The organism is Eikenella glucosivorans (genome assembly GCF_016025525.2).
In the GTDB taxonomy this organism is placed as follows: Bacteria; Pseudomonadota; Gammaproteobacteria; order Burkholderiales; family Neisseriaceae; genus Eikenella; species Eikenella glucosivorans.
Map to the genome: position 1 here is coordinate 170114 of NZ_JACSGR010000007.1, position 53785 is coordinate 223898.

General features: G+C 54.3%; 73 protein-coding genes (2 of these 73 cut by a window edge). 10 read left to right on the forward strand and 63 right to left on the reverse strand.

Translation table 11 applies throughout. The features are described 5' to 3' along the window. The 14 genes from H9Q10_RS10080 to H9Q10_RS10145 all read right to left on the reverse strand — a co-directional run. Positions 1–276, reverse strand: partial view of an SPOR domain-containing protein gene (locus tag H9Q10_RS10080; RefSeq protein WP_197903849.1) — the beginning only. Its footprint begins 804 nt before the window's first position; the window shows 276 of its 1080 coding nt (coding positions 1–276); it begins with the start codon at positions 274–276; its stop codon lies off the left edge, out of view. Between the two features lie 6 nt (positions 277–282). Continuing rightward, positions 283–1590, reverse strand: a complete 1308-nt coding sequence (gene folC / locus H9Q10_RS10085; RefSeq protein ID WP_197903850.1) for a bifunctional tetrahydrofolate synthase/dihydrofolate synthase — start codon at positions 1588–1590, stop codon at positions 283–285. A 339-nt stretch (positions 1591–1929) separates the two neighbouring features. After that, the gene (locus H9Q10_RS10090; protein ID WP_197903851.1) at positions 1930–2331 is read right to left on the reverse strand and encodes a DUF302 domain-containing protein; all 402 of its coding nucleotides are present in this window, start codon (positions 2329–2331) and stop codon (positions 1930–1932) included. Between the two features lie 48 nt (positions 2332–2379). Then, entirely contained in the window at positions 2380–2790 is a 411-nt protein-coding gene (locus tag H9Q10_RS10095) for a protein YgfX (RefSeq protein WP_197903852.1), read from the reverse strand. 4 nt (positions 2791–2794) lie between these two features. After that, a complete protein-coding gene (locus H9Q10_RS10100; RefSeq protein WP_197903853.1) occupies positions 2795–3151 on the reverse strand; it encodes a hypothetical protein in 357 nt (118 codons plus the stop codon). A 153-nt stretch (positions 3152–3304) separates the two neighbouring features. After that, the gene (locus tag H9Q10_RS10105; protein ID WP_197903854.1) at positions 3305–4078 is read right to left on the reverse strand and encodes an exodeoxyribonuclease III; all 774 of its coding nucleotides are present in this window, start codon (positions 4076–4078) and stop codon (positions 3305–3307) included. 59 nt (positions 4079–4137) lie between these two features. After that, the gene (locus H9Q10_RS10110) at positions 4138–4458 is read right to left on the reverse strand and encodes a hypothetical protein (protein WP_197903855.1); all 321 of its coding nucleotides are present in this window, start codon (positions 4456–4458) and stop codon (positions 4138–4140) included. A gap of 68 nt (positions 4459–4526) precedes the next feature. Further along, positions 4527–4997 (reverse strand): type IV pilin protein, encoded by a 471-nt coding sequence (locus H9Q10_RS10115; protein ID WP_197903856.1) that lies wholly within the window; start codon positions 4995–4997, stop codon positions 4527–4529. 78 nt (positions 4998–5075) lie between these two features. Next, positions 5076–5528, reverse strand: a complete 453-nt coding sequence (locus H9Q10_RS10120) for a type IV pilin protein (RefSeq protein ID WP_238480192.1) — start codon at positions 5526–5528, stop codon at positions 5076–5078. A gap of 138 nt (positions 5529–5666) precedes the next feature. Then, a complete protein-coding gene (gene pdxJ / locus H9Q10_RS10125) occupies positions 5667–6398 on the reverse strand; it encodes a pyridoxine 5'-phosphate synthase (protein ID WP_197903857.1) in 732 nt (243 codons plus the stop codon). Positions 6399–6498: 100 nt separating this feature from the next. Continuing rightward, complete coding sequence (locus tag H9Q10_RS10130; RefSeq protein ID WP_197903858.1) at positions 6499–7728, reverse strand: DUF711 family protein; 1230 nt, start codon at positions 7726–7728, stop codon at positions 6499–6501. 36 nt (positions 7729–7764) lie between these two features. Further along, complete coding sequence (gene recO, locus H9Q10_RS10135) at positions 7765–8505, reverse strand: DNA repair protein RecO (protein WP_197903859.1); 741 nt, start codon at positions 8503–8505, stop codon at positions 7765–7767. 259 nt (positions 8506–8764) lie between these two features. After that, positions 8765–9748, reverse strand: coding sequence for a pseudouridine synthase (locus tag H9Q10_RS10140; RefSeq protein WP_197903860.1), 984 nt, complete (start codon positions 9746–9748; stop codon positions 8765–8767). Between the two features lie 575 nt (positions 9749–10323). Continuing rightward, on the reverse strand, positions 10324–11622 hold the full coding sequence (locus H9Q10_RS10145; RefSeq protein WP_197903861.1) for a DEAD/DEAH box helicase: 1299 nt from the start codon (positions 11620–11622) through the stop codon (positions 10324–10326). 163 nt (positions 11623–11785) lie between these two features. Here H9Q10_RS10145 and H9Q10_RS10150 point away from each other — a divergent pair, with 163 nt between their 5' ends. Beyond that, positions 11786–11929, forward strand: coding sequence for a hypothetical protein (locus H9Q10_RS10150; protein ID WP_156503583.1), 144 nt, complete (start codon positions 11786–11788; stop codon positions 11927–11929). A gap of 207 nt (positions 11930–12136) precedes the next feature. After that, positions 12137–13081 carry a class I SAM-dependent methyltransferase gene (locus tag H9Q10_RS10155; protein WP_197903862.1) on the forward strand — a complete coding sequence of 315 codons (945 nt, stop codon included), beginning with the start codon at positions 12137–12139 and terminating at the stop codon, positions 13079–13081. Positions 13082–13258: 177 nt separating this feature from the next. Here the strand turns inward: H9Q10_RS10155 and H9Q10_RS10160 are convergent, their stop codons facing one another. Together H9Q10_RS10160 and cyaY are read right to left on the reverse strand one after the other, a co-directional pair. Next, positions 13259–13810 carry a hypothetical protein gene (locus tag H9Q10_RS10160; protein WP_197903863.1) on the reverse strand — a complete coding sequence of 184 codons (552 nt, stop codon included), beginning with the start codon at positions 13808–13810 and terminating at the stop codon, positions 13259–13261. Positions 13811–13902: 92 nt separating this feature from the next. After that, positions 13903–14226 (reverse strand): iron donor protein CyaY, encoded by a 324-nt coding sequence (gene cyaY / locus H9Q10_RS10165; RefSeq protein ID WP_197903938.1) that lies wholly within the window; start codon positions 14224–14226, stop codon positions 13903–13905. A gap of 82 nt (positions 14227–14308) precedes the next feature. Here cyaY and lptM point away from each other — a divergent pair, with 82 nt between their 5' ends. Both lptM and lysA read left to right on the forward strand, forming a co-directional pair. After that, positions 14309–14500, forward strand: a complete 192-nt coding sequence (lptM, locus tag H9Q10_RS10170; RefSeq protein WP_338082322.1) for an LPS translocon maturation chaperone LptM — start codon at positions 14309–14311, stop codon at positions 14498–14500. Between the two features lie 2 nt (positions 14501–14502). Next, positions 14503–15723: a diaminopimelate decarboxylase gene (lysA, locus tag H9Q10_RS10175; RefSeq protein ID WP_197903864.1), complete on the forward strand. Its 1221-nt coding sequence runs from the start codon at positions 14503–14505 to the stop codon at positions 15721–15723. A gap of 283 nt (positions 15724–16006) precedes the next feature. On the opposite strand, the gene H9Q10_RS10180 is transcribed toward lysA, so the two are convergent. Both H9Q10_RS10180 and H9Q10_RS10185 read right to left on the reverse strand, forming a co-directional pair. Then, the gene (locus H9Q10_RS10180; protein ID WP_197903865.1) at positions 16007–16657 is read right to left on the reverse strand and encodes a hypothetical protein; all 651 of its coding nucleotides are present in this window, start codon (positions 16655–16657) and stop codon (positions 16007–16009) included. A gap of 122 nt (positions 16658–16779) precedes the next feature. Next, positions 16780–18027 (reverse strand): multifunctional CCA addition/repair protein, encoded by a 1248-nt coding sequence (locus tag H9Q10_RS10185; protein WP_197903866.1) that lies wholly within the window; start codon positions 18025–18027, stop codon positions 16780–16782. Positions 18028–18331: 304 nt separating this feature from the next. Between H9Q10_RS10185 and H9Q10_RS10190 the strand changes: the two genes are divergently transcribed. Further along, entirely contained in the window at positions 18332–18961 is a 630-nt protein-coding gene (locus H9Q10_RS10190) for an FG-GAP repeat domain-containing protein (RefSeq protein WP_197903867.1), read from the forward strand. A 258-nt stretch (positions 18962–19219) separates the two neighbouring features. Here the strand turns inward: H9Q10_RS10190 and H9Q10_RS10195 are convergent, their stop codons facing one another. The 40 genes from H9Q10_RS10195 to H9Q10_RS10385 all read right to left on the reverse strand — a co-directional run bounded on the left by H9Q10_RS10195 (position 19220) and on the right by H9Q10_RS10385 (position 43745). Continuing rightward, positions 19220–20644 (reverse strand): FAD-binding domain-containing protein, encoded by a 1425-nt coding sequence (locus H9Q10_RS10195; protein WP_197903868.1) that lies wholly within the window; start codon positions 20642–20644, stop codon positions 19220–19222. Beyond that, the gene (gene waaF / locus H9Q10_RS10200; RefSeq protein ID WP_197903869.1) at positions 20641–21681 is read right to left on the reverse strand and encodes a lipopolysaccharide heptosyltransferase II; all 1041 of its coding nucleotides are present in this window, start codon (positions 21679–21681) and stop codon (positions 20641–20643) included. The genes H9Q10_RS10195 and waaF overlap by 4 nt, the downstream gene beginning before the upstream one ends. A gap of 69 nt (positions 21682–21750) precedes the next feature. Continuing rightward, positions 21751–21945: a zinc-finger domain-containing protein gene (locus tag H9Q10_RS10205; RefSeq protein ID WP_197903870.1), complete on the reverse strand. Its 195-nt coding sequence runs from the start codon at positions 21943–21945 to the stop codon at positions 21751–21753. Between the two features lie 179 nt (positions 21946–22124). Next, positions 22125–22424, reverse strand: a complete 300-nt coding sequence (locus tag H9Q10_RS10210) for an AzlD family protein (RefSeq protein WP_197903871.1) — start codon at positions 22422–22424, stop codon at positions 22125–22127. Continuing rightward, positions 22421–23140 (reverse strand): AzlC family ABC transporter permease, encoded by a 720-nt coding sequence (locus H9Q10_RS10215; protein ID WP_197903872.1) that lies wholly within the window; start codon positions 23138–23140, stop codon positions 22421–22423. The genes H9Q10_RS10210 and H9Q10_RS10215 overlap by 4 nt, the downstream gene beginning before the upstream one ends. 93 nt (positions 23141–23233) lie before the next feature. Beyond that, positions 23234–23611, reverse strand: coding sequence for a 50S ribosomal protein L17 (gene rplQ, locus H9Q10_RS10220; RefSeq protein ID WP_197903873.1), 378 nt, complete (start codon positions 23609–23611; stop codon positions 23234–23236). Positions 23612–23638: 27 nt separating this feature from the next. Beyond that, positions 23639–24616 (reverse strand): DNA-directed RNA polymerase subunit alpha, encoded by a 978-nt coding sequence (locus tag H9Q10_RS10225; protein WP_197903874.1) that lies wholly within the window; start codon positions 24614–24616, stop codon positions 23639–23641. A 29-nt stretch (positions 24617–24645) separates the two neighbouring features. Then, on the reverse strand, positions 24646–25266 hold the full coding sequence (gene rpsD / locus H9Q10_RS10230; protein WP_197903875.1) for a 30S ribosomal protein S4: 621 nt from the start codon (positions 25264–25266) through the stop codon (positions 24646–24648). A gap of 18 nt (positions 25267–25284) precedes the next feature. Further along, on the reverse strand, positions 25285–25680 hold the full coding sequence (rpsK, locus tag H9Q10_RS10235) for a 30S ribosomal protein S11 (protein WP_197903876.1): 396 nt from the start codon (positions 25678–25680) through the stop codon (positions 25285–25287). 11 nt (positions 25681–25691) lie between these two features. Further along, positions 25692–26057, reverse strand: a complete 366-nt coding sequence (gene rpsM, locus H9Q10_RS10240) for a 30S ribosomal protein S13 (protein WP_197903877.1) — start codon at positions 26055–26057, stop codon at positions 25692–25694. Between the two features lie 63 nt (positions 26058–26120). Further along, the gene (rpmJ, locus tag H9Q10_RS10245; protein WP_003697674.1) at positions 26121–26234 is read right to left on the reverse strand and encodes a 50S ribosomal protein L36; all 114 of its coding nucleotides are present in this window, start codon (positions 26232–26234) and stop codon (positions 26121–26123) included. An 18-nt stretch (positions 26235–26252) separates the two neighbouring features. Continuing rightward, positions 26253–26471 carry a translation initiation factor IF-1 gene (infA, locus tag H9Q10_RS10250; RefSeq protein WP_082890800.1) on the reverse strand — a complete coding sequence of 73 codons (219 nt, stop codon included), beginning with the start codon at positions 26469–26471 and terminating at the stop codon, positions 26253–26255. A 5-nt stretch (positions 26472–26476) separates the two neighbouring features. After that, on the reverse strand, positions 26477–27763 hold the full coding sequence (gene secY / locus H9Q10_RS10255) for a preprotein translocase subunit SecY (protein ID WP_197903878.1): 1287 nt from the start codon (positions 27761–27763) through the stop codon (positions 26477–26479). Between the two features lie 58 nt (positions 27764–27821). Continuing rightward, positions 27822–28256, reverse strand: coding sequence for a 50S ribosomal protein L15 (gene rplO, locus H9Q10_RS10260; protein ID WP_197903879.1), 435 nt, complete (start codon positions 28254–28256; stop codon positions 27822–27824). 1 nt (position 28257) lies between these two features. Beyond that, complete coding sequence (gene rpmD, locus H9Q10_RS10265) at positions 28258–28443, reverse strand: 50S ribosomal protein L30 (RefSeq protein WP_197903880.1); 186 nt, start codon at positions 28441–28443, stop codon at positions 28258–28260. 1 nt (position 28444) lies between these two features. Beyond that, positions 28445–28951, reverse strand: coding sequence for a 30S ribosomal protein S5 (gene rpsE, locus H9Q10_RS10270; RefSeq protein WP_197903881.1), 507 nt, complete (start codon positions 28949–28951; stop codon positions 28445–28447). 43 nt (positions 28952–28994) lie between these two features. Continuing rightward, positions 28995–29348: a 50S ribosomal protein L18 gene (rplR, locus tag H9Q10_RS10275; RefSeq protein ID WP_197903882.1), complete on the reverse strand. Its 354-nt coding sequence runs from the start codon at positions 29346–29348 to the stop codon at positions 28995–28997. Between the two features lie 16 nt (positions 29349–29364). Beyond that, complete coding sequence (gene rplF / locus H9Q10_RS10280) at positions 29365–29898, reverse strand: 50S ribosomal protein L6 (protein WP_197903883.1); 534 nt, start codon at positions 29896–29898, stop codon at positions 29365–29367. Between the two features lie 26 nt (positions 29899–29924). Then, positions 29925–30317 (reverse strand): 30S ribosomal protein S8, encoded by a 393-nt coding sequence (gene rpsH, locus H9Q10_RS10285; RefSeq protein WP_197903884.1) that lies wholly within the window; start codon positions 30315–30317, stop codon positions 29925–29927. A 17-nt stretch (positions 30318–30334) separates the two neighbouring features. Next, positions 30335–30640, reverse strand: a complete 306-nt coding sequence (rpsN, locus tag H9Q10_RS10290; RefSeq protein WP_197903885.1) for a 30S ribosomal protein S14 — start codon at positions 30638–30640, stop codon at positions 30335–30337. A gap of 2 nt (positions 30641–30642) precedes the next feature. Next, positions 30643–31182 carry a 50S ribosomal protein L5 gene (gene rplE, locus H9Q10_RS10295; protein WP_197903886.1) on the reverse strand — a complete coding sequence of 180 codons (540 nt, stop codon included), beginning with the start codon at positions 31180–31182 and terminating at the stop codon, positions 30643–30645. A gap of 19 nt (positions 31183–31201) precedes the next feature. Further along, entirely contained in the window at positions 31202–31522 is a 321-nt protein-coding gene (gene rplX / locus H9Q10_RS10300; protein WP_197903887.1) for a 50S ribosomal protein L24, read from the reverse strand. Positions 31523–31542: 20 nt separating this feature from the next. Beyond that, the gene (gene rplN, locus H9Q10_RS10305; RefSeq protein WP_197903888.1) at positions 31543–31911 is read right to left on the reverse strand and encodes a 50S ribosomal protein L14; all 369 of its coding nucleotides are present in this window, start codon (positions 31909–31911) and stop codon (positions 31543–31545) included. 182 nt (positions 31912–32093) lie between these two features. Beyond that, on the reverse strand, positions 32094–32357 hold the full coding sequence (gene rpsQ, locus H9Q10_RS10310; protein WP_197903889.1) for a 30S ribosomal protein S17: 264 nt from the start codon (positions 32355–32357) through the stop codon (positions 32094–32096). Further along, entirely contained in the window at positions 32350–32550 is a 201-nt protein-coding gene (gene rpmC / locus H9Q10_RS10315; RefSeq protein ID WP_197903890.1) for a 50S ribosomal protein L29, read from the reverse strand. The genes rpsQ and rpmC overlap by 8 nt, the downstream gene beginning before the upstream one ends. Next, positions 32550–32966, reverse strand: a complete 417-nt coding sequence (rplP, locus tag H9Q10_RS10320) for a 50S ribosomal protein L16 (RefSeq protein WP_197903891.1) — start codon at positions 32964–32966, stop codon at positions 32550–32552. Before rplP ends, rpmC begins: the two co-directional genes overlap by 1 nt. Continuing rightward, positions 32950–33645 carry a 30S ribosomal protein S3 gene (gene rpsC / locus H9Q10_RS10325; RefSeq protein WP_197903892.1) on the reverse strand — a complete coding sequence of 232 codons (696 nt, stop codon included), beginning with the start codon at positions 33643–33645 and terminating at the stop codon, positions 32950–32952. The genes rplP and rpsC overlap by 17 nt, the downstream gene beginning before the upstream one ends. 9 nt (positions 33646–33654) lie before the next feature. Further along, entirely contained in the window at positions 33655–33984 is a 330-nt protein-coding gene (gene rplV / locus H9Q10_RS10330) for a 50S ribosomal protein L22 (RefSeq protein WP_197903893.1), read from the reverse strand. A gap of 8 nt (positions 33985–33992) precedes the next feature. Next, the gene (gene rpsS, locus H9Q10_RS10335) at positions 33993–34268 is read right to left on the reverse strand and encodes a 30S ribosomal protein S19 (RefSeq protein WP_082890797.1); all 276 of its coding nucleotides are present in this window, start codon (positions 34266–34268) and stop codon (positions 33993–33995) included. Positions 34269–34273: 5 nt separating this feature from the next. Next, positions 34274–35107 carry a 50S ribosomal protein L2 gene (gene rplB / locus H9Q10_RS10340; RefSeq protein ID WP_197903894.1) on the reverse strand — a complete coding sequence of 278 codons (834 nt, stop codon included), beginning with the start codon at positions 35105–35107 and terminating at the stop codon, positions 34274–34276. A 5-nt stretch (positions 35108–35112) separates the two neighbouring features. Beyond that, positions 35113–35427, reverse strand: a complete 315-nt coding sequence (gene rplW / locus H9Q10_RS10345) for a 50S ribosomal protein L23 (RefSeq protein ID WP_197903895.1) — start codon at positions 35425–35427, stop codon at positions 35113–35115. After that, a complete protein-coding gene (gene rplD / locus H9Q10_RS10350) occupies positions 35424–36044 on the reverse strand; it encodes a 50S ribosomal protein L4 (RefSeq protein WP_197903896.1) in 621 nt (206 codons plus the stop codon). Before rplD ends, rplW begins: the two co-directional genes overlap by 4 nt. Then, on the reverse strand, positions 36044–36688 hold the full coding sequence (rplC, locus tag H9Q10_RS10355) for a 50S ribosomal protein L3 (protein WP_197903897.1): 645 nt from the start codon (positions 36686–36688) through the stop codon (positions 36044–36046). Before rplC ends, rplD begins: the two co-directional genes overlap by 1 nt. A gap of 201 nt (positions 36689–36889) precedes the next feature. Further along, the gene (locus H9Q10_RS12255; protein ID WP_274381500.1) at positions 36890–37018 is read right to left on the reverse strand and encodes a hypothetical protein; all 129 of its coding nucleotides are present in this window, start codon (positions 37016–37018) and stop codon (positions 36890–36892) included. A gap of 7 nt (positions 37019–37025) precedes the next feature. Continuing rightward, complete coding sequence (rpsJ, locus tag H9Q10_RS10360; protein WP_002642322.1) at positions 37026–37337, reverse strand: 30S ribosomal protein S10; 312 nt, start codon at positions 37335–37337, stop codon at positions 37026–37028. A gap of 17 nt (positions 37338–37354) precedes the next feature. Further along, complete coding sequence (gene tuf, locus H9Q10_RS10365; protein ID WP_197903811.1) at positions 37355–38539, reverse strand: elongation factor Tu; 1185 nt, start codon at positions 38537–38539, stop codon at positions 37355–37357. 136 nt (positions 38540–38675) lie between these two features. Next, entirely contained in the window at positions 38676–40781 is a 2106-nt protein-coding gene (gene fusA / locus H9Q10_RS10370; RefSeq protein ID WP_197903898.1) for an elongation factor G, read from the reverse strand. A gap of 18 nt (positions 40782–40799) precedes the next feature. After that, positions 40800–41273, reverse strand: coding sequence for a 30S ribosomal protein S7 (gene rpsG / locus H9Q10_RS10375; RefSeq protein ID WP_067593114.1), 474 nt, complete (start codon positions 41271–41273; stop codon positions 40800–40802). 114 nt (positions 41274–41387) lie between these two features. After that, positions 41388–41759, reverse strand: coding sequence for a 30S ribosomal protein S12 (gene rpsL / locus H9Q10_RS10380; RefSeq protein ID WP_003824684.1), 372 nt, complete (start codon positions 41757–41759; stop codon positions 41388–41390). 456 nt (positions 41760–42215) lie between these two features. After that, positions 42216–43745, reverse strand: a complete 1530-nt coding sequence (locus tag H9Q10_RS10385) for a helicase HerA-like domain-containing protein (RefSeq protein WP_197903899.1) — start codon at positions 43743–43745, stop codon at positions 42216–42218. Between the two features lie 296 nt (positions 43746–44041). Between H9Q10_RS10385 and pyrB the strand changes: the two genes are divergently transcribed. The 4 genes from pyrB (at position 44042) to H9Q10_RS10405 (ending at position 48120) form a co-directional block, all read left to right on the forward strand. Then, positions 44042–44962, forward strand: a complete 921-nt coding sequence (pyrB, locus tag H9Q10_RS10390; RefSeq protein WP_197903900.1) for an aspartate carbamoyltransferase — start codon at positions 44042–44044, stop codon at positions 44960–44962. Between the two features lie 151 nt (positions 44963–45113). Next, positions 45114–46424 (forward strand): glycoside hydrolase family 16 protein, encoded by a 1311-nt coding sequence (locus H9Q10_RS10395; protein ID WP_197903901.1) that lies wholly within the window; start codon positions 45114–45116, stop codon positions 46422–46424. Between the two features lie 76 nt (positions 46425–46500). Continuing rightward, a complete protein-coding gene (gene pyrI, locus H9Q10_RS10400; RefSeq protein WP_197903902.1) occupies positions 46501–46959 on the forward strand; it encodes an aspartate carbamoyltransferase regulatory subunit in 459 nt (152 codons plus the stop codon). 108 nt (positions 46960–47067) lie between these two features. After that, complete coding sequence (locus H9Q10_RS10405) at positions 47068–48120, forward strand: metallophosphoesterase (protein WP_197903903.1); 1053 nt, start codon at positions 47068–47070, stop codon at positions 48118–48120. Positions 48121–48224: 104 nt separating this feature from the next. Here the strand turns inward: H9Q10_RS10405 and H9Q10_RS10410 are convergent, their stop codons facing one another. The 3 genes from H9Q10_RS10410 to lnt all read right to left on the reverse strand — a co-directional run bounded on the left by H9Q10_RS10410 (position 48225) and on the right by lnt (position 52162). Beyond that, the gene (locus tag H9Q10_RS10410) at positions 48225–49043 is read right to left on the reverse strand and encodes a tetratricopeptide repeat protein (protein WP_238480195.1); all 819 of its coding nucleotides are present in this window, start codon (positions 49041–49043) and stop codon (positions 48225–48227) included. A gap of 434 nt (positions 49044–49477) precedes the next feature. Next, positions 49478–50329 (reverse strand): RNA polymerase sigma factor RpoH, encoded by an 852-nt coding sequence (gene rpoH, locus H9Q10_RS10415; RefSeq protein ID WP_197903905.1) that lies wholly within the window; start codon positions 50327–50329, stop codon positions 49478–49480. Between the two features lie 201 nt (positions 50330–50530). Beyond that, positions 50531–52162, reverse strand: a complete 1632-nt coding sequence (gene lnt / locus H9Q10_RS10420) for an apolipoprotein N-acyltransferase (protein WP_197903906.1) — start codon at positions 52160–52162, stop codon at positions 50531–50533. Positions 52163–52532: 370 nt separating this feature from the next. On the opposite strand from lnt, the gene coaD reads away from it, so the two are divergent. Beyond that, entirely contained in the window at positions 52533–53051 is a 519-nt protein-coding gene (gene coaD / locus H9Q10_RS10425) for a pantetheine-phosphate adenylyltransferase (RefSeq protein WP_197903907.1), read from the forward strand. 135 nt (positions 53052–53186) lie between these two features. Here the strand turns inward: coaD and H9Q10_RS10430 are convergent, their stop codons facing one another. Together H9Q10_RS10430 and atpD are read right to left on the reverse strand one after the other, a co-directional pair. After that, positions 53187–53612 carry a F0F1 ATP synthase subunit epsilon gene (locus tag H9Q10_RS10430; RefSeq protein ID WP_197903908.1) on the reverse strand — a complete coding sequence of 142 codons (426 nt, stop codon included), beginning with the start codon at positions 53610–53612 and terminating at the stop codon, positions 53187–53189. 10 nt (positions 53613–53622) lie between these two features. Continuing rightward, positions 53623–53785: the end of a F0F1 ATP synthase subunit beta gene (gene atpD, locus H9Q10_RS10435; RefSeq protein ID WP_197903909.1), read on the reverse strand. The gene runs 1235 nt beyond the window's last position; only the last 163 of its 1398 coding nucleotides appear in the window; its start codon lies off the right edge, out of view; the stop codon is at positions 53623–53625.

Here is a 53785-nt window from a genome sequence, read left to right on the forward strand (position 1 = left end):
CGATACTTCTGCCGCGGTATCGGCGCCATCCGGCACTTCTGCAGCCGGCTCGGGCAACGGCTGGCTCTCCACCACGGCAGAGGCCGCCGTTTCGCCGCCGCTCACGGTAACTGCATCGGGCGCGGCGTTATTCTTGTCACTGCCCAGCACTTTGGCCAGCAGCAGCGCCACCACGGCGGTGAGCAACAGCGCACCCACCAGGCGGCGGCGGTTTTTGCGCTTGATCTGCTCGTATTCTTCCAGATGGCGCCAATTGGGGTTGGATTGCGGGGGCATAACTGATTATTCCTGTTGCGGTGCGCCCATGATTTCGGCCACCGTGTGAAACGAACCAAATACGACAATTCTATCATTTTCGCCCGCCTCGGATAAGGCGGAGCGGTAAGCCTCGGCCACGCTGCCAAACAGGCGCACATTACCGATGCCGGCGGCTTGCAGGTGCGATTGCAAGGCTTCTGCCGAGAGGCCGCGCGGCAGCGGCAGCGGTGCCACCAGCCATTCGTCGAACTGGTCTTGCAGCAGCTCGAGCACGGCGCCGATGTCTTTATCCGCCAGCATGCTGAACACGGCCAGCCGCTTTTGCGCGAAAGGCAGCGCGATGAGGCTGCGGCGCAGGGCGCGGGCGGCGTGCGGGTTGTGGCCCACATCCAAAATGGTGAGCGGGCGGCCGGGCAGCACTTGGAAGCGGCCGGGGTGGCGCACCTCGAGCAGGCCGCGCTTGATGGCGCCGATGTCCACCGGCAGACGCGCGTTCAGGCATTCGAGCGCGGCCAGCGCACAGGCGGCATTACCGAGCTGATAGGCACCGCGCAGGGCGGGAAAAGGCAGCGCGTTGCGCTTGCGGCTACCTGAAAACTGCGGGCTGTGCTCGGGATGGAAGTGAAACGACCACTGCTGCTGCTCCAGCCTGCTGAAGCCGAAATCGCGCCCGGCCAAAAGCAAATCGGCGCCGATGGCTTCGGCGTGGCGCCGCAGCGATTCGGGCGGCGGGTTTTGCCCGCAGATAGCGGGCTTGCCCGGGCGGAACACGCCGGCTTTCTCGAAGGCAATGGCTTCCACCGTATCGCCCAAAAAGGCCTGGTGGTCCAAATCCACGGAAGTAACCACGGCCACGTCGGCATCGAAAATGTTCACCGCATCGAGCCGCCCGCCGAGTCCGACTTCCAAAATCATCACGTCCACGCCGGCGCGGTGGAAAATATCCACGGCAGCCAAGGTGTTGAACTCAAAATAGGTGAGCGCGGTGTTGCCGCGTGCGGCTTCGATGCGCTCGAAGGCGGCGGCGATGGCTTCGTCGGAGGCGGGCTGGCCGTTCACGCAGATGCGCTCGTTATAGCGCAGGATGTGCGGGCTGGTGAGCATGCCGGTGGAAAAGCCGGCGGCGCGGTAGATGCTTTCCAAAAAGGCGCATACCGAGCCTTTGCCGTTGGTGCCGGCCACCACGGCCACGGGGCATTGCGGCTGCAGGCCCATGCGCCCTTGCACGGCGCGGATGCGCTCCAAGCCCATGTCGATGCTGCCGTGGCTGTGGGCGGTGCCGCCAGTGTAGGCGGTTTCGAGGTGGGCGAGCCATTGGGAGAGTGTTTTCATTTGTTCGGCCTTGTTTGCGGGTGAGGCTACCTGAAAAATGAGCGGAGCGAATTTCGCTAATAACGATGTCTTGCAAAGCAAGGTGGAGTTTCTGCGAAGCTATAGTGAATGAACAAAAACTAGGACTGCGTTGCCTCGCCTTGCCGTACTACCTGTACTGTCTGCGGCTTCGTCGCCTTGCCCTGATTTTTGTTCATCCACTATAAAACGGCGGGCGGATGTTTTAACTGCGCCAAGACATTGCGTTCAGGCAGCCTGCTTCAACTGATTAAGGCTACCTGAAAACGGTTAAACCTTTTTCAGGTAGCCTTTTGCCGCGGCATTATACCGCAGCCGAATTTAGCTTGGCACACCCTCCAGCGCGGCGGCAATCAGCCCGCTCATGGCGGCATCGATTTGCGCGGCAACGTTTTCCACCGCGCCCAAATTGCGCCCGGCCACCAGCGGCAGCACGCGCCGGTACAACACCCACACGCGCCCGTTTTCCTCGTACACCAGCACTTTCAGCGGCAGCTCGGCCGCCAGCAGCAAATCGGCCTGCATCAGCGGTGTGCCTTTGGCCGGGTGGCCGACAATCAGCAGGCAGGCGGGCGCGAGCGGCAGGCCGTGTTCGGCGGCCAAATCGGAATGCGGGATTTCGGCAAACAGGGTAAGCCCTTGGGCGGCAAAGGCCTGTTTGAGCGCGGCAATGCTTGCTTGGAAATCGAACGGGCTGGTTTGGATAAAATGCTCGGGGTTCATGAGGCTACCTGAAAATAGAAAATGCTTGAGAAACAATGAACGATCGGGCTACTCCGGCCGCGCCTGCCCCCACCGTGCCCACACGCGCAGGCGGCGCAGACCTTCGGCATCGGCAGAATCCGGCCACACGGCCTGGTGAAACCGCCGCCCCCCGTCGGTGTGCCAATGCAGGATTTGCAGCCACGGCAGCACCACGCCGCCGCGCAGGGTGGCCGCCACGGCAATCTGCTGCGGCTGCAAAAACAACACGGCTGCTCCGCCGCTGTCCACCGCCAGCCAGGTAATCCGCAGCGGCCGGCGCAGGGCGTGCCAGGCGGCCAAGGCGGTGAGCGCGAGGCCGAGCCAGCACGGCCAGCCGGCGAAATACAGCAGCCAAACCGCGGCCAGCCACACCCACGCCGCCGTGTGCACAATACGCCGCAGCCGCGAGGGCTTGAAGGCTACCTGAAAAGGCTGCACGGCATCACATCATGTTGTCCACAACTGGGCTGACACGGATGTCGTCGTCGTCCAAATCCAGCACCATATCGTGGAATTCCAAATCAAAAAAGCGGGCAAACAGCTCGGGCGTGAGCTCGGGCCACTGCTCCTGCGGCACTTCCCAAGAGGCCATTTCGCCGCTGAGGATGTCGCGCCAACGCTCGCCGAAGAGGCCGGCGCTCTCTTCGGGCGTGTCGGTTTGCTCAATCAGGTACACGCTGCAATTGCTGCGGATTTGGGAAAGGGTGAGGTCGGGCAGGTCGTCGCCGGTGCTTTTGAGCCAGGCGAGGAAGGCTTCGGTGGGCTTCACCACAACGGCGCTGCGGTCTACGAAATACATGGGGTTTCCTTGAGTGTGAATTGGGATGGTTTCAGCTAGCCTTTGAGCGGAAGCACTGCTGGCTACCTGAAAATTTGTGCTGCGGAATAAGCGAGCGGCTTAGCCGATTGGATTTTCAGGTAGCCTGTTTGCCAGCGCAGGCTACCTGAAATATTACAGCGGATAATCGTAATCCACCACCAGCGGGGCGTGGTCAGAAAACTTTTCCTGCTTATACACGTGGGCGGCTTGGGCACGAGCGGCCAGGGCGGAGGTGGCCATTTGATAGTCGATGCGCCAGCCCACGTCTTTGGCGTAGGCCTGGCCGCGCTGGCTCCACCAGGTGTAGCCGGGCGCTTCGGGATAGAGCGTGCGCCAGATGTCCACCCAGCCGAGCTCGGCAATCACTTTGCCGATCCATTCGCGCTCTTCGGGCAGGAAGCCGGAGTTTTTCAAATTGCCTTTCCAGTTTTTCAAGTCGATGTTTTGGTGGGCGATATTCCAGTCGCCGCAGATGACGATGTCGCGGCCTTGGGCTTGCAGCTCGCGCAGCATGGGGTAGAAGGCGTCGAGGAAGCGGAATTTCACTTGCTGGCGTTCGTCTGAGCTGCTGCCTGAGGGCAAGTAGAGCGAAATCACGGATAAGTTGCCGAAATCGGCCTGCACAAAGCGGCCTTCGGCGTCGAATTCGGCAATGCCCATGCCGGTTTGCACGCGGTCGGGCTCGCGTTTGCTGTAGAGCGCCACGCCGGAATAGCCGCGTTTGTCGGCGCAATGCCAGATGCCGTGCATGCCGTGCGGGGATTTCATGCTGCCGTCCAAATCGGCTTCTTGGGCTTTGAGTTCCTGCACGCAAATGATGTCGGCGCCGCTCTCGGCGAGGTATGGGTGGAAGCCTTTCTTGTAGGCGGAACGGATGCCGTTTACGTTGGCGGAGATGATTCGCATGGTGGTTCCAAATATTTTTATCAGTTTGGTTAAACAGGGAAAGAGGCTACCTGAAATTTTCAGGTAGCCTGCTTGCTTAGCGTTTGCCGCCACATTAGGTAATCGCGCAGCGGCGGCATGGGCGGGCTGATGCAGTGCGGGCAGATGCCGGTTACGTCTTCATCATCGAATTCTTGGTGGAAGGCGTCGGGATCAAAGCGCGACTGTTGCAACACGGCCTGCGCCAGCGCCTGCTGCTGTACCACGTCGAATTCGTAGCCGAGCAAAATTTCGGCCAGCAGGCCGGTTTCGGCGCTGCTGAATCGGGCGCTGTTGGATTGAATCAGGCGGATGTAATCGGCATTGCGGATTTTTTGTTGCAGTAAAACGGAGATATCCATAAAGGAGAAGGCTACCTGAAAAGGTGGGGGAGTGGGTTGAATATTCGGCTTTAAATAAGGTGGTTCATTCAATGCAGCAATTCGCAGTTTTTATCGATATTGTTTCCGCCGGGGAAGACGGTTTGATTGTCGCAACGGCTGCTGCTGCTTTCGCAAATGCGCACAGTTTGGTCTTGGTTAATCAGCAATACGCGAGGTTCTTTGTTTACATCGAAAGCCACGGCTTTAATCGTATATTTATCGCCCAACACACCGCGGGCATTGCCTTGAAATTTGATGCAGAAATGGGCGGTTTGGGTAACCGGTATAGCCGGCCAAGAGGTGGAGTTGGCTTTGAAAGTGCGGTTTCGCGTATAAAAACGCTCCATTGCCCGGCTGTTTTCCAACAAAGCGGCATTCGCTTCTTCCAAACGCGATTTGCGCACAAAAGATTGGTAGGAAGGATAGGCAATCACCGCCAAAACCGCCACAATCGCAATAATCACCAGCAGCTCGATTAAGGTGAACCCGCGCTCAATGCGAATAGATAAGCCGTTCATCTTGCTGCTCCTTTGGGATAACAATAATGGAGCGGCAGTATAAACGGCTTTGAAGCGGAAGGGAATAGTTTGTTAATGTTAGTATTGCTCGCAGTTGGTCGTGTTGCCGTCATTATCAATGTCACACCGGTTTAAAATACCAATACTATTGTAATAGATCCCTTTGGTTTCACGAGGATTTTTTGCACTAGGCCTAGCTATGATTTCGTAGCTATCTGACTTCATGCTATCATTAACAAAAGTAATATTAAAGAAGTCTGTACTTACCGGGGCAGACACTGGGCTATCAGGATCTTTAAACGTCCTATGTACGGTATAAAAACGCTCCATGCTTCGAGCTTTATCCATAATACGCGCTTTTGCTTCCTCCATACGCGCCTTACGAACAAATGAATCATAGCTGGGATAGGCCATTGCGGCCAAAACAGCCAAAATAACAATGCTGATCATCAGCTCTATCAAATTAAAACCCTGAATTTTTGACTTATCCATCATTTTCCCTTTAACCTCTTCTATCCCGACAACAGCCAAATAATTGTTATTTTATTAATTCCACATTTATCTCAAATTAAGAGATAAACAGGCTACCTGAAAGCAGGAACCATACGAAAGCAAAACTGCCCCGCAAGCATCTTCCCCCACTTTTCAGGTAGCCTCTCCCTTGAAACCCTAGTCAGGCTGGCTTCTCGCCCGATAAATCTCTTCTTTCATCTGGCGGATAGCCTCCGGCAGACCCAAAAACACCGCCTGCGCAATCAGCGCATGGCCGATGTTCAGCTCGCGAATTGGCAGAATCCGTGCCACCGGTGCCACATTGTGGATGGTCAAGCCATGGCCGGCGTTTACCACCAAGCCCAACTCCGAAGCAAAATACGCTGCCTCCTCTAAGCGCAGCAATTCGCTCTGCCGCAACGTATGCGAAACCGCATCGGCATAGGCACCGGTATGCAGCTCAATTGCTTGCGCACCCACATCATGCGCTGCACGGATTTGCTGCTCATCCGCATCAATAAATAGCGACACACGGATACCAGCCGCATTCAGTTTCTGTGTAAATTCCGCCACCTTCTGCTGCTGCGCCAACACGTCCAAACCGCCTTCGGTGGTCACTTCCTGCCGTTTTTCCGGCACAATGCACACATCTTCAGGCTGCACCTGCAAGGCGTTATCCAGCATTTCTTCGGTGAGCGCCATTTCCAAGTTCATGCGCGTACGGATGGCCTGTTTGATGGCAAACACGTCCGCATCTTTGATGTGGCGGCGGTCTTCGCGCAGATGCAGGGTAATCAGGTCGGCTCCGTGGGTTTCCGCCACCAGTGCCGCTTCCAGCGGGCTGGGGTAGCGGGTGCCGCGCGCATTGCGCAAAGTGGCAACGTGGTCGATATTTACGCCCAACAGCATATTCTTTCCTTTCGGGGTATCGAATTGAGCAATTCAACGATGACTCACGCCGTGAAATTGTATTAAGCAACCGGCGTGCCATCTGAAACAAAAATCTCTTTTAAGGCACGGCCAACACCGCGCAATTACACAAATCATCGCTTTCAAACGCCGTGATTTCGCCCGCTTCCAAGCCGGGAACGGGGAACAGGCGCACGGTGAGCGGCTTGTTCAGGCGGAAGGCCATGGTACCGGTATCGCACATGATGGCGGCGATTTTTTCCGCCGGCGTATTGCCGGCAACCGGCACGGTGTCCAAGCCGATACCGCACACGCTGCTGTAGGTGAGCAGCGCGCGGATGTCGAACTGCCCGCGGCGGGTGGCTTCGGCCAGGCCTTCGTCTTCGGTTACCGCCAGCATCAGGCCGGAAAAGCCCACCGCCTGCACGCGCTCCAGCGATTTGAACACGCGGGTGAGCAGTGCGGAGGCCTCCACCGTACCGGCCGCGCCGAAATACGGCACGCGCATCAGCCGATACAGTTCCACCATCGAGGTGCAATCCTTCGACGGCGCCGCCGACGTATCCATACCGGCATAAGCCCAGCCCGCATCCAAAGGCGTGTCGGCCACACATTGCTGCACACGGTCGATGTGGTATTGCAGCGCCTCCTTCATCGCCAGATAGGCTACCTGAAAATATTCGGCGTGCGCTGCCGGCTGGTTGTTGAGCCCGCGCAGGGCGGCAGCCAGCAAATCCGGCGTTTCCAAACCGAGCACGATGCAGTTGCCTCGCTCCGCGCGGTGATAGCCGGCGGGGAAATACGGAATCAGCGGCCGGCAATTGAAGTTTACCGTGAAATTGAAATTGCCTTCGCCGCGCGGCGTGATGCGGCCGATTTCCTGCATCGCCGCCACACACAACTCAATGGTTTGCTTGTCTAAAAAACCGTTTTCGTCCACATCCACATTCACGCAGGCATTGCACAAATCGCCGTAATCCCGAATCAGTTCCGGCAGCAGCGCGATCTCTTGCGCGCCCACTGCCTCGCCGATGGCAAAACGAATGCGCATCGCCTTGCCCACGTTCAGCTCCTGCAAAATCTGCTGAATCTGCGCCAGCCCCTGCTTGGCGCCGCCCACACTCGCGGTATCCAGATATTCGCCGAAGGGGTTCGACACCAGCCGCACCGATTGCACAGTATAGCCTGCCCGGGCAAACGATTCGGCCAAACGGTCGCACTGACGCTTAGCCTCAGCCAGCACGCCCGGCCATAAGCTGCTGTCTTTATTCAAACTAACAAAAGCGGTAATCGCCCGCACGTGGCAAAGCCCGGTGTTGCGCAAATCCATTTTATTTGTTCCCGACGTGTTGTGTGGGCGCTAAGGCTACCTGAAAGCCTGTATCTGCTGCAACACCTGGCGCGACTTAATCCCCTCCGGCAGGCGGAAATCCAGCAGCAGTCGGGTAATCTGCCGCGCCTGTTGCAAGGCGGCGGCATCGGCAAACTCGCCGCTGTGCAACTGCATCAGTACTTCGCCGCCCACCGCCACGCCGGCCTGAATTTCATGTGGCGGCAAGGCTCGGCGCTGCTCCAGCGGCAGCACGGCGTGTTCGGGGCGTAGCCAGTATTGCCGCCCGACTTCCACCGGGTTGCCGTCGCCGTCGTGCCGCAAATCGGGCGCATAGCCAGACAGGGTGAGCAGTGCCCACTCAAAGCGGCGCAGCGCGGCGGTGTGGTTCGGCTCGGTGCACAAGGCGCGCATCACCTGCCGCAAAGCCTCATACAGCGCGGGCTGCGGGTCTTCGCGCGCGGTGAGCTTCTGCACCAGCTCGTTCACATACAGCCCGCCAAACAGCGCCCTGCCCTGCGGCTGCGGCCAGCCGCCCAGCCACTCGGCGCGGTGCAGCGTTTTCAACTCTTCCCGACCATACCAGGCCACCTGTACCGGCACAAACGGCACCAACACGCCGCGCAGCTCGCTCTGCCGCTTGCGCGCGCTGCGCGCCACCACCGCCACCCGCCCGTAGTCGCGGCTGAACAGCTCCGCCAGCAGGCTGGTTTCGCGCCACGGCGTGGCCGACAGCAGAAAGGCCGGCTGGGAATCGATGCGGTTGGGCTGTTTCATTTGGGGTATCAAAAGGATAAACAGAAGCCGACCTGTGATCCGGCCGGCATTTCGGCTCCGCGGAAACTCGGTTTTCTATTGGAAACCTTGGCTTTCACTGCATTGAAGCTGAAGTTTTAATGAGATTCGCTCCGCTCATTTTAACTTCGTGCAAGCTCACGCTTTCAGGTAGCCTTTATGGGCATTGAATACGGCGGCAGCGGTTTGATTGCAAATGCTTTACTGGTTTTCAGGTAGCCTGAAATCGGTTTGGCTGCGCCTAACGGCGCCGCCCGTTGCCCGGCAGCGGCATATCCGCCCACTTCACCACTGCGGCCACTTCCGCCGCATTCAATTCGTAAAACTGCCCGCGTTTCAAACGGTTGGGTAAAGCAATCGGCCCGAAGCCGGTGCGCACCAGGCGGCTCACCGTGAGGCCGAAATGCTCGAAAATGCGGCGCACTTCGCGGTTGCGCCCCTCTTTGAGCACCACATTATACCATTTGTTCGCGCCCTCCCCGCCCTGGCTATGGATGCGCTCCACCTGCGCCAATCCATCTTCCAGCATCACGCCTTCGCCGGTGAGCTGACGCATCTGTTCGATTCCCAACTCGCCCAGTACGCGCACCGCATATTCGCGCTCCACCTCAAAGCTCGGGTGGGCGAAACGGTTGGCCAGCTCGCCGGAAGTGGTGAGGATCAACAGGCCGCTGGTATTGATGTCCAGGCGGCCGATGGCCACCCAGCGGCTGCTCGCCGCCTGCGGCAGACGGTCGAAAATGCTCACGCGCCCCTGCGGGTCGTCGCGCGATACGATCTCACCTTCCTGCTTGTAATACAAGATGATACGCGGCAACCTATCTGGCCATTTCAGCTTCACCACGCTGCCTTTCACCAGCACTTGGTCTTCCGGCTGCACCTTGTCGCCCAGTTGCGCCGGCTTGCCGTTTACCGTTACCCAGCCGTTTTGAATCCACTCCTCCATCTCGCGGCGCGAGCCCACGCCTGAAGCGGCCAGCGCCTTTTGCAGGCGCACCGGCTCGATGCCACCCAAATCCGAACGCTGCTCCTGCAACTGGCGTACGCGGCTCTGCACCTTCTGGTTGGCCGGGCGCACAGCCAGCTTTTTCGCCCGCGCCACGCGCGTTTTCGGCGCAGAGGGCGTGCTGGCCGCTTTATCACGCGCCTGCCGCTTGGGGCTACCTGAAATTTTTTCATCGGCACGGCGGCTGCCGGGCTTGTTGGAGGAATGTTGTTTTTTCATTGGGTTATCCTAACTCGTGATGTTGATCGACGGTTCTTCTGCGGCACGGGGCGGCAGGGTTCCTGTGAAAAAGGCTACCTGAAAGCGTGAGCTTACACGGTGGTCATATGAGCGGAGTGAATTTCGCTAAACCATATTTCGGCAAAACCATAGCGGAATTTTTATGCGGCTTAAGCGGCAAGCTGATAGGCAATGGAAACAGCATTTCTCAGTAGCTGCAAAGCGGCAGTTTACGTTTGCGGCACAATGTGCCGTAGATTGGCGCTTTTGCGGATTACTCTACAAACGGCTCAATTCGGCTGACGCTGAAGTTTCAGCCGCCTTAAAGCTGCATGCTATTTTTAGCTTCACAGAAACTCCGCTTCCTGCAGGAATGTCGTTTTAGCGAAATTCGCTCTGTTCCTTTTCGGGCAGCCTCCGATTCGGCAGCCATCTTACTGGAAGCCAAGCAAACAAGCCAACCATCAATTGGCGCAAACCAGAGGCTACCTGAAAACAGAATACGGCGGCATTTCTGCGCCGCAAAATTTTCAGGTAGCCTGTCATCGCTATTAAAGCCGGCTGCGGGCTGCAATCTATCCGGCGCGGCGGCCTTGGGCGGCGGGTTTGCGCTCTTTGCCGCGCGGGCTGCCGGCGGGGCGGCCGTAGGATTTGCCGCTGCCGTTGGGCCGGCGGCCGCCTTTGGGCTTCCAGCCGCCGCCTTTGGCTTTGCGCGGGGCTTTGCTGCGCTTACGGGTGGGCTCCATGCCTTCGATGGCAAATTCGGGCAGCTTGCGGCCAAGGTATTTTTCGATTTTGTGCACAGCCATGTATTCGTTCACTTCGGCGAAGGTGAGGGCGAGCCCGTGGCGGCCGGCGCGGCCGGTGCGGCCGATGCGGTGCACGTAGTCTTCGGCCTGCTTGGGCAGGTCGTAGTTGATCACGTGGGTGATGCTGGGCACGTCGATGCCGCGCGCGGCCACGTCGGTGGCCACCAGCACTTTGATGCGGCCTTTGCGCAAATCCATCAGGGTGCGGTTGCGCCAGTTTTGCGGCATGTCGCCGTGCAGGCAGTTGGCGGCAAAGCCTTTTTCGTAGAGCTCGTCGGCCAGCTGCTCGCTCATGGCTTTGGTGCTGGTGAAGATGATGCACTGGTCGATGTTGGTGTCGCGCAGGATGTGGTCGAGCAGGCGGTTTTTATGGTTTTTGTCGTCGCAATACAGCAGCTGCTCGTCGATTTTGCCTTGGTTGTCTTCGCGCTCGATTTCGATCACTTCGGGATTCTTGGTGAGCTTGCGGGCAAGTTTGCCCACGGCGCCGTCCCAAGTGGCGGAAAAGAGCAGGGTTTGGCGGCTTTCGGGCGTGGCGGCCACGATGGTTTCGATGTCGTCGATAAAGCCCATGTCGAGCATGCGGTCGGCTTCGTCGAGCACCAGCACTTCGAGGCGATCGAAATCGATGCGGCCGGAGCGCATGTGGTCCATCAGGCGGCCGGGGGTGGCCACCACCAAATCAATCGGCTTGGCCAGCGATTTGATTTGGAAGCCGAAAGAGGAGCCGCCCACCAGGGTGACGGTGCGCAGCCATTTCATGTTTTGGGCATAGATTTTGGCGTTTTTCTCCACTTGCGCCGCCAGCTCGCGCGTGGGCGTGAGCACGAGGATGCGCGGGCCTTTGCCGGGCTTGTCGCTGCGGCGGGTGATGCGCTGCAGGCTAGGCAGCAGGAAGGCGGCGGTTTTGCCGGAGCCGGTTTGCGCCGAGGCCATGATGTCGCGGCCTTCGACGGCGGCGGGCAGGGCTTGGATTTGGATAGGTGTGGGCTCGGCATAGCCGGCGGAACGCAGGGCGGCGAGCAGGTTTTTATCGTGCAGCAGATCGCTGAATTGGATGGTCATGTGTTTCCAAAAGGGGCAACAATACTTTCCGCCCGCGAAAACGGGCAGCCGTGAAGCAAAGGAATGCGCTAACGGGAAACAGCGGGTTCTTTCACTTTCGATACCAGGCGGGATAACGCGGCAGCGGGAGTTCGGGCAACCACTATGGAAGTTACGCAAAAGATTGTCGCAAGCATGGCGCTTGGGTGGCATCGGCGACAACCTGCGGAGCAGAGAAGGATTGCGCGCGCAAGGCGGCAAACAGACGCAGCCGGAAGGCTGGTGGGCTGAAGACGATGGCTTCGAACAAAAAGAGGCGGCATATTAGGCGCTTGCCCGCAAACGGTCAAGCAAAATCTTTGGCTTTACACGCATATACACTTCAGGCTACCTGAAAGCGTAAGCTTCAACGCAGTTAAAATGATGTCTTGCGAAGCAAGGCAGAATTTCTGCGAAGCTAAAATGCACCGGCATCCGTTTGGAGCGCCCCGCCGCTTGGCGATAAAATAGCCTTTTATTTTTCAGGTAGCCTTCCATGAGCGAAATCACCGCCTTCGCCAACCGCCTCGGCAAAAACGCCAAACACCTCATCAAATGGGCGCGGCGGCATCATATAGAAGCCTGGCGCCTCTACGACCGCGACATCCCGCAATACCCCTTCGCCATCGATATTTACGGCGAACACGTTCATTTGCAAGAATACGACACCGGCTGGATCATGCAGGAAGCCGACTACCAAGCCTGGCTCGCCGAAGTGATTGAAGCCGTGCGCTTCGTCACCGGATTTCCCGCCGAACACATCCACCTCAAACAGCGCAGCCGCCAGCGCGGCAACAGCCAATACGAAAAAACCGGCCGCAGCGGCGAAGACTTCATCGTGCACGAACACGGCCGCGCCTTCTGGGTAAACCTCGACAAATACCTCGACACCGGCCTCTTCCTCGACCACCGCAACACCCGCGAGCTCGTAGGCAGCCAAGCTGCCGGCAAACGCTTCCTCAACCTCTTCGCCTACACCGGCAGCTTCAGCGTGTATGCCGCCACCGGCGGCGCAGCCTCCAGCGAAACCGTCGATCTCTCCAACACCTACCTCGACTGGGCCCGCCGCAATTTCGCGCTCAACCAAATCAACCCCGAACAACACCAAATCATCCGCGCCGACGTATTCCAATATCTGCAAAACGCCGCCGCCCAAAGCAAACGCTTCGACCTCATCGTGATGGATCCGCCCAGCTTCTCCAACAGCAAAAAAATGCTCGACATCCTCGACATCCAGCGCGACCACCCCCGCCTCATCCGCGAAGCCATGCAGCTGCTCGAGCCCGGCGGCACGCTTTATTTCTCCAACAACCTGCGCAGCTTCGAGCTCGAGCCCGCCCTGGCCGACCGCTACGCCATCGCCGAAATCAGCCGCCAATCCGTGCCCGAAGACTTCCGCAACCGCAAAATCCACCGCTGCTGGCGCATTCAGCATAAATAACAAAGGCTACCTGAAAGCGTGAGTTTCAGCGGAGTGGAAATGAAGTGAAGCGAATTTCGTTAAAACGTCAGGGCAGCCAAAAGCAATCAGGCAAAGAAAAGGCTACCTGAAAACCATTTTTCAGGTAGCCTTTATTGCGCAATCACCGCAGAACCATCTGCACCGCGCCATCCATACCTAATACCTTGCATCGGCCGGCACTCTGCTGCGCTGCACAGTTTTGTTCAGCAGCTCAAAGCGTTTCTGCCGCTCCAGCCATTGATACACATAAGTGGTTTTAAACTGGGTAACCACATCCTCACGCCCGGCTATATCGGCATAATGGCAGTTTTCGGTGATAAACAGGCGGCTGCCGGCCTGATAGTGGAATATGTCCGACTCCTCCGAGCCGTCTGCCCGATAGCAAGCGTTCAAAGGGTGGTCGGTAGACAAAGGCGTGAGCTCATAGATTTTCCCGCTGCGCGCGTCCACCATTGCACCGTTCAGACATTGCGTTCCGCAGCCCCACGTCACAGCAACATAGTTCCCAGCAAAGCCGATTTTCCCAGACTGGTAGCCTTCCCTAATCCGCGTGCGCATATCACGCCATTGCTGCGTCAGCTGCAAAGGGTGGCGGGTGCCCTGATAGACCGGGCTCGGGTAATCGGCAAACCGATACGCCCGTTCAGCCGGCGCCGATTGAGCCAAACCGCACGCCAGCGCCAACGATACCGCTAGAAATTTCCGCATTTTCTCTCTTCTTAAGTCTATGCAGGCTACCTGAAAACCATTTTTCAGGCAGCCTGCCCTGTGCCCGCCGCTTATGCAGCGGCTACCTGAAACTACAACGCCGCAATCTCCACCGCCTGCCCCGCCGCCGCGCCCAGCACATCGTTCAGCACGGCGAAAAAGCCGCTGCCGTCGCGGGTGGAGCACCATTGCCCCTCGCGCAGGGCGAAGTGGTAACCGCCGCTTTTGGCGGCAATCCACAATTCCTGGTTCGGCGTGTGGCGGTTTACGATAATCTGTGTGCCGTCATCGGCTTCAATGGTGAGCACGTTGCCATTGTGCTCGCAGTCGAAATCGGCGCCGCACTGGTCAAGCTGGTCTTCGATGTGGGCAAACAGTTGGTCGGAATAGCGCAAAAATTCGGTTTCGGTCATGATGGTTTGTGCATGGCGGCGTTTTTGTTTAAGATGCGCCATCTTGCCACAGCCGCCTGTTTCAGGCAATTTCGAGTTTCTCATCATGATGCGTACCCTGTTCCCCGCCCTTGCCGCCGCGCTGCTTTTGAGCGCCTGCGGCTATAAAGGCGACCTCTACCTGCCCAAAGAAGGCGACCGCGCCCGTTTCGCCCCGGTGCAAACCGGCCTGCAATTCGCCCCCATCGCGCCCATGCCCGATGTGGAACCGCCGCAACCGCTTCCCGCCGCCAAATAACCATGTCTTTATATTGCGAAAACGTTTCCCTCGATGCGCTGGCCGAGCAGTTCGGCACGCCGCTGTATGTGTATAGCCAGGCCGCGCTCACCGAAGCCTACCAAAGCTACACCGCCGCCTTCTCCGAGCTGAACCCCCTGCTGTGCTACGCCGTAAAGGCCAACGGCAACCTGAGCATCCTGCGCCATTTTGCCCGCTTGGGCAGCGGCTTCGATATCGTGTCCGGTGGCGAGCTGGCGCGCGTGCTGGCCGCCGGCGGCCGCGCCGACAAAACCATTTTCTCCGGCGTGGGCAAAAGCCGCGCCGAGATGGAATATGCGCTGCAAGCCGGCATCAAGTGCTTCAACGTGGAAAGCCTGCCCGAGCTCGACCAGCTCAACGAAGCCGCCGCCGGCCTCGGCATGGTGGCGCCTGTGTCGCTGCGCATCAACCCCGATGTAGACGCGCAAACCCACCCCTATATCTCCACCGGCCTCAAAGCCAACAAATTCGGCATCGCCATGGAAGACGCCGAAGCCGCCTACCGCCATGCCGCCTCCCTGCCGCACTTGCGCATCACCGGCATCGACTGCCATATCGGCTCCCAGCTCACCAACCTCGCCCCGCTGGTGGAAGCCTGCGAACGCATGCTCGCCCTGGCAGACCGCCTCGCCGCGCAAGGCATCGCTCTGGAACACATTGATTTGGGCGGCGGCATTGGCATCGTGTATCACGACGAAACCGCGCCCGACCTGCCCGCCTACGCCCAAGCCGTGCGCCAACTGCTCGGCAGCCGCAAACTTTCGCTCATCCTCGAGCCCGGCCGCAGCCTGGTGGGCAACGCCGGCCTGCTGCTCACCCGCGTGGAGCGCGTAAAACGCAACGGCGACAAGCACTTCGTCATCGCCGACGCCGCCATGAACGACCTGATGCGCCCCGCCCTCTATCAGGCCTACCACCACATCGACAACACCAACCCCGAGCCCGGCGAGCCCTTTGTGGCCGACATCGTCGGCCCCGTGTGCGAAACCGGCGACTTCCTCGCGCAAAACCGCCGCATCGCCGCCCGGGCCGGCGACCTTTTGGCGGTGCGCAGCGCCGGCGCCTACGCCGCCAGCATGGCCAGCAACTACAACGCCCGCCCCCGCGCCGCCGAAGTGCTGGTGAACGGCAGCGAATTCCGCCTCATCCGGGCGCGCGAGCAAATCGCCGATATGCTGGCCGGCGAGCTGGCCTGCCTGTAAAGCCGAAGCCGCCGCACCTCCCGAGTGGCGCGCAAAACCAGCGCCGCCGTTTCTATCCCAAGAAACGGCGGCGTCGGCTTTCGGCAAGGCGGAAGGCTACCTGAAAAAATGAACGCCCGAATACGGCAAACTTTTTCAGGTAGCCTCTTTCCTGCCTGCCGGGTTTGGGTGAAATGCCGATTTGATCGAACGGCAGGCTTGAAATAAACAAACCAAAAATTTTCAGGTAGCCCATACCGAATACAGGCTACCTGAAAAATATTCCTGCAATACCCGGCCAACTTTATTTCTTCTTCGGCGGCAGGATGCTGCCGGTTTCGGCGGCACGTTCTTTCCAAATAGGCAGCCATTGAGCCATACGCTCCCGAAAAGGTTTATAAATTGGTCGAGCAGTAGGAAAATCTGCATGGATAAAACGTTCAACATAATCAAAGTCCAACAAAACTGCCCGAGCAATACAGTTACCCAAGCCTTCATAACCTTCATCGGTGGTTGGATTAGGGAACTCCCCAACAATTGGATAACTACTCAAAAACTCTTTTTCATCCTGGCTGCTGAAATATCGTTTAACCAAATCTAAACCACGCTCGAAAAAGTCTTGAATATAGATTTCTGCTTCGGGCAAAGTATGGACTAATTTCTGATAAATCATGGCATGGTTGTGGGCATCTGGGCTCAGAATCAACATGCGGGTCGTCCAATAGCTCATATTGAAAAACCCGTCCGTAAAAGCTTCTTTAATTATTGTTTTAACAGATTTATTATAAACAATCACACTTGGTTCTGCTGAAAGATGCAATACCCAAGATGGATTAATCCAGATTTCTGAATGCTCTAGAGTTCTATTTTTAAAGGCAGCTGTCTTATATTCCCAGCTAGGATACTTCCTTGCTAGCTGAATGCAAAATTCTTTCACATCTGATTTATTCAACATATTTTCCCTTTCGATTTCATCCTATTATCCCTCTGCCCGTTTTCACTTCATTTTCAGGTAGCCTTTCTCCTGCGTGCAGGCTACCTGAAAATTCCGGCTTCAGCGCGGCTAAACCCCCTACCCTAGCTCCCTCCGGCCCGCCTGTTTGCCTGCCGATACGCCTCCTGCAAGGGCTTGATCCTTGATAAGCGGTCGGCGGCGATGGCTTCGGCGATGCGCTGCGGCTTATCGGCATGGGCGGCGGCAATGGCGGCGGTGTCGGTTTGCTGCGCGGCGGCAAGCAGGGCGAGCCAGTGTTCGCGTTGCGGGTAGGCGGCGTGCTTGAAGCCGAGGCGGCCTTGCGCGTCGGCACGGCACACGTTGAGCATGGCGGCGAAGCGCTCGCTCCGGCGGTAGGCGTCGGTGTGCTGCAAAATTTTGGCGGCGGTTTGCGGCCGCAGCTCGGCCACGCTGTGCAGCCGCCCGTGCCAGCGGCACACCAGCAAGGCCAGATCGGCGCAGGCCTTGGGCGCTTTCCAACGCCGGTTTACCGCCTGCACCAGCGGCACGCCAGCTTCTTCGTGGCCATAATGCGAGGGCAGGATATGGGGCGGGGTTTGGGCCTTGCCCACATCGTGCAGCAGCGCGGCGTAGCGTTCGGGCAGGCTCAGGCAGGCATCGGCGGCGCGCTGCAAAACAAGCAGGGTGTGGATGCCGCAGTCGATTTCGGGGTGGTAATCCGCCCGCTGCGGCACGCCGAACAGGGCGTCCACCTCGGGCAGCAGCACGGCCAGCGCACCGCATTCGCGCAAAATTTCAATCATGCGCCCCGGCTGCGGCTCCATCAGCCCGCGTGCAAACTCCTGCCACACGCGCTCGGCCACCAGCGCGTCGGCCTCGCCGCTTTGCACCATTTCGCGCATCAGCGCCAAGGTTTCGGGGGCTACCTGAAAACCGTAGCGGGCGGCAAAACGCGCCGTGCGCAAAATCCGCACCGGGTCTTCGGCGAAGGCGGGGGACACATGGCGCAGGATGCCGGCAGCCAAATCGGCCTGCCCGCCGAAGGGGTCGATAATCTGCCCGTCGGTGCTTTGCGCCATGGCGTTGATGGTGAGGTCGCGGCGTTGCAGGTCTTGCTCCAGGGTAACGTCCGGCTCGGCGTGGAAGGTGAAGCCGGCATAGCCGCGGCCGGTTTTGCGCTCGGTGCGCGCCAGGGCGTATTCCTCCTGCGTTTCCGGATGCAGGAACACCGGAAAATCCTTGCCCACCGGCCGGTAGCCCGCCGCCAGCATGGCCGGCGCATCCGCCCCCACCACCACCCAGTCGCGGTCTTTCACTTCCCGCCCCAACAGCGCATCGCGCACCGCGCCGCCCACCAGATAAATTTCCATCTGCCTTTTCCTATCTGCAATTTCCGTTCAAACCGAATCATGCCCGATTTGCCCGCATTTGCCAAAACCGCCGCTCCAGGCTACCTGAAAACGAGCGCAGCGAGTTTCTGCGAAGCTAAAACGAACGAAGTGAGTTTCTGCGTAGCTAAAACGAGCGCAGCGAGTTTCTGCGAAGCTAAAACGAACGCAACAAGTTTCTACGCAGCAAAAACACCGTACCCAACACCCCGCACCCCAAAACAAGCCAGCCGCCTGATTTTGCTGCTACAATCCATCACCACTCTTTTTCACACGGAGCCACGCCATGAAACCCGCCCTGCTCATCCTGCTCGCCGCCCTGCCCCTCGCCGCCCACGCCCGCAGCCTCACCGTGAGCGCACCCAAACTGCCGCCCGGCTGGCAGGCCGAAGTCAGCAGCAACGGCTGCAACCGTGACGGCATGATCTGCCTGAGCCCCGCCCAAATCACCCTGCGCCACGGCAACTTCAGCCAAACCTTCCAATCCGAACAGCTCGGTTTCACCGACACCGGCCTACGGCCGGACGACATCCGGATGGGCGACTACAACTTCGACGGCAAACTGGATTTGGCCATCCGCAACGGCAACAACGGCCACTACAGCAGCCCCAGCTACGACATCTACGTGCAAACCCAATCCGGCCGCTTTGTGAAAAGCCGCGAGCTCACCGAGCTCGCCTCCGACTACCTGGGCATGTTTCAGGTAGACGCCGCCCGCCGCACCCTCACCACCGCCGCCCGCGACGGCTGCTGCTTCCGCGTTGAAGAAACCTGGCAGATTATCCCCGGCCGCTCCCCGCAAAAAATCGCCGTCACCACCTGGGACAGCCGCCAAGCCAACGGCGCCTACACCGAAATCACCACCAAACGGCTGGTAAACGGCCGCTGGCGCGAAAGCGTACGCCGCGAACGCTGATGCCGCGCACAAATTTTTCAGGTAGCCTCCCCCTTCCGCAACAGGCTACCTGAAAACGAGTGCAGCGAGTTTCGTCAAAACGAACGAAGTGAGTTTCTGCGCAGCAAAAACGAGCGCAGCAAATTGCTGCAAAGCTAAAACAAGCACGGCGAATTTTGCCAACGCGAAATTTCCCCAGCAGCCCCAGTTTCTCCACAGCCAAACCATCCGCACAAACAACAGCCGGAACAGTCTGCCCGTTCCGGCTGCTCTTATTTTTCAGGTAGCCCTCATCTCGCGCCAGCGCGCCTGGCTGGCTTGGAAATCCGCAATCGGCGCAGGATAGCCGTGGGTATTCACTTCCGCCGCCGAGCGCCACGGTGCGTGGATGGCGCGGCTGTCGAGATGCGCCAGCTGCGGCAGGTGGCGGCGGATAAACTGCCCGCCCGGATCGAGCCTTTGCGACCACACCACCGGGTTGAACGGGCGCTCCTCCGCCGGCCGGACGCCCAATCCGGCGGCCAGCAGCCAGTTCCCATTGTTCGCCGCCGGCTCGAAATCCAGCAGCAGCCGCGCAAACCAATCCGCACCGATCCGCCAGTCGCACAACAGCACACGGCAGAAAAACAGCGCGCACAGGCGGCGCAGGCTATGCGGCAGCCAACCGGTGTCGCCCAGCAGGCGCATGGCCGCGTCCACCAGCGGATAGCCGGTTTCGCCACGCTGCCAGGCCGCTATCCATTGTTCGTTGTTTTCCCAAACAGTCTGCCCGTTTTGGCGAAACTCACTGTGTTCGTTTTTGCTGCGCAGAAACTCACTTCGTTCGTTTTGGCGAAACTTGCTGCGCTCGTTTTCAGGTAGCCCTTGCCCTGTTGCGGGATATTGGCGGAAATGGTGCACGAAAAATTCGCGCCGCGCCCATTCCTTCAGCCATGCCGCCGCTTCCGGCAAACGAGCCGCCTCCGCCCACGCCCTTCGCAGCGACAGCGTGCCGAAGCGCCAATGCGGCGAAAGCTGCGAGCTGCCATGCTGCGCCGGCAAATCGCGCAATACGGCATACTGTGCCAGCTTGGGCAGGAATTCGGCCCACTGCCGCCGCGCCACCGTTTCGCCGCCGCGAATCGTTAATCGCGCTGCAGGCACGGCAGGCAACGGCGGGGCATGCCGCAGATTTTCAGGTAGCCTGTTTTGCTGTTCGGCCAAGCCCGACGGCGGCCAGACGGGCGCCTGCCAATGCGCGTATTGTTCGGCGCAGGCTGCCTGCCAAGCTGCCTGAAATGGGGCAAAGGCCGCGTTGTCTAGATACGGTGGCAGCGCAAACTGGTGCGGCTGCTGCAACAAGCCGTCGGCCACTGTGTGCAACGCGCAACCTTGCTCCGCCAACGCCGCCGGCAGGGATGGCGGCAAATCGGCATCCGCCGTGCACACCAGCGCCGCCGCCCGGCAACGTGCCGCCAAGCTTGCCAACGCCTGCTCCGCCACGCCTTCCAACGCATACAGCGGTATGCCGACCTCGGTCAGCCGGGCAGCCAAATCCTGCAAGCATTGCCAGATAAAATAGCGCCGCTGCGCCGTCAGCTCTTCTTGCGGCGGCCACACATAAGCGCCCACCAGCGGCCGGCCAGTGCGCGCGGCCAGTTGCAGGGCGGGCTGGTCGTCGGTGCGCAAATCGCGGTGGAACCAAACCAGGGTGGTTGCAGTCATTCTTCGGCGGCTTCGGGGAAATGGGATCGGATGGCTCGGCAGCCGGCCTGGTGCACCAAGTCGGGCATGAGCTTGTTGAGGCAGTCGGTGTGGCCGAGCGGGCATTCGCGCTTGAAGCAGGGGCTGCATTCGAGGTGCAGGCTCACCACTTGCGCATGCGGGCTCAGAGGCGGGGTGTGCTCGGGGCTGGACGAGCCATACACGGCGGCCAGCGGGCGGCCGAGCGCGGCGGCAAGGTGCATCAGGCCGCTGTCGTTGCACACTACGATGTGCGCCAGCGAGAGCAAATCGATCGCTTCCGACAGGCTGGTTTGCCCGCACAAATTCACACAGAGGCTACCTGAAAGCTGCTGCACTTCTTCGGCAATCGGGAAATCTTTGGCCGAGCCGAACAGCCAAATCTGATGGCCTTCGTCGGCATAGCGTTTGGCCAGCGCGGCAAAATGGCGCGGCGGCCAGCGTTTGGCGGGGCCGTATTCGGCGCCGGGGCAGAAGGCGGCAATGGGGCGCTCGGTATCGAGCCGGTGTTTGGCAAGGGCGGCTTGGCGGCTGGCCTCGTCGATGGACAGGCGGGGGAAGTCGGGGCGCGGCTGGAAGGGCTGGTTTTTCGGGTAGGCCAGCGCGGTGTAGCGGTCTGCCATCAGCGGTAGGGCGGCTTTATCGAGCTTGCGGATGTCGTTGAGCAGCGGGTAGCGGCTTTCGCCTACGTAGCCGGTGCGCAGGGGGATGCGGCTGGCGCGGGCGATGAGTGCGGATTTGAAGGAGCCGGGCAGCACGATGACTTGGTCGTAGCCGCGCCGCCCGAGCGCTTTGCCCAGCTGCCAGCGGCGGCGCAGCTGCAAGGCGCCGTGGGCAAACGGGTTTTCCAGGATTTGGCTGATTTCCGGCATCCGCTCGAACACGGCCATCGACCATTTGGGCGCGAACACATCAATCCGGCAGCCGGGATGGAGCTCGTGCAGGCGGCGGTAGAGCGGCTGCGTCATCACGCAGTCGCCAATCCACGAGGGGGAAATAATCAGGATGCTTGGGGGCATGCGGGCTTCGGCTTGGGAATTTTTCAGGTAGCCTGACTGGCTTGGCAGGTGAAATTACGGGCGGACGGATCAATGGTGGCCTTGTGCCTTGCCTTCGAGCTGGTAGATGCTGCCGCAATAGGGGCATTCGATGCGGCCGTTGTCGGCAATCGGCAGGAAGACGCGGGGGTGCCCGTTCCAGGTTTCGTGTTTGGGGCCGCTGCAATGCAGGGGGAGGTCGTGCGGCGTGAGGAGGGTGAGGCGTGATGCTTGCTGCTGGGGCATGGTGTTTCCTTGAATATGCGGCGCTTGCCGGATTATATGTCGGGAGGGATTATACCGATGGCACGGGATGAGGTGTTAGCGGAAGGCTACCTGAAAATATTGCGCTTCCGCCAACCGGCCTTTTTACGGACGGTCTCTTTGAATGAGGTCTGCCGGATTTGCGGTTTTTCAGGTAGCCTTTAAGCCATCAGCCAGCCGAGCAGGCCGCTGCTGGCCACGGCGATCAACACGGTCGGCAACATGGAAAGGCGGCTGGCCGCCAGCAAGGTGATGCCGAGGGCAATCAGCTCGTGCGGCTTGTCGGAAACGAAGCTGGGCGCGATCACGGAAATCAATACGCATCCGGGGGCGGCGGTCATCACCCGCTTGGCGCGCGGCGAGAGCACGCGGTTGCGGAAGGCGAAAAAACCGATCAGGCGGGTGGAATAAGTAACGGCCAGCATGCCGAGGATGGTGAGAAACGATGTCCAGCTGATCATTCGCTTTCCCCTTCCGGGCTGAATAAGGCGGTAAGCAGCCCGGCAAAAGTACCCAGCAAAACATACCAGCCGCTGTGTGGCAGCAGCAGATAGCTCACGGCTGCGGTAATCAAGCTGACCAGCCAGGGAATAGCAGCCCGCCAAGTTGTCCACATGCCTCGGATCAGCACCAAAAACACGGCAGGGAAAGCCATACCGAAACCGAGATTTTCCACATTCCCCAGCAAATAGCCGAATTTGGCACCAAGGAACCCACAGGCCACCCATAGCGCGTAAAGAGTCAGCGCTGTGCCAAAATAATAGGGTAAGCTGAACGCCGGCAAACCGGCCTGCTGCCGTTTTCTGGAATCCGCCAGGCTCATTGCCCAGCTTTCGTCAGTCATCACAAACAGTGCCGGCAAAAGCTGTTTCAGTGGCAGATGCCGAACAAACGGAATAAAGGCAATACCCATCAGGATATGCCGACTGTTGATCAGCAGCGTGGTGCTGATAATCAGCAGCACCGGCAGGGGGCTATGCCACAAACCCACGGCCGCAAATTCTGAGCCACCGGCAAAGTTCAGCCCCATCATCAATACGGTTTCCAGCCAACTCATCCCGTTTCGCGCTGCTTGCGTACCCAGTATTAAGGCAAACGGTACCATTCCTATCATAATCGGAACGGCTTCCTTAATACCGCGCCGAAATTCGGATAAGGTGTTGGAAGCAACATTCATGATTCAACTCTCAAAAATGAATAAAGCTGAATCCTATGCGAACACATAAAATTCAGCTTTAGATTACAACAGATTTAATCTAGCGGCGCTATATTATTCTGCTGCATCGGCAGGTGCAAGGTCAGTCAGTTGCACCAAAGCCAACGGGGCATTATCGCCTTTACGGAAACCGTATTTCAAAATACGAACATAACCACCATTGCGGTTGGCAAAGCGCCCACCCAATTCGTCAAACAATTTAACCACCACATCCCTGTCGCGAGTACGATTGAATGCAGTACGGCGGTTTGCCAGCGACGGCTTTTTACCCAAAGTAATCAATGGCTCCACTACTCGTCTTAACTCTTTGGCTTTCGGCAAAGTGGTCACAATTGACTCATGAGTCAAAAGAGAGTTGGCCATATTTCGCAACATTGCCGCACGATGACTGCTGGTACGGTTCAATTTGCGGTTAGCATTACCATGACGCATAACTTTATTATCCTTTTTAACTAAATATTATGGCTTATCCAAACCAACCGGCGGCCATACATCCAATTTCGAACCCAAAGTCAACCCTTTAGAAGCCAGGACTTCTTTGATTTCATTCAAAGACTTCCTTCCTAAATTCGGGGTTTTTAACAGCTCGGTCTCTGTTCGCTGAATCAAATCACCAATATAGTAAATATCTTCAGCCTTCAAACAATTTGCTGAACGAACCGTTAACTCCAAATCATCAACTGGCCGCAACAAAATAGGATCGATTGGCGGAGTTTCTTCTTTCGATTCCTCGACCGGTGTGCCTTGAAGATCAGCAAATACCGACATTTGGTCAATCAAAATCCGCGCTGCTCGACGAACAGCCTCTTCCGGTTCGATCGCACCATTGGTTTCGATATCTAAAATCAAGCAATCCAAATCAGTACGTTGTTCTACACGAGCAGGCTGCACTTCAAAACTCACTCGCCGCACAGGAGAGAAATTAGCATCCAAATGGATAGCTCCAATTTGCTTGTGTTCATCGTGCCGACTACCAACTGTCTGATAACCGCGACCTTTTTCAACTGTAATAGTTAATTCAATTTTGCCATTATCTGATAAGCGGCAAATCACATGTTCTGGATTAATTATTTCTACATCATGCGGTAATTCTAAGTCTGCAGCAGTAACCTCTCCACTACCAGACTTATTTAAGCTCACTTGAACTGAATCACGCCCTTCTAGCTTAAAAACTATCCCTTTGATATTCAATAAAATATCTACAACATCTTCTTGAACACCATCTAATGTAGAATATTCATGCAGTGCACCTGCAATCGTCACTTCCGTAGGAGCGAAACCATTCATCGACGATAGCAATATACGACGCAATGCATTACCTAGTGTATAACCAAAACCCCGCTCAAATGGCTCCATAAAAACTTTTGCACGCGTTGCAGATAAAGCATCTACATCAATTTGTCGCGGCTTCAGGAATTCATAGGTGCTGTTTTGCATTTAACTGCCCCTTTTTTGAGCCAATGAAATTATTTCGAATAAAACTCAACTACCAACTGCTCATTAATATCACTATACAAGTCAGCACGATCCGGTACGTTTTTAAACACACCTTCCTGTTTATCTACATCTACAGAAACCCACGAAGGCAATCCGATTTGCGTAGCCAATTGCAAAGACTCTTGGATTCGAACTTGTTTCTTAGCTTTCTCACGAACTGAAACGATATCACCAACTTTTACCTGATAAGATGGAATATTAACTACTTGTCCGTTTACCAAAATAGATTTATGCGACACCAATTGTCTAGCTTCAGCACGGGTAGAACCCAAACCCATTCGATAAACTACGTTATCTAAGCGTGATTCCAACAATTGTAGCAATAGTTCACCTGTTGCACCTTTGCGACGCGCGGCTTCCGCAAAATAACGTCGAAACTGTCTTTCTAAAACGCCATATAACCTACGAATTTTTTGTTTCTCTCGTAGCTGAATACCATAATCAGAAAGCCGCCCTTTTCTCGCACCATGCTGCCCAGGCGCATTTTCCAATTTACATTTGGATTCAATTGAGCGACGGGCACTCTTCAAGAAAAGATCTGTGCCTTCACGGCGTGCCAATTTACATTTAGGACCAATATAACGTGCCATAACTTCATTACTCCAAGACTAAATACGACGTTTTTTGGGTGGACGGCATCCATTATGTGGCAACGGAGTGACATCAGTAATGCTTACAATCTTAAAACCCAAAGCATTTAAAGAGCGAACAGAAGATTCGCGACCAGGCCCAGGTCCTTTAATCTTAACTTCTAAATTTTTTACGCCGTACTCCTGTGCAGCTTTACCTGCTGCCTCAGCCGCAACTTGCGCTGCAAATGGAGTACTTTTTCTAGAGCCTTTAAATCCTGCACCGCCAGAAGTTGCCCAAGACAATACATTCCCCTGACGATCAGTAATAGTGATGATAGTATTATTAAAAGAGGCGTGTATGTGAACTACGCCATCATTCACAATCTTCCGTACTTTTTTACGTACACGTGTAGATGCTGATGCTTTAGCCATTCAACTTTCTCCTAACCTTTTTTACCCGCAATTGCTTTTCTTGGACCCTTCCTCGTACGAGCATTCGTTCTAGTCCTTTGTCCACGACAAGGCAACCCCCTACGGTGACGGAGTCCGCGATAACAGCCCATATCAATTAATCGTTTAATACTCATGGTAACTTCTCGACGCAAGTCACCCTCCACTTCATACTGAGCAACTTGTTCACGCAATGCGTCCAATTGCCCCTCTGTTAGGTCTTTTACTTTTGTAGTAGGTACGACCTGTGCCTTATCACAAATCAATTTTGCACGGCTTGCACCGATCCCATAAATTGCCTGCAAGCCAATTACGACATGGGCATTATTAGGAATATTTACTCCTGCAACACGAGCCATTATTCGTTTCCTTATTAAGACGAAAAGCTATTCAAAATAGCACATTTTTAATTTTAAAGCAAATTAACCCTGTCGTTGTTTATGGCGAGGATCAGTACAAATCACTCGCACAACCCGATTACGCCGAATAATTTTACAATTACGGCAAATTTTTTTTACTGATGGTTGAACACGCATTTAATTTCCTTTTCCAAATTAACGCGCTCGAAAAACAATACGAGCACGAGACAAATCATAAGGAGTCATCTCTACAGTGACTTTATCTCCCGGAGAAATTCGGATGTAATGCATTCTCATTTTTCCAGAAATATGTCCAAGAACCTCATGACCATTTTCAAGCTTAACTTTAAACGTTGCATTAGGTAAAGTCTCTAACACTTCACCTTGTAACTGTATAGTATCTTCTTTAGCCATAATATTTATCGTGACAAGGATTTCTTAGGAGAATTTTTTTTCATCAACTGCTCATATTGCTGATTCATACGGTATGAGGCAATTTGCGTACCAAAGTCCATAGTCACTACAACCAAAATCAACAAAGATGTTCCGCCAAGATGAAAAGGGACTCCCAGCACTCCTGTAACAAACTCAGGAATCAAACAGATAACTGTAATGTATAAGGCTCCAAACAACGTTAACCTCATAACAACTTTTTCTAAATAATTAGATGTTTGCTCTCCAGGACGAATCCCTGGCACAAAAGCACCACTTTTTTTCAAATTTTCAGCCATCTCTCTAGGACTAAATACCAAAGCTGTATAAAAATAGCAAAAGAAAACTATGGCCACTGAAAATACTATTGAATATATTGGCTTATTTGGTGATAGATTTGCTAGTATAAAATCGATTACTACATTATTTTCTGTACCTTTACCCATCCATCCAATGATTTGAGAAGGAAATAAAATAATACTAGATGCAAAAATAGGTGGGATTACACCAGCCATATTAATCTTGAATGGCAAATGTGTTTTTTGGCCTTGTACTATTCTATTCCCTAACTGCCTTCGAGCATAATGGACTGGAATTTTCCGTTGTGCACTTTCAATATACACAACCAAATAGATTAACCCTAATCCACCCAGCATAATAAACAATACTGTAATTATACTATTATTGCTCCTAGCCAAATTTAACAATTGATCAATAGCTCCAGGGAGTGCTGCAACAATACCCGCTGTAATCAATAATGAAATACCATTACCAATACCTCGCTCTGTCATCTGTTCACCCAACCACATTAAAAACATTGTACCTGTAACTAAACAAACAACCGCAGAAATAACAAACTCAACCCGACCGACTGTTATAAAAGCAGGTTGATAGATCGCAGCGAGAAATGCCGAAGATTGAATAATTGCTAAAAAAAGAGTTGCCCATCTAGTGTATTTAGTTAATGTCCGTCTACCTGCTTCCCCTTCTTTCTTTAGAGCTTTTAAAGAAGGTAAAACTTCAGCTGCCAATTGAATAATAATGGAAGCCGATATATAGGGCATTATACCTATAGCAAAAATGCTGAACCGTTGTAGAGAGCCTCCAGAAAATAAATTAAACATTCCTAGAATACCTGCTCCACCCCCTTGTTGGCCAAAAAGATAGCTAGCGAGCTCAGCTGTATTAACACCTGGAACTGGAACATGAGCACCTATCCGAAAAACAATAAGAGCGCCAAGCAAAAATAATAATCTCTTCTTCAAATCCTTCATTTCTGCCAACCTTATTGTTGATGCGCCATCTGATCACTTAGCATAACCGACAATAACATTACTTGATCGATCCACCAGCAGTCTCAATTGCCTGCTTTGCCCCTGAACTAACAATGATATCAGTGCCAACCACTACCGATTTTAAAATCGAACCTGTAGCAATTACTTTGACTGTATCAGCACTAGAGCTGACCAAACCCATTTGTTTCAAAATCAATAAATCAACTTCGGGGGTAATCACTTTATTCAAATCGGACAAAGTGATTGTCTCTGTTCTGCTCCTATAGAGAGGCTTAAACCCACGCTTCGGTAAGCGACGCTGTAATGGCATTTGACCACCTTCAAAGCCAATCTTATGAAAACCACCTGCTCGGCTTTTTTGCCCTTTATGACCGCGACCACAAGTCTTACCCAGTCCACTACCAATACCACGACCAACTCGTTGTTTTTTCTTAACTGCACCGATAGCTGGCTGAATATTATTCAATAACATCTCAGTCTCCAATTTCCAAAAGATAACTTATTTTGTTGATCATACCGCGATTCTCTGGAGTATCAAGAACCTCCACCGAGTGATGTCTATGTCGCAAACCTAGACCTCGTGCGCATTTTCGATGCACTTCTATGGTACCAATCAAACTTTTCACTAGAGTCACAGTAATTTTTTTCTGTTCAGCCATACTAAACTCCTAATTCCTCTACAGCTAAGCCTCTTTTTGCTGCAATTTCTGCAGGAGTATATAGCTTAGCTAATCCATCCAGTGTCGCACGTACAATATTATAAGGATTAGTAGATCCATGAACTTTAGCAGAAATATTATGGATCCCCATAGCCTCAAAAATTAAACGCATAGGACCACCAGCTTTTACCCCGCTACCTTCCTTTGCTGGCTGCATAAAAACTTTTGTTGCTCCATGTCGGCCAACGACTTCATGGTGGATCGTACCATTATTCAAAGAAACTTTAATCATAGCTCGACGAGCTTGATCCATAGCCTTTTGCACAGCAACAGGAACCTCTTTAGACTTGCCTTTACCGATACCAATACGACCATTCCCATCGCCAACAACAGTCAAGGCGGAAAAGGCCATGATTCGACCACCCTTGACCACCTTAGTTACACGATTAACTGCGACCATCTTTTCAATTAGGCCATCCCCGCGTTCTTCAATATCATGCTTTGCCATTACTTAAACCCTTAAAATTAAGTTATCTAATTTATACTCTACTTTAGAAATCCAAGCCGTGCGCACGTGCAGCATCAGCTAACGCTTTCACACGTCCATGATATTGAAAACCAGATCTATCAAAAGCTACTCTTTCTATTCCAAGCAGCTTCGCCTTCTCAGCAATCATTTTACCAACCTCGGATGCTGCTTGAATATTGCTACCAACTTGAAATTTTTGTCGGATCTCCGCATCCAATGTCGAAGCGTGCGACAATACTTCTGAACCATCCGCATTAATTATTTGCGCATAGATATGATTATTACTGCGGAATACACACAATCTAGTCATTTCTAGCTGTTTAATTCTAGCTCGTGTTTTATATGCACGACGAATTCTTCTAGTATATTTATCCATTGCTTATATTCCTTAGTTATTTCTTTTTAGCTTCTTTCAACATAACCACCTCGTCTACATAACGAACCCCCTTACCTTTGTAAGGTTCAGGTGGTCTAAAAGCACGAATTTCTGCAGCAACCTGTCCAATCACTTGCTTATTGGAACCTTTTAGAACAATCTCCGTTGGAGAAGGCGTTTGCACCACCACACCCTTTGGCATCTCATATGCAATAGGGTGAGAAAAACCAAGCGATAAATTCAAAATATTCCCTTGAGCTTGGGCACGATAACCCACCCCTACCAACTGTAATTTTTTCTCAAACCCTTCCAACACTCCCTGCACCATATTCGCAGCGATCGCTCTAATAGTACCAGATAATGCATTAGATTCTTTTTTGTCATCCATCACAGAAAATTCAAGATGTCCATCAACGACTTGGACAGAAACACCATACGGTACATTCAAAACTAATTCATTATCTTTGTTCTTAATAACAATCTTATTTGCATTAACTTTTACATCAACACCAGCAGGAATTGCTACTGGGCTTTTTGCTATTCTAGACATTTCAAAATACTCCTTATTAAGTACTTTTACGCCACAATACACAACAACTCACCGCCCACACCGGAAGCACGAGCTTTATGGCCAGTCATCACACCTTTTGAGGTACTAACAATAGCAATACCCAAACCATTCATAACATTAGGAATAGCATCTGCCGCCTTATACACCCTTAAACCAGGCTTAGAAATTCGCTGAATTTTCTCAATAACTGGCTTATCCAAATAATATTTCAGGTGAATTTCTAATGTAGGCTTTTCTTCTGTAGAAACTAGAAAATCCTCTATGTACCCCTCTTCTTTTAAAACATTAGCAAGTGCTTTTTTCAATTTAGAAGAAGGCATAGCAACGAAAGCCTTTCTTGCTTGCTGCGCATTACGGATGCGAGTCAGCATATCAGAAATAGGATCATGCATACTCATTATTATCTACTCCTTACTTACCAACTAGCCTTAATAACACCAGGAATTTCACCACGCATAGCAATTTCACGAATTTTTGTACGACCTAGACCAAACTTACGAAAAGTTCCACGCGGTCTTCCCGTTAAGGCACAACGCCGTCTTTGTCTAACAGGAGCCGCATTACGCGGGATAGACTGCAGCTTCAATCTAGCCTCAAATTTTTCTTGATCCGTAGCAGCAGAGTCATTAATCACAGAAAAAATTTTCTCCCTCTTGGCTGCATACTTATGCGCAAGAGCAACTCTTTTAGCTTCTCGATTAATAAGTGCTTTTTTAGCCATGATTATCCTTTAAATGGGAACTTAAATAGGGAAAGCAAAGCCTTTGCTTCCTCATCCGTTTTAGCAGTCGTAGTAATTGTAATGTTCAACCCTCTTAGAGCATCAATCTTATCATACTCTATTTCAGGAAATATAATCTGCTCTCGAACACCCATATTATAATTACCACGCCCATCAAAGGATTTTCCATTTACCCCACGAAAATCCCTTACTCGAGGCAGCGCAATAGTAACCAGCCTGTCCAAGAATTCAAACATTTTCTCTTTCCGCAAAGTAACTTTGCAACCAACTGGATAATTATCACGTATTTTAAAACCAGCAATAGACTTTCTTGCAAGGGTTACAATAGGTTTCTGCCCAGAAATCTTCTCCAAGTCGGTAATTGCATGTTCCATAACCTTCTTATCTGCAACAGCCTCACCAACACCCATATTAAGGGTTATTTTCTCAATCCGAGGCACTTCCATAACCGACTTATATCCAAATTGCTCAATCAAAGCAGGAACAACTGTGCTGCTGTAATATTCTTTCAACCGTGCCATATCTAATCACCCTTTCCACTTACACAACATCTAAGCCAGTGGATTTAAACACTCGAACTCTCTTGATCTTACCATTACTTTCAATCAATTTAATACCTACACGATCCGCCTTCTGCGTATCCTTATTTAAGAGAGCAATCTTAGCAATGTGGATTGGCATGTTTTTAACAACCACACCACCATCAACACCGCGCATAGGATTAGGTTTTTGATGCCGCTTAACCAGGCTCACCCCATCAACAACCACCCTATCACCAAGAACTTGAAGAACCTGACCAACCTTACCTTTATCTTTACCAGCAATAACAACGACCTGGTCACCTTTTATAATCTTATTCATTACCACACCTCTTGGATCGTCTAAATTACCTCAGGAGCCAAAGACACAATCTTCATAAATCTCTCTGTACGCAACTCACGCGTAACAGGACCGAAAATGCGCGTACCCATAGGCTCTAGTTTAGCATTTAACAAAACTGCTGCATTATTATCAAATTTAATCAATGCGCCATCAGGGCGACGAATGCCCTTTGCTGTGCGCACAACAACAGCATTATATACATCACCTTTTTTAACTCTTCCACGAGGCGCAGCATCTTTTACAGATACCTTAATAACATCCCCAACATTAGCATATCGCCGCTTAGATCCGCCTAGCACTTTAATGCACATCACTTGACGAGCACCAGAGTTATCAGCAACATCCAAAATCGTCTGCATCTGAATCATTTTTCAACTTACCTTTTATCTAACCAACTTAGCTATTTGCAATCATAACCACCGGCAAATAACCAGTTTTGGCCCCGTTCAGGGAGAAGCCTCTAAAGAAGATAGAAGCAAAGAGAGCGGAATTATACAGCCTCTCGAAGAATACTGCAAGCCCCGCTCACTAAAAAACACATTATGTATGGTTAAATCACTTGAGATTTTTCAACCACACGCTCAACAACCCAAGCCTTCGTTTTCGAAAATGGGCGACTCTCCGCAATCACAACTATGTCATCTACTTTACATTCATTACGCTCATCATGAGCATGAATCTTTGTTGATCGCTGAATAATTTTACCGTAAAGAGGGTGCTTCACGCGACGCTCAATCAAAACAGTTACAGTTTTGTCCATTTTATCACTGACAACTTTTCCCTGTAACGTCCGAACGATTTTGGTATCACTCATTATTACCACCCCCTATTTCAGCCAATTTAGTTTTAATCCTTGCAACATCCCGACGGACTCTTTTGAGTTCACTATTCTTACTCAACTGCCCTGTAGCATGTTGCATACGCAAACCAAACTGCATTTTCAACAAATCAACCAAATCAGCTTCTAGTTGGCTTCGTGATTTATCTTTTAGCTCAAGCATCTTCATTATTTACCCACCTGCCGAGACACAAAAGTTGTGCGAATAGGCAATTTTGCAGCAGCTAACGCAAATGCCTCCCTAGCCAAAACTTCTGATACTCCATCCATTTCATAGAGTACTTTACCAGGCTTAATTTCAGCTACATAATACTCAACAGATCCTTTCCCACCACCCATACGAACCTGAATCGGTTTTTCAGTAATAGGCTTATCAGGAAAAACCCGAATCCAAATACGACCACCACGTTTGATATGACGAGTCATAGCACGGCGGGCTGCTTCAATCTGACGAGCTGTCAATCGACCACGCCCGATAGCCTTTAATCCAAAGTTACCAAAGCTTACATCATATCCATTGGTAGCAATACCTGTATTACGCCCTTTGTGCTGTTTACGGTATTTCATTCTAACCGGCTGTAGCATGGCGACTACCTCCTTTTCTGCGTTTATGTTCCTGTTCGGAGTTTTCTGCTACTTGACCAGCCTCACCTTTATACACCCATACTTTCAATCCAATAACACCATAAGTAGTATGGGCTTCACTGGTAGCGTAGTTTACTTCTGCACGCAAGGTATGCAATGGCACACGACCTTCACGATACCATTCACTACGCGCAATATCGGCACCATTCAACCGACCAGAAGTCATGATTTTAATACCTTTTGCCCCGGTTCGCATCGCATTCTGCATCGCACGTTTCATCGCTCGACGAAATTGCACTCGTTTTTCTAATTGCTGAGCGATCCCATCTGCAATAACTTGCGCATCTAATTCAGGCTTGCGGATTTCTTCAATGTTCACATGAACGGGAACACCCATCAAACCCTGCAAATCCCGCTTCAACATCTCTATGTCTTCCCCTTTCTTACCAATCACTACCCCTGGACGAGCAGTATGAATGGTAATTCGAGCAGACTTAGCTGGACGTTCAATAACAACACGACCCACCATGGCATTAGCCAAGTGCTTGCGTAGATATTCACGTACTTCGATATCCTGCTTCAAAACAGCAGAAAACTCTGTACTCTTAGCAAACCACTTAGATGACCAATCTTTATTAACAGCCAAGCGAAAGCCAGTTGGATTAATTTTTTGTCCCATAGCTTTTCCTTAGTTTCCTACCGTCACATTAATATGACATGTTTGTTTCTCAATACGATTACCACGACCTTTTGCTCTTGCACGGAATCGCTTTAGGCTAGGCCCTTTATCTACAAAGATAGCCTTTACTTTCAGCTCATCAATGTCAGCGCCTTCATTATGTTCAGCATTCGCAATAGCTGACTCCAATACCTTTTTGATTAATTCAGCGCCTTTTTTAGCACTGAAAGTTAAGATATTTAAAGCCTGCTCTACATCTTTACCGCGAACCAGATCTGCCACCAGTCGTGCTTTCTGAGCAGAAATACGGGCATTTTTATGTTGTGCAGATACTCTCATATTTCACCTTATTTCTGAGCCTTTTTATCAGCCAAATGTCCCTTAAAAGTACGCGTCAGTGCAAACTCACCCAGTTTATGACCCACCATGTTATCACTGATAAATACAGGAACATGCGTACGGCCATTATGTACTGCAATAGTCAACCCAATAAAATCTGGCAAGATTGTAGAACGACGAGACCACGTTTTAATTGGTCGTTTGTCATTGCTCGAACGGGCAGCATCAACTTTTTTGAGCAAGTGCAGGTCTACATATGGGCCTTTTTTCAATGAACGAGCCATATTAATTAACCTTTATTTGAATAGCGACGACGGACAATCATATTATCCGTACGCTTGTTATTACGAGTTCGGTAACCTTTAGCAGGAGTACCCCACGGACTAACAGGTTCACGAGCTTCACCAGTACGACCTTCACCACCACCATGCGGGTGATCAACTGGATTCATAACCACGCCACGAACTGTCGGGCGGATACCACGCCAACGGTTAGCACCAGCCTTACCAATTTTTTTCAGGCTCTGCTCTTCATTACCAACTTCACCGATAGTAGCTCGGCAATCGATATGGATTTTACGCACTTCACCAGAACGCAAGCGCACTTGTGCATAGATCCCTTCTTTAGCCAACAACACAGCTGAAGCACCCGCAGAACGCGCAATCTGCGCACCCTTACCTGGTTTCATTTCAATACAATGAACCGTTGTGCCTACAGGGATATTACGGATAGGCAATGCATTACCAGCTTTAATCGGAGCCTCCGAACCGGAAACCAAGACTGCCCCTACCTGCACATTGCGAGGAGCAATAATATAGCGACGCTCACCATCAGCATAGCAAAGCAATGCAATGAAAGCAGTCCTATTCGGATCATACTCGACTCGCTCAATCTTGGCAGGAACACCATCCTTGTCACGTTTAAAGTCTACAATACGATAATGATGCTTATGACCACCACCCTTATGACGAGTAGTGATGTGCCCATTATTATTACGGCCAGCAATAGAATTTTTCTTTTCTAGCAAGGGCGCATAAGGCGCACCCTTATGCAGACCTTCTGCAACAACGCGCACCATACCGCGGCGACCTGCAGAAGTCGGCTTCATTTTTACAATAGCCATAGTATTTATTCCTTATCTGCAGCTGCTGCAACGGCTTCTAAATCCAGCTCCTGTCCGGCAGCCAAGCCAACATAAGCCTTCTTAACGTTACTGCGCCGACCCAAAGAGCGGCCAAAACGTTTTACCTTGCCTTTGATTGCAACAGTGGTTACAGAGGCTACCTGAACACCAAACAACAACTCTACAGCTGCTTTAATTTCAGCTTTAGTAGCATCAGGCAGTACCTTAAAAGTCATCTGATTACGTTTTTCGGCCAGCAGATTGCTCTTCTCAGAAACAACAGGAGCCAAAATTACTTTCATCAAGCGTTGTTGATTCATACCCATTGCTCCTCAAGTTGCGCAACTGCTTCCTTGGTAACCACTACCTTTTTGTAACGCAGCAAGCTGTACGGATCGATCTGTTGAGCTTCCAAAACCAACACATTCGGCAGGTTACGAGAAGACAAATACACGTTCTCATCCAATTGCTTGGTCACAAACAAAACCTGATCCATCCCCAAATTCTTTACTTGTTCAGCAAAAGCTTTGGTTTTCGGAGTAGCAGCAGACAATTCCTCAATAACGTACAATCGTTCATCACGAACCAGCTGGGACAGAATAGTCGCCATGCCTGCCCGATACATTTTACGATTCACCTTCTGAGTAAAATTTTCATCCGGTTTATTCGGGAATATACGACCACCCCCTCTCCACAGCGGAGAGGAAGTCATACCAGCACGCGCACGCCCAGTACCTTTTTGATGCCAAGGCTTTTTGGTAGAGTGCTTCACTTCCGCACGAGTCAACTGAGCACGATTACCAGAGCGAGCATTTGCCAAAAACGCAGTTACCAACTGATGCACCAATGCTTCATTGTACTCGCGTGCGAACAGCGCATCGGAAACAGCAAGGCTACCTGAAACTTGGCCTTTACTATCAATTACTTTTAATTCCATTATGCACCTACTTTCACGCTCGGGCGCACAACCACATTACCATTGGCAGCACCAGGCACGGCACCCTTGACCAACAGCAGATTGCGCCCTGCATCCACACGAACCACTTCCAAGCACTGCACGGTTGAAGTGGTATTACCATACTGACCGGCCATGCGCTTACCAGGGAATACGCGACCCGGATCCTGGTTCATACCAATAGAACCCGGAACACGGTGAGAACGAGAGTTACCGTGAGAAGCACGTTGCGAACCAAAATTATGGCGCTTGATGGTACCAGCAAAACCTTTACCCTTAGAGGTGCCAGTTACATCTACCAACTGACCAGCCTCGAAAATAGCAACAGTTACTTCATCGCCAACTTTCAATTCGGCCAATTTTTCTTCAGACAAAGCAAATTCATGCAAACCACGGCCTGCTTCAACACCTGCTTTCGCATAATGTCCTGCATCAGCCTTATTTACATGGCTAGCTTTTTTCTGACCAAAGGTAACCTGAACGGCAGTATAGCCGTCGGTATCTTTGGATTTCACCTGAGTGACGCGGTTAGGAGACATTTCCAGCACAGTTACCGGCACGGAAACACCTTGCTCAGTAAACACGCGAGTCATCCCCACCTTGCGCCCAACCAGACCTAAAGTCATGATTTTTCCTTATATAACAAGGGACCAGCTACGATTGGCCAGTCATTGGACAAAAACAAAAACTCGGCTTAAAAAGCCAAGATGCGCACTATACTATATTTTCACCAATCTTTTCAAGAAGAACTTCCATTTTCTTTCTATCCCGCCCATTTCGTAGCACATCTAGCCACACCGAATCTCATCTAGCCTATAACCACCTTGTTATCGTTTTTCAGGTAGCCTTTTACCCTTCTGCGCCACCACCAGGCTACCTGAAAATCCTTTCTCAAACATTCTGACCACGTACAATAAAAAACCGGACAGTTCATCCTGTCCGGTTTTAATCTGCAAGCAACGGCTACTGTACTTTGATTTCCACATCCACACCAGCCGGCAAATCCAGCTTCATCAGTGCATCAGTAGTCTTGTCAGTCCAATCTACGATATCCATCAGGCGCAGATGGGTACGAATCTCCAACTGTTCACGGGAAGTCTTATTCACGTGCGGAGAGCGGAGAATGTTGAAACGCTCGATTTTAGTCGGCAACGGAATCGGGCCTTTTACTACGGCGCCGGTACGCTTGGCAGTCTCAACAATTTCCTGAGCCGAACGATCGATCAGGCTGTAATCGTAAGCTTTCAGGCGGATACGGATTTTTTGGTTTGCCATTTATTCGTTATCCTTACTTAAGCGATTACAGAAGCAACCACACCGGCACCTACCGTACGGCCACCTTCGCGAATCGCAAAGCGCAAGCCTTCTTCCATCGCAATCGGGGCAATCAGTTCTACGGTAATGGTTACGTTCTCGCCGGGCATCACCATCTCTACGCCGGGTTCCAGTTCTACAGCACCGGTTACGTCTGTGGTGCGGAAGTAGAATTGCGGACGGTAGTTGGCGAAGAACGGGGTGTGACGGCCGCCTTCTTCTTTGCTCAATACGTACACTTCGGCTTTGAACTTGGTGTGCGGGGTGATGCTGCCGGGTTTGGCCAGCACTTGGCCGCGTTCCACTTCTTCGCGCTTGGTACCGCGCAGCAGTACGCCTACGTTGTCGCCTGCCTGGCCTTCGTCGAGCAGTTTGCGGAACATTTCGACGCCGGTGCAGGTGGTTTTCTGGGTGGGTTTCAGGCCGACGATTTCGATTTCGTCGCCAACGTGGATAACGCCACGTTCTACACGGCCGGTTACCACGGTACCGCGGCCGGAGATGGAGAATACGTCTTCAATCGGCAGCAGGAAGGGTTTGTCGATGGCGCGCTCAGGAGTGGGAATGTAGCTGTCGAGAGCGGCGGCCAGTTCGAAGATTTTTTCTTTGTAGCCAGCATCGCCTTCGAGGGCTTTGAGGGCGGAACCTTGTACGATGGGGCAGTCGTCGCCGGGGAAGTCGTAGCTGGAGAGCAGGTCGCGGATTTCCATTTCTACGAGTTCGAGCAGCTCGGCGTCATCTACCATGTCGCATTTGTTCATGAATACGAGGATGTAGGGTACGCCTACCTGACGGGCGAGTAGGATGTGTTCGCGGGTCTGGGGCATGGGGCCGTCGGCGGCGGATACGACGAGGATGGCGCCGTCCATCTGGGCAGCACCGGTAATCATGTTTTTCACGTAGTCGGCGTGGCCGGGGCAGTCTACGTGGGCGTAGTGGCGGTGCTCGGTTTCGTATTCTACGTGGGCGGTGTTGATGGTGATGCCGCGGGCTTTTTCTTCCGGGGCGTTGTCAATCTGGTCGTAGGCTTTGGCCTGTCCGCCAAATTTCTCAGCCAAAATGGTGGTCAGCGCTGCGGTCAGCGTGGTCTTACCATGGTCAACGTGACCAATGGTGCCAACGTTTACGTGCGGCTTGCTACGTTCGAATTTTTCCTTAGCCATGAGCTAATTCCTTTTCATATAAAAGATCGATTAAAAGAACAAAAGGCTACCTGAAAATCCCCAGTCAAAACCTGAAATAGTTTTCAGGTAGCCTGTAGAAGGCTGCCCGCTCCAATGGACAGCCAAGCTTGCAAAGTTAGCCTTTGCGGTCTGCTACTACTTTTTCTGCCACGTGAGCCGGGGCTTCTGCGTATTTCTTGAATTCCATGGTGTAGGTGGCACGGCCTTGAGTGGCGGAACGCAGGTCGGTTGAATAACCGAACATTTCGGCCAGCGGCACTTCAGCACGGACTTTCTTGCCGCCGATGCCGTCGTCATCCATACCCAGCACGATGCCGCGGCGGCGGTTCAGGTCGCCCATCACGTCGCCCATGTAATCTTCCGGCGTTTCCACTTCTACCGCCATAATCGGTTCCAGCAGAACAGGAGAGGCCTTGCGCATACCGTCTTTGAACGCCATGGAAGCGGCCAATTCAAACGCGATTTGCGAAGAGTCCACATCATGGTAAGAACCGAAGGTCAGGCGCACGCGCACGTCCACCACCGGATAACCGGCCACAATACCGTTTTGCAGCGTATCGCGGATACCTTTGTCCACAGACGGAATGAACTCGCGCGGAATCACGCCGCCTTTGATTTCGTCGATAAATTCGTAGCCGGCACCACCCGGTTCCATCGGCTCCATTTTGATCACAACGTGACCGTACTGACCTTTACCGCCGGACTGTTTAACGTGTTTGGCTTCGGACTCGACTTCTTTGCGGATGGTTTCGCGATAGGCTACTTGCGGCGCGCCCACATTGGCTTCAACACCGAATTCACGTTTCATGCGGTCAACGATGATTTCCAGGTGCAGTTCCCCCATGCCGGAAATAATGGTTTGGCCGGATTCTTCGTCGGTACGCACGCGGAAAGAGGGGTCTTCCTTAGCCAAGCGGTTCAGGGCAATACCCATTTTCTCTTGGTCGGCCTTGGTTTTCGGCTCAACAGCCACGTGGATTACCGGCTCGGGGAATTCCATGCGCTCCAGAATAATCGGTGCATCTTCGGCAGCCAGCGTTTCACCGGTAGTCACATCTTTCAAACCGATGGCGGCGGCGATATCGCCTGCGCGCACTTCATCGATTTCGTCGCGGTCGTTGGCAGTCATCTGTACCAAGCGGCCGATGCGTTCACGGGTACCTTTAACGGAGTTCACCACGCTGTCGCCGGATTTCAGCACGCCAGAGTAAACACGGATAAAGGTCAGCTGGCCGACGTATTTATCGTTCATCAGTTTGAACGCCAAAGCGGAGAATTTAGCATCGTCGCTGGCTTCGCGGTGCTCCGGCTCATCGGTATTCGGGTTCACGCCCTGTACCGGCGGGATGTCGGTCGGGGACGGCAAAAACTCTACCACGGCATCCAGCATGCGCTGCACGCCTTTATTCTTAAATGCAGAACCGCACAATACCGGCTGGATTTCACCGGCCAAAGTACGTTGACGCAGTGCACCAACGATTTCCTCCTCGGTCAACTCTTCGCCGCCCAAGTATTTGTCCATCAGCTCCTCATTGGCTTCAGCTGCGGCTTCAATCATGTTCTGACGCCATTCTTCGGCAGTTGCCACCAAATCGGCCGGAATATCGCCGTATTCGAAAGTCACACCTTTGTCGGCTTCGTTCCAAATAATGGCTTTCATCTTCAGCAGATCCACCACGCCTTCGAAATTATCTTCGGCACCCACCGGCACCACTACCGGCACCGGATTGGCGCGCAGACGGGTCTTCATCTGATCAACCACGCGGAAGAAGTTGGCGCCTTGGCGGTCCATTTTGTTTACGAAGGCCAAACGCGGCACTTTGTATTTGTTTGCCTGGCGCCATACGGTTTCGGATTGAGGCTGCACACCGCCAACTGCGCAGTACACCATCACACCGCCGTCCAACACGCGCATGGAACGCTCCACCTCAACAGTGAAATCCACGTGTCCGGGAGTGTCGATAATATTGAAACGATGCTCTTTAAACTGACCACCCATACCTTTCCAGTAGGCGGTTACGGCAGCAGAAGTAATGGTAATACCGCGCTCCTGTTCCTGCTCCATCCAGTCGGTGGTGGCCGCACCGTCGTGCACCTCACCGATTTTGTGAGTCAGGCCGGTGTAGAACAGAATACGTTCGGTAGTAGTGGTTTTGCCCGCATCAATGTGGGCGGAAATACCGATATTACGGTACAAACTAATCGGGGTTTTACGAGCCATTTTGGTCGCCTTTCAAAATTAGAAGCGGAAGTGAGAGAAGGCTTTGTTGGCTTCGGCCATGCGGTGCACTTCTTCACGTTTCTTCAACGCGCCGCCGCGGCCTTCGGCCGCATCCATCAGCTCACCGGCCAAACGCAAGTCCATGGACTTTTCACCACGCTTGCGGGCCGCATCGCGTACCCAGCGCATCGCCAGCGCCAAACGGCGGGAAGGACGAACCTCAACAGGAACCTGGTAGTTGGCACCACCAACACGGCGGCTTTTCACTTCCACGATCGGTTTGGCATTATCGATGGCTTCGTTAAACACCTCGATGGCTTCTTTGCCCTGCACTTTTTTGGCAATTTGCTCCAACGCACCATACACGATGCGCTCGGCAACGGATTTCTTACCGTCCACCATCAAAACGTTCATAAACTTGGTCAGTTCAACGCTACCGAACTTCGGATCCGGCAATACGTCGCGCTTGGGGACTTCTCTACGTCTTGGCATTTCAATTTCCTTTAATCTATTCAGCTGGGATTCACTCCCGCGAATGCCCATAGGAGCATTCACTTACTCGGCCGTTATATCAATAAGAGCGGCCGACGTGCCTGTATTAAAAAATTATTTCGGGCGTTTGGCACCGTATTTAGAACGGGCCTGTTTACGGTCTTTCACGCCGGCGGTATCCAGAGAACCACGAACAGTGTGATAACGCACACCCGGCAAGTCTTTCACACGGCCGCCGCGAATCAGCACCACGCTGTGTTCTTGCAGGTTGTGGCCTTCGCCGCCGATGTATGAAATCACCTCGAAGCCGTTGGTCAGGCGCACTTTGCACACTTTACGCAAAGCGGAGTTCGGTTTTTTCGGGGTGGTGGTGTACACACGGGTGCACACGCCGCGTTTCTGCGGGCAGGCTTCCAGTGCGGGCACCTTGTTTACGTACTCGGGCTTTTTGCGGCCCTTGCGTACTAACTGGTTAATAGTTGGCATATTTTCTCGTCCTGTTGAGTTAAATATTTGCCGACACCATGCCGGCAAGAGCGGAATTATAGTTCTTTTGCAAGCGGCGGGTCAATGGCGGCGGCGGAATATACCTTAGCTTTTCGTGGTTTACAGGCGGGATTGTTGCTTTATGCGCAGCACCGGGCTGCTTGGCCGGCTTGGCGAATAACGCTGTTTGGTGCGGAGAAGCAGTCTGCCGTATCCCATATCCGCACACGCTTGAGGCTACCTGAAAAATATAGCGCAATACGGCGGCGTTACTGCGGAGTGAAATTTTTCAGGTAGCCTCTGGCAAACCATGAAGCGGGGCAACAAAAGAAAAAGGCTACCTGAAAATTGCTGAATACAGTTTTTCAGGTAGCCTTCATACAGCCATATATCAAGCATCCGCTTTTGCTTTGCCGAAACCCGGCGGCTGGCGGCAAGCGCGGCTTCGGCTCAGCCTTACTTGATCGCGTTGCGGATCACGCCCATGATGCTGCGGGTGATGCTGCGCGTGATTTGTTTGTTTACCTGGCTGCCGAGCGAATCGGCCAGGTCGTAGCCGAGGCCCTGGTTGGCGCGTTTGCGGCTGCCGAACAGGCCGCCGAGGAAGCCGTCCACCACGCCGCCCTGGCTGCGTTCGGCTTTTTGCGCGCTCGCGGCGGCGCTGCTTTGGGCTTTGGCTTCGGCCTGCGCTTGTGCGGCTGCGGCCTGCTCCAGCTGTTGCAGGGCTTCGTAAGCGGAGAAATTGTCCACCGCGTCTTTGTAGTGGCGGTAGAGGATGTCGTTTTGGAAGCGGCTGTCGCGCTCGGCGGAGGCCAGTGGGGCGAGCTGGGATTGCGGCGGCAACACGAAGGCGCGCTCCACCACGCCAGGCATGCCTTTTTCATCGAGGAAGGACACCAGCGCCTCGCCCACGCCCAGCTCGGTGATCACTTGCGCCACGTCCAGCTTGGGATTGCTGCGGAAGGTTTCGGCGGCGGCGCGCACGGCTTTTTGGTCGCGCGGAGTGAAGGCGCGCAGGGCGTGCTGCACGCGGTTGCCGAGCTGGCCGAGCACGGTGTCTGGCAGATCAAGCGGGTTTTGGGTAACGAAATACACGCCCACGCCTTTGGAGCGGATAAGGCGCACCACTTGCTCGACTTGTTTGAGCAGGCTGTCGGCGGCGCTGTCGAACAGCAGGTGGGCTTCGTCGAAGAACATGACGAATTTGGGCTTCTCCAAATCGCCGACTTCGGGCAGGGTTTCAAACAGCTCGGCGAGGAACCACAGTAAAAAGGCGCTGTAGAGGCGGGGCGAGCGCATGAGTTTTTCGGCATTCAGGATGTTGATCACGCCCTGCCCGCCTTCGGTTTGCAGCCAGTCTTGCAGGTTGAGCTCGGGCTCGCCGAAAAACAGGTCGCCGCCTTCGCTTTCCAGCTGCAGCAGCTGACGCTGGATGGCGCCGACGCTGGCGGCGGAAACGTTGCCGTATTGGGTGCGGTATTCTTTGGCGTGTTCGGCCACGTATTGCAGCATGCCGCGCAGGTCTTTCAAATCGATCAGGTGCCAGCCTTTATCGTCGGCGGCTTTAAACACGAGGTTGAGCAGGCCTTCCTGGGTGTCGTTCAGGTTCATCAGGCGGGAGAGCAGCATGGGGCCCATTTCGGAAATGGTGACACGCACGGGGATGCCGGTTTCGCCGTACACGTCCCAAAAGCGCACGGGGAAGCCTTTCAGGTAGCCTTCCGCATCCAGCCCGAACTGGGCGATGCGCTCGCCCACTTTACCCTGGCCGTCGCCAGGGTTGGCGATGCCGGAGAGGTCGCCCTTCACATCGCTCATAAACACGGGGATGCCGGCGGCGCTGAAGCTTTCGGCCATTTTGCGCAGGGTGACGGTTTTGCCTGTGCCGGTGGCGCCGGCAATCAGGCCGTGGCGGTTAGCCATCTGGCCGAGCAGGAACAAATCGCGGCTGTCGGCGGCGGTTTTGGCGATATCGAATTGCGCCATCGTGCTTCTCCAAGGGGATTGATAACGGACGGTATTGTAGCGGAATCGCGGGGTTTGACGGCAAATTTGTTGGCACGGCGGGCGGGATGGTTTTCAGGCAACCCTTAGCAAGGCATTGAAGGCTACCTGAAAAACTGTTTGCCGGATTTTCAGGTAGCCTGCTTGCCGCCTTTAAAAGGCTACCTGAAAATATGAAACGGCCTGACTCACAGCCCGCCTTTACCGCTGTTTTCAGGTAGCCTCTTCCCCCCAAACAGCGCATAATACGCCCGTTTGCCACCCGCCCGGAGACCGCTATGCCCAACCCCCTTTACGGCCAGCACATCATTTCCATCCCCGACCTGAGCAACGAGCAGCTCGAATGCCTGCTGGATACCGCCCTGCGCCTCAAACATCAGCCGCGCCGCAACCTGCTCGAAGGCCGCCTCATCGGCTCCTGCTTCTTCGAGCCCTCCACCCGCACCCGCCTTTCCTTCGAAACCGCCGTGCAGCGCTTGGGCGGCAAAGTGATCGGCTTTTCCGACGGCGCCAACACCAGCGCCAAAAAAGGCGAAACCCTGGCCGACACCGCCCGCATCATCTCCAGCTACACCGACGCCATCGTCATCCGCCACCCCAAAGACGGCGCCGCCCGCGTGCTGGCAGAATTTTCCGCCGTGCCCGTGATCAACGCCGGCGATGGCACCAACCAGCACCCCAGCCAAACCCTGCTCGACCTGGTTACCATCCAAGAAACCCAAGGCAGCCTCGCCAACCTCATCATCGCCATGGCCGGCGACCTCAAATACGGCCGCACCGTCCACTCCCTCGCCCAGGCCATGAAACGCTGGGGCGCCGAATTCATCTTCGTTTCCCCGCCCAGCCTCGCCATGCCCGAATACATCACCGAAGAGCTCGATGCCGCCGGTTGCCGCTACCAAACCATGCCCAGCCTCGAAGCCGCCATCGAGCGTGCCGACATCCTCTACATGACCCGCGTGCAACGCGAACGTTTCGACGAGCAGGAGTTCGCCAAAATCCAAGGCAAATTCAACCTAGAAGCCGCCATGCTCGCCCACGCCAAGCCCAACCTGCGCGTATTGCACCCCCTGCCCCGCGTCGACGAAATCCACCCCGATGTGGATGGCACGGTTTATGCTTACTACTTCGAGCAAGCCAAAAACGGCGTATTTGCACGCATGGCCATGCTCTCGTTGGTGCTCAACGAAACCGTATAACTCCGGCACTTCAGGCTACCTGAAAAACGCTGGGCCAAGCCAAGGTTGCATTTCGGCAAAATAAACAACCCGGCCGAAACCAACCCTTCATGCATGCACACGTCATTGGTTTATATCTATAAAACATATTGTTCAACAAAGGGATCAAATAATGCATGCAAAAACCATCCTGGCGCTGATGTGCCTGGGCGCGTTGGCCGGCTGCGGCGGCGGCAGCAAAAACGGCGAAGGCCAAAATATCACCTCCATCCAATTCGGCAGCGGTAGCAGTTCTGGTCAATCTTCGACCATGTCCGTTCGTATGCGGGAGCAATCTCAATCGCAGCCGCAAGCTGACAACAACACGCCGTCTCCCACCCCCAATCCGTCTCCCAACACAGATCCCACACCGAACCCCAATCCAACCCCCACACCGGACCCAACGCCGAGCCCCAATCCCGATCCAACCCCCAACCCGCCCACACCGAAACCGCCCACGCCAACCCCAAGCAACGGCTGTGAAAAGGCTACTGATGATTCCGGCCAATGGAAAAGCCTGCGGTGCTTCGAATTCAAAGAATCCACCGTACCGCAAGACTGGGAAGTCAAAAACATTCCCAACCACTTGGGCGGCCACCTCTCCTACCTCAAAGGCAACGTTGAGTTCGTGGAAAACGACTTTGTGAAGATCACCACCCGCCGCCATTGCGTGCGGCAGCAGGGCGACCCGCTCACCGCCACCAATGCCACCACCGGCGCGTGTGCGGCCAACCAAGTGGCACAATACGCCAGCGGCCGCTTCGAATCCAAGCCCATCGTGGATGCCAGCAAACCGTTCCGCGCCGAAATCCGCGCTCGCATCAACTGGAATGGCTCCCAAGGCATGCGCACCGCCCTTTGGATGCGCAACAGCGAAAACCTGCAAAACTGCGCCCGCAACCCCGCTGCCAACGACCCCTATGGCGAGCTGGATATTGTGGAATGGTATTCTTCCACCCGCGAGTATGCCTGGTCGTCCTCCCATGCCCGCTGCTATTACAGCCATCAAACAGGTTCTTGGGCCACCCGCCTCTTCATACACCGTTTGGAATACCGCCCCAACAAACAGGCCACCCCGATAGACGGCGCTTGGCATGTATGGGCTGTTGAATTTGACGGCCAGAAAGTACGCTACTTCTTGGATGGCAAGCTGATTCCCGTGGGTACCTACCGCGTAAACGACAACACCCGTATTGATGTCATCAACCGTCACGATACCGATGCAGATGGCGGCTATCCCTCCACCATGCCGGATGAAGACTATGCGAAGCTCAACATCACCAAAGAGATGCTGAGGCAGACATTCGTCGAGAAAGGCCCGTGGTATTTCATCATCAACGACTACGCGGAATGGGAAAAAAGCCTGAATCCGCCCAAGCCCACCGACCCCTTCCCCATCCAAACCACTCTGATCGACTACGTGCGGCTGTATCAGAAAAACTAACCCCCGCTATTGCAGGCTACCTGAAATTTCAGGTAGCCTTTACTCCGTCTGAACCACCCGAAACCCGGAAACCCAAATGGACAACAAAAAACTCAGCGTCGAAGCCATCGAACACGGCACCGTTATCGACCACATCCCAGCTGGCCTCGGCCTCGCCATCCTGCGCCAGTTCAAGCTGCTGCACCACGGCCACGCCGTTACCGTCGGCTTCAACCTCCCCAGCAAACGCCACGGCCGCAAAGACATCATCAAAATCACCGGCATCCGGCTCGACGAAGCCGCCGCTAACCGTCTCGCCCTCTTCGCCCCCGAAGCCACCGTCAACATCATTGCCAATTTCCGCGTCGAGCAGAAAATGCCGCTGAAGCTGCCCGACACCATCAGCGAAGTATTCCGCTGCCCCAACCCCAACTGCGCCAGCCACGGCGAGCCCGTAACCAGCCGCTTCTACGTGCGCCGCCGCGGCAGCCAAACCCGCCTCAAATGCCACTACTGCGAAAAAACCTACGACCGCGACTTAGTGGCCGAAGCCTGAAACACCATTCACCAGACCCAACAAAGGCTACCTGAAAAATGCCGCACTTCAGCACACCGCATTTTTCAGGTAGCCTTTCCCCCGGTTAAACCAAGTACCCAAACCGCCATGCCCTACCAATACCGCCAAACCCTGCCCCACACCCCCTTAGACATCATCGGCGACGTCCACGGCGAATTTGCCGCCTTCCAATCCCTGCTGCACCACCTCGGCTATCACGACGACGGCCGCCACCCGCAAGGCCGCCGGCTCGTCTTCGTTGGCGACCTGTGCGACCGCGGCCCCGACAGCCCCGCCATGCTCGCCTGGTTCAAACAAGCACACGAGCGCGGCTTCGCCCAAATGGTATTGGGCAACCACGAACTCAACCTGCTCGCCAACGACCCCAAAGACGGTGCCGGCTGGTTTTTCGACAGCCGCGCCGATAAAGACGCTGCCAACTACACCCCCTGGCAACGCCAAGCCGCCGACCAAAAAACCGCCCTTACCTCCTGGCTGGCCGAACAGCCCTTGCTGCTCGAACGCCCCGACCTGCGTATCGTCCACGCCGCCTGGCTGCCTCAACACATCGAACATCTCGAAGCCGCCCAAGGAGAAGGCCTGGTGGAGCAATACCGCCGCTTCGACGCCGAGCTCGACTACCGCATCCGCACCGCCCCTTGGTATGCCGACTATTGTTATGAACAAGAACATTACGCCCCATTGGCCCACAACCCCCACCAAGCCCCGCCCCCCATGCCCGCCACCGCCCAATACGACTTCGAGCGCAGCCGCCTCAACCCGATACGCGCCCTCACCAGCGGTGTCGAACGCCTGGCCGACGCCCCCTTCTTCGCCGGCGGTCGCTGGCGCGGCACCACCCGCTGCCCCTGGTGGGACGACTATCATGCCCACACCCCCGTCATCATCGGCCACTACTGGCGCAGCTGGCAGCCCCACCCCGCTGCACTCCCCGCCGAACGCGGCCTGCTGCCGCCACAGCCCGACAGCTGGCACGGCGCGCGGCACAACGTGTTCTGCGTTGATTTCTCCATCGGCGCCAGCTGGCGCGCCAGGAAACATCCGCAACAATATCAGCCGGAACAATTCCGCCTCGCCGCCCTGCGTTGGCCCGAACGGGAACTGGTGTTCAACAACGGCGAACACGTTCCCACCCGTTAATGGCACAATAGGAAAAGGCTACCTGAAAGCTCGTTTACTTGTTTTCAGGTAGCCTTTCCCATGCATCATAGTGAACAGCTTGCTTCAGCCATGCACAACCATCTTCACTCCCCACCAGCGCGGATGTCTTGCAAAATCTGCTTTGCCTCCACGTCTCCTTGAGCTGCCGCTTTTTCAAACCACCCAACAGCTACTGTACGATTGGGCAACACACCATCCGCACCACGGTAATAAATCTTGCCCAGCATCACCTGTGCATCCTGATTACCCTGCGCTGCCGAGCGCTCAAACCACCGCATAGCCACACGCGTATCCGCCCGCACGCCCAAGCCCACCAAATACATCCGGCCGAGGTTGAACGCACCCGCACTCTCGCCTTGCGCCTCTGCCCTTTCAAACCATTGTTTGGCCAACGCATAATCCTGCGGCTTGCCCACCCCTTCCAAATACATCACACCCAAGCTAACTTGAGACACCGGATAACCCACTTGCGCCGCCCGCTCCTCCCATTCCACCGCCCGCTGCTCATCCTGCTTCACCCCCAACCCGTGCCTGTAAATCGTTGCCAGAAACATCATGGCCGGCGGCATCCCGCGCGCAGCAGCCTTTTCAAACCATTGCCTGGCACGCGCATAATCCGGCCTGCCTGATTCAGGATGAAAATGCATCAAGCCCAAATGATACGGTGCCACAATATGCCCTTGCGATGATGCCACCTCATACCATTTCCGCGCTAGAGCAGCGTTCCGCACCACACCCAACCCATGCTCATAAGCCACGCCCAAAGTAAATTGGGCATTCATATCATCCCTTTCCGCCTGTTGCTGCAACACAGCAACGCCAAAACCGCTTCCTCCTGCCGCCGCAGCCTCTCCACCCGGGCGCACATCAGCCCAAGTAAAACCATTTGCCGCCAGCAACATCGCCAACCAAATTCCTTTTTTCATCACACCCCCTAAAACCCATTCCGCCTATCAATAGGCTACCTGAAAATACCAGCTTCAATACAGCACGCATGCTCTTGCACGCATAGCCCCAATCGATACCCCGATTTTTAGCCAGTCCCTGCCTGCAAGCAAGCCGCATACCACAAACCGGCCGCCCCCAGGCAACCTTTCAGGCTACCTGAAAAAACGCTTTCCGATGAAGCCAAAATCCGGAGCACGGTTTTCAGGTAGCCTCTATCTTGTACAAAAGGCTACCTGAAAACTGAATCTTCACACAGTGCAGGCTTCGTTCCCAAAAAGCGGAAACGCAAATGCTTATGGCAGCTAAACGCGTGCCGCAGCAATCGCAAGCCGCTGGCCAATAAAAAGGCTGCCCCTTTCGGGCAGCCTTCATTCTTCTGTCTGACAACTTATTCTTCGCTCATAAAGCCGCGCAGCTTTTGGATGGCTTTGGCTTCAATCTGGCGGATGCGCTCGGCGGATACGCCATATTCGGCAGCCAGCTCGTGCAGGGTGAGCCCGCCGTCGTCTTGCAGCCAGCGGCTTTCCACGATGCGGCGGCTGCGGTCGTCGAGCTGGGCCAGTGCGTTTTGCAGGCCTTCGGTCTGCATGGCATAGCGGGCTTTTTGGGCGATCTGCTGAGTGGGCTCGTTGTGGTTGTCGGCCAGCCAGTCGATGGGAGCGTAGCCGTCGTCTTCGCCGTCGCTGTTATCGGCCAAGAGAGCAACGTCTTTGCCGGTCATGCGCTGTTCCATTTCCAACACTTCGTCCATTTTCACGCCCAAGTCGTCGGCAATGCTCTGCGCTTCTTCGGGCGAGAGGGCGTTCATGCTTTTGCGCATGCTGCGCAGGTTGAAAAACAGTTTGCGCTGCGGCTTGGTGGTGGCCACGCGCACCATGCGCCAGTTGCGCAGGATAAATTCGTGGATTTCGGCCTTGATCCAGTGCACGGCAAAGGAAAACAGGCGGGCGCCGCGGTTGGGCTCATAGCGTTTCACGGCTTTCATCAGGCCGATGTTGCCTTCCTGAATCAGGTCGGCCTGGTTCAAGCCGTAGCCATCGTAGCCGCGGGCAATGGACACCACCACGCGCAGGTGCGACAAAATCAGTTGCTTGGCGGCTTCCAAGTCGCCTTGCAGCTGGCGCACGGCCAGATTGTGTTCTTCCTCGGGGGTGAGCAGCGGGATGCTGTTCACGGTGTGAATATATTGCTCCAGGCTGCCGTGGCCGCTGGGGATGGGTAAGGCAAAAGCGGTATTCATTATTTCTTGTTTCCTTTTTAATTTGTTCTTTTTTTTGCCGCCACTTGGGCGGATTATTCTTTGCTCTATCTTTTCTCTGAGGGTGCCATTAAACACCTTTTTATGTGAGTTTGCTTTATTGATAGGTAAATTTTTGTATTTTTCTGAATTTGATTTATTTTCTATATTGCAACAAGCTGCGGCAACTTCGCCTATCCGCGTTTATTCTCCGCTATCCGCTGCTTCATGCGCTTCCTCCGCTGCTTCGCTTTCTGCCGGCAGTTTTGCTTCCCCGCCTTTTTTCGCTGCCGACAAATAGCCGGCCAGCAGCATGACCACGGCCACGCACAGCAAGCCGTAGATTAACGGCAGCGAGCCGTCCATCTTCATATACGGGGTTTCGCCGCGATAACCTTCAATGCTGCCTTCAAGCACGGTGCGGGTGTCGGCCGGGGCAAGTTTCACAATTCGGCCTTGCGGGTTGATGATGGCGGTGGCGCCGGTGTTGGTGGCGCGCACCATGTAGCGGCCGAGCTCCAGCGCACGGGTTTGCGATTGCTGCAAGTGCTGATACATGGCGGTGGAGCGGCCGTACCAGGCCATATTGCTCACATTAGCCAGCAGGCTGGCGCGTTTGGCGGAGGCAATCAGCTCGTCGCCGAAGCCGTCTTCGTAGCACACGTTGAAGGCAACACGCTGGTTGGCGAGCAAAAGCGGAGCTTGGGCGCTGCCGCCCTGGCTGAAGCCGGCCAGCGGCATATTCATCATGCGGTAGAGCGGCTCGGTGAGGGCGGGCAGGGGCTTGTATTCGCCGAAGGGGACGAGGTGGTTTTTAGCGTAGAACGGGATATCGTCGGGCCGGTCGGGATGGAAGTTGCTCAGGTTGATGACAGCATTCAGGTAGCCTGTGCCCTGCTGGTTGTATTGGGCGATGCCCATGGCTAGGGCGCTGCCGTTGCGCTGGGCTTCGTAGGCGAATTGGTCGAGGACGCCGGGGTGGTATTCCTGCAAATCCTGCCGCATGATGGGGAGGGAGGTTTCGGGCAGGATGGTGATGTCGGCCTGGCTGTTGGCCACCTGCTCGTAGTAGTTTTGCATAATGGTGCCCAGCTGTTCGGGCTCCCATTTCAGGCTTTGCGCCACGTTGCCCTGCGCCAGCGCCACGGTGGCGCTGCTGCCGTCTGGCTCGGTAAAACGCGCTTGACGCAGCTGCCAGCCGCTAGCCAGCACGCCAATCAGCAGCAACACGGGCAGCACACGCCACCGCCAGCCCTGATTATGCACGGCCAGCACCAGCCATGCGCCGCAACAGGCACACAACAGCGTGAGCAGGTGCAGCCCGCCTATCGGTGCATAGCCGGCCAGCGGGGAATAATCGGCCACCTGGCTGTAACCCAGCGCGCCCCAGCCAAAGCCGGTGATCGCCCGTTCGCGCGCAAACTCGGTGAGCGTCCACAGCACGGGCAGCAGCAGGCCGATGCGCCAGCCGCGCGGCAGGCGTGCTTTTTCCAGCAGCCAGAAACAGGCGGCGGGATAGAGCGCAAGATAAGCGGGGAGCAGCAGGGTGAGCGGCAGGGCGTAGAGATTAGGCAGGCCGGATACGTCGTGCAGCGCGGTGTGGATCCAATAAAACTGCGCCGTGTAGCCCGCCAACCCGAAGCAATAGGCGCTGGACACGCTGTTTTGCGGGCGCAGCTCGATCAGCCGGATGAGCGCGCCGAACAACAGCGGCATCAGCCAGAAATGGTAATACGGGGCAAAGGCCAGCGGCGTGCTCGCGGCCAACAGCAGCAGCACGGGCCAATACACATAACGCCGGCTAAAAAAAGCCTCAAGTTTTGCAACCCAATTCATGTTTTCAGGTAGCCTCATAAAGACGCGCTATTATAGTGGATTCAGGCAGCGGGAAGAGAGAAAAATCCGATCGGGGCGATTGTGCCGGCGGCACCGCGAATACAGTGCAGCGAGTTCTGCTGCCCGCTTAATCGAATTAAACTGTAAGCAGGCAAAGCAGCGTAGCCTGCCGAAAATCAATCTACTATTTTTCAGGTAGCCTCTACCGAGCTAAAGGCTACCTGAAAAATATTCGGGCAAAATAAGCCGCGTTTTCAAACAAAAAAACGCTCACAAGTTCGTCGGCACCTTGCGCCGCCGCCGCCGACAGAGTACCCTTCGCCCGCTTCCCCCATCCGCCGGCCACCGGCATTTTCAAACAGAACCAACCATGCCCCACCCCCACCGCCGCGCCGTATACGCCGGCAGCTTCGACCCGCCCACCAACGGCCACCTGTGGATGATCCGCCGCGCACAGGCCATGTTCGACGAACTCGTTGTTGCCATCGGCACCAATCCCGACAAACAGGCCACCTACACCCTGGAAGAACGCACCGCCATGCTGCGCGACATCACCGCCGAATTTCCCAATGTGCGCATCAGCCAGTTCCATAACCGCTTTCTGGTCGATTTTGCCGATAGTATCCGAGCCGATTTCGTGATACGCGGCATCCGCAGCGGATCCGACTACGAATACGAACGTGCCATGCGCTACATCAACGCCGATTTGCAGCCCGACATCACCACCGTGATCCTGATGCCGCCGCGCGAATTTGCCGAAGTGTCTTCCACCATGGTCAAAGGCATGGTCGGCCCGCAAAACTGGCAAAAAACCATCCGCCGCTACGTACCCGAAGCCGTGTACCGCAAAATCCTCGCCGATCACGGCTGCGAGCCGGAAGATAATTAAGCTTTCCCCACCGCTCAGGCTACCTGAAAAATCTTGCCGAAGCAGCCCCTGTTTTTTCAGGTAGCCCGAACAGCTAATCCGAAAAACAATAAAGCACGATCAACTCGTGCTTTATTCGTCTTTCGTTTGACTGCGCTAATGTTTCTTGTGTAAGCGCAGATAATCGAGCGTTTTCAGTTCGGCAATTGCCAGCGCCAGTGCCGCTTGGGCTTTGGCCAAGGCTTCATCGTCTTTGGCTTGAGCCACGCTGGCCTCGGCCGCTTTCCGCGCCTCTTCCGCCCGCGCCTGATCCAACTCGGCACTGCGCACGGCCACGTCGGCCAAAATCATGATCTTATCCGGCTGCACTTCCAAAATACCGCCAGAAATGGCCACCAGCACTTCGTCTTCCTGGTCCGGAACTTGCAGGCGTAACGTGCCAGGGCGTACCAAGCTCATAATCGGCTCGTGGCGCGGCAGGATACCGAGCTCGCCGTTCAGCGTCGGCACCACAGCAAACTTCACCTGGCCGGAATAAATATTCTGCTCGTTGCTGACCACATCAATCTGCATGACATCCATGCTGCGTTCCTCAGTTCAAGGTTTTGGCTTTTTCCACGGCCTCTTCGATACCGCCCACCATGTAGAACGCCTGTTCCGGCAGATGGTCATATTCGCCGCTCAAAATCGCCTTGAAGCCGGCCACGGTGTCGCGCAGCGGAACGTATTTGCCGGGCGAGCCGGTAAACACTTCG

Excerpts from the sequence above, each read along its gene's own strand:
- folC (WP_197903850.1), bottom strand. The coding sequence starts at position 1,590 with ATGAAAACACTCTCCCAATGGCTCGCCCACCTCGAAACCGCCTACACT.
- H9Q10_RS10090 (WP_197903851.1), bottom strand. The coding sequence starts at position 2,331 with ATGAACCCCGAGCATTTTATCCAAACCAGCCCGTTCGATTTCCAAGCA.
- H9Q10_RS10100 (WP_197903853.1), bottom strand. The coding sequence starts at position 3,151 with ATGTATTTCGTAGACCGCAGCGCCGTTGTGGTGAAGCCCACCGAAGCC.
- H9Q10_RS10105 (WP_197903854.1), bottom strand. The coding sequence starts at position 4,078 with ATGCGAATCATCTCCGCCAACGTAAACGGCATCCGTTCCGCCTACAAG.
- H9Q10_RS10110 (WP_197903855.1), bottom strand. The coding sequence starts at position 4,458 with ATGGATATCTCCGTTTTACTGCAACAAAAAATCCGCAATGCCGATTAC.
- H9Q10_RS10115 (WP_197903856.1), bottom strand. The coding sequence starts at position 4,997 with ATGAACGGCTTATCTATTCGCATTGAGCGCGGGTTCACCTTAATCGAG.
- pdxJ (WP_197903857.1), bottom strand. The coding sequence starts at position 6,398 with ATGCTGTTGGGCGTAAATATCGACCACGTTGCCACTTTGCGCAATGCG.
- H9Q10_RS10130 (WP_197903858.1), bottom strand. The coding sequence starts at position 7,728 with ATGGATTTGCGCAACACCGGGCTTTGCCACGTGCGGGCGATTACCGCT.
- recO (WP_197903859.1), bottom strand. The coding sequence starts at position 8,505 with ATGAAACAGCCCAACCGCATCGATTCCCAGCCGGCCTTTCTGCTGTCG.
- H9Q10_RS10140 (WP_197903860.1), bottom strand. The coding sequence starts at position 9,748 with ATGAAAAAACAACATTCCTCCAACAAGCCCGGCAGCCGCCGTGCCGAT.
- H9Q10_RS10145 (WP_197903861.1), bottom strand. The coding sequence starts at position 11,622 with ATGACCATCCAATTCAGCGATCTGCTGCACGATAAAAACCTGCTCGCC.
- H9Q10_RS10155 (WP_197903862.1), top strand. The coding sequence starts at position 12,137 with ATGAGCGAAATCACCGCCTTCGCCAACCGCCTCGGCAAAAACGCCAAA.
- H9Q10_RS10160 (WP_197903863.1), bottom strand. The coding sequence starts at position 13,810 with ATGCGGAAATTTCTAGCGGTATCGTTGGCGCTGGCGTGCGGTTTGGCT.
- lptM (WP_338082322.1), top strand. The coding sequence starts at position 14,309 with ATGATGCGTACCCTGTTCCCCGCCCTTGCCGCCGCGCTGCTTTTGAGC.
- lysA (WP_197903864.1), top strand. The coding sequence starts at position 14,503 with ATGTCTTTATATTGCGAAAACGTTTCCCTCGATGCGCTGGCCGAGCAG.
- H9Q10_RS10180 (WP_197903865.1), bottom strand. The coding sequence starts at position 16,657 with ATGTTGAATAAATCAGATGTGAAAGAATTTTGCATTCAGCTAGCAAGG.
- H9Q10_RS10185 (WP_197903866.1), bottom strand. The coding sequence starts at position 18,027 with ATGGAAATTTATCTGGTGGGCGGCGCGGTGCGCGATGCGCTGTTGGGG.
- H9Q10_RS10190 (WP_197903867.1), top strand. The coding sequence starts at position 18,332 with ATGAAACCCGCCCTGCTCATCCTGCTCGCCGCCCTGCCCCTCGCCGCC.
- H9Q10_RS10195 (WP_197903868.1), bottom strand. The coding sequence starts at position 20,644 with ATGACTGCAACCACCCTGGTTTGGTTCCACCGCGATTTGCGCACCGAC.
- waaF (WP_197903869.1), bottom strand. The coding sequence starts at position 21,681 with ATGCCCCCAAGCATCCTGATTATTTCCCCCTCGTGGATTGGCGACTGC.
- H9Q10_RS10205 (WP_197903870.1), bottom strand. The coding sequence starts at position 21,945 with ATGCCCCAGCAGCAAGCATCACGCCTCACCCTCCTCACGCCGCACGAC.
- H9Q10_RS10210 (WP_197903871.1), bottom strand. The coding sequence starts at position 22,424 with ATGATCAGCTGGACATCGTTTCTCACCATCCTCGGCATGCTGGCCGTT.
- H9Q10_RS10215 (WP_197903872.1), bottom strand. The coding sequence starts at position 23,140 with ATGAATGTTGCTTCCAACACCTTATCCGAATTTCGGCGCGGTATTAAG.
- rplQ (WP_197903873.1), bottom strand. The coding sequence starts at position 23,611 with ATGCGTCATGGTAATGCTAACCGCAAATTGAACCGTACCAGCAGTCAT.
- H9Q10_RS10225 (WP_197903874.1), bottom strand. The coding sequence starts at position 24,616 with ATGCAAAACAGCACCTATGAATTCCTGAAGCCGCGACAAATTGATGTA.
- rpsD (WP_197903875.1), bottom strand. The coding sequence starts at position 25,266 with ATGGCACGTTATATTGGTCCTAAATGTAAATTGGCACGCCGTGAAGGC.
- rpsK (WP_197903876.1), bottom strand. The coding sequence starts at position 25,680 with ATGGCTAAAGCATCAGCATCTACACGTGTACGTAAAAAAGTACGGAAG.
- rpsM (WP_197903877.1), bottom strand. The coding sequence starts at position 26,057 with ATGGCTCGTGTTGCAGGAGTAAATATTCCTAATAATGCCCATGTCGTA.
- rpmJ (WP_003697674.1), bottom strand. The coding sequence starts at position 26,234 with ATGCGTGTTCAACCATCAGTAAAAAAAATTTGCCGTAATTGTAAAATT.
- infA (WP_082890800.1), bottom strand. The coding sequence starts at position 26,471 with ATGGCTAAAGAAGATACTATACAGTTACAAGGTGAAGTGTTAGAGACT.
- secY (WP_197903878.1), bottom strand. The coding sequence starts at position 27,763 with ATGAAGGATTTGAAGAAGAGATTATTATTTTTGCTTGGCGCTCTTATT.
- rplO (WP_197903879.1), bottom strand. The coding sequence starts at position 28,256 with ATGTTATTGAATAATATTCAGCCAGCTATCGGTGCAGTTAAGAAAAAA.
- rpmD (WP_197903880.1), bottom strand. The coding sequence starts at position 28,443 with ATGGCTGAACAGAAAAAAATTACTGTGACTCTAGTGAAAAGTTTGATT.
- rpsE (WP_197903881.1), bottom strand. The coding sequence starts at position 28,951 with ATGGCAAAGCATGATATTGAAGAACGCGGGGATGGCCTAATTGAAAAG.
- rplR (WP_197903882.1), bottom strand. The coding sequence starts at position 29,348 with ATGGATAAATATACTAGAAGAATTCGTCGTGCATATAAAACACGAGCT.
- rplF (WP_197903883.1), bottom strand. The coding sequence starts at position 29,898 with ATGTCTAGAATAGCAAAAAGCCCAGTAGCAATTCCTGCTGGTGTTGAT.
- rpsH (WP_197903884.1), bottom strand. The coding sequence starts at position 30,317 with ATGAGTATGCATGATCCTATTTCTGATATGCTGACTCGCATCCGTAAT.
- rpsN (WP_197903885.1), bottom strand. The coding sequence starts at position 30,640 with ATGGCTAAAAAAGCACTTATTAATCGAGAAGCTAAAAGAGTTGCTCTT.
- rplE (WP_197903886.1), bottom strand. The coding sequence starts at position 31,182 with ATGGCACGGTTGAAAGAATATTACAGCAGCACAGTTGTTCCTGCTTTG.
- rplX (WP_197903887.1), bottom strand. The coding sequence starts at position 31,522 with ATGAATAAGATTATAAAAGGTGACCAGGTCGTTGTTATTGCTGGTAAA.
- rplN (WP_197903888.1), bottom strand. The coding sequence starts at position 31,911 with ATGATTCAGATGCAGACGATTTTGGATGTTGCTGATAACTCTGGTGCT.
- rpsQ (WP_197903889.1), bottom strand. The coding sequence starts at position 32,357 with ATGAGTGATACCAAAATCGTTCGGACGTTACAGGGAAAAGTTGTCAGT.
- rpmC (WP_197903890.1), bottom strand. The coding sequence starts at position 32,550 with ATGAAGATGCTTGAGCTAAAAGATAAATCACGAAGCCAACTAGAAGCT.
- rplP (WP_197903891.1), bottom strand. The coding sequence starts at position 32,966 with ATGCTACAGCCGGTTAGAATGAAATACCGTAAACAGCACAAAGGGCGT.
- rpsC (WP_197903892.1), bottom strand. The coding sequence starts at position 33,645 with ATGGGACAAAAAATTAATCCAACTGGCTTTCGCTTGGCTGTTAATAAA.
- rplV (WP_197903893.1), bottom strand. The coding sequence starts at position 33,984 with ATGAGAGTATCTGCACAACATAAAAATGCCCGTATTTCTGCTCAGAAA.
- rpsS (WP_082890797.1), bottom strand. The coding sequence starts at position 34,268 with ATGGCTCGTTCATTGAAAAAAGGCCCATATGTAGACCTGCACTTGCTC.
- rplB (WP_197903894.1), bottom strand. The coding sequence starts at position 35,107 with ATGGCTATTGTAAAAATGAAGCCGACTTCTGCAGGTCGCCGCGGTATG.
- rplW (WP_197903895.1), bottom strand. The coding sequence starts at position 35,427 with ATGAATCAACAACGCTTGATGAAAGTAATTTTGGCTCCTGTTGTTTCT.
- rplD (WP_197903896.1), bottom strand. The coding sequence starts at position 36,044 with ATGGAATTAAAAGTAATTGATAGTAAAGGCCAAGTTTCAGGTAGCCTT.
- rplC (WP_197903897.1), bottom strand. The coding sequence starts at position 36,688 with ATGACTTTAGGTCTGGTTGGGCGCAAGGTGGGGATGACTCGCGTGTTT.
- rpsJ (WP_002642322.1), bottom strand. The coding sequence starts at position 37,337 with ATGGCAAACCAAAAAATCCGTATCCGCCTGAAAGCTTACGATTACAGC.
- tuf (WP_197903811.1), bottom strand. The coding sequence starts at position 38,539 with ATGGCTAAGGAAAAATTCGAACGTAGCAAGCCGCACGTAAACGTTGGC.
- fusA (WP_197903898.1), bottom strand. The coding sequence starts at position 40,781 with ATGGCTCGTAAAACCCCGATTAGTTTGTACCGTAATATCGGTATTTCC.
- rpsG (WP_067593114.1), bottom strand. The coding sequence starts at position 41,273 with ATGCCAAGACGTAGAGAAGTCCCCAAGCGCGACGTATTGCCGGATCCG.
- rpsL (WP_003824684.1), bottom strand. The coding sequence starts at position 41,759 with ATGCCAACTATTAACCAGTTAGTACGCAAGGGCCGCAAAAAGCCCGAG.
- H9Q10_RS10385 (WP_197903899.1), bottom strand. The coding sequence starts at position 43,745 with ATGGCGCAATTCGATATCGCCAAAACCGCCGCCGACAGCCGCGATTTG.
- pyrB (WP_197903900.1), top strand. The coding sequence starts at position 44,042 with ATGCCCAACCCCCTTTACGGCCAGCACATCATTTCCATCCCCGACCTG.
- H9Q10_RS10395 (WP_197903901.1), top strand. The coding sequence starts at position 45,114 with ATGCATGCAAAAACCATCCTGGCGCTGATGTGCCTGGGCGCGTTGGCC.
- pyrI (WP_197903902.1), top strand. The coding sequence starts at position 46,501 with ATGGACAACAAAAAACTCAGCGTCGAAGCCATCGAACACGGCACCGTT.
- H9Q10_RS10405 (WP_197903903.1), top strand. The coding sequence starts at position 47,068 with ATGCCCTACCAATACCGCCAAACCCTGCCCCACACCCCCTTAGACATC.
- H9Q10_RS10410 (WP_238480195.1), bottom strand. The coding sequence starts at position 49,043 with ATGTTGCTGGCGGCAAATGGTTTTACTTGGGCTGATGTGCGCCCGGGT.
- rpoH (WP_197903905.1), bottom strand. The coding sequence starts at position 50,329 with ATGAATACCGCTTTTGCCTTACCCATCCCCAGCGGCCACGGCAGCCTG.
- lnt (WP_197903906.1), bottom strand. The coding sequence starts at position 52,162 with ATGAATTGGGTTGCAAAACTTGAGGCTTTTTTTAGCCGGCGTTATGTG.
- coaD (WP_197903907.1), top strand. The coding sequence starts at position 52,533 with ATGCCCCACCCCCACCGCCGCGCCGTATACGCCGGCAGCTTCGACCCG.
- H9Q10_RS10430 (WP_197903908.1), bottom strand. The coding sequence starts at position 53,612 with ATGGATGTCATGCAGATTGATGTGGTCAGCAACGAGCAGAATATTTAT.